57 protein-coding genes, 1 tRNA gene and 1 pseudogene (2 of these 59 only partly in view) are annotated in these 54,630 nt (G+C 67.5%); 38 read left to right on the top strand and 21 right to left on the bottom strand.

Annotation, left to right across the window (positions count from 1 at the left end; all coding sequences use genetic code 11):
• From JKL49_RS14865 to JKL49_RS14835, 7 genes are all read left to right on the top strand, one after another.
• Window positions 1–516, top strand: the 3' portion of a protein-coding gene (locus tag JKL49_RS14865) for a hypothetical protein (protein ID WP_215341401.1). It extends 30 nt beyond the left edge of the window; the window shows 516 of its 546 coding nt (coding positions 31–546); its start codon lies beyond the left edge, outside the window; the stop codon is at window positions 514–516.
• Window positions 516–1,370, top strand: a complete 855-nt coding sequence (gene sigJ, locus JKL49_RS14860) for an RNA polymerase sigma factor SigJ (protein ID WP_215341400.1) — start codon at window positions 516–518, stop codon at window positions 1,368–1,370. Before JKL49_RS14865 ends, sigJ begins: the two co-directional genes overlap by 1 nt.
• A 339-nt stretch (window positions 1,371–1,709) precedes the next feature.
• Window positions 1,710–3,578, top strand: a complete 1,869-nt coding sequence (gene dnaG, locus JKL49_RS14855; RefSeq protein ID WP_215341399.1) for a DNA primase — start codon at window positions 1,710–1,712, stop codon at window positions 3,576–3,578.
• 120 nt (window positions 3,579–3,698) lie between these two features.
• Window positions 3,699–3,899: a hypothetical protein gene (locus JKL49_RS14850; RefSeq protein ID WP_215341398.1), complete on the top strand. Its 201-nt coding sequence runs from the start codon at window positions 3,699–3,701 to the stop codon at window positions 3,897–3,899.
• A 101-nt stretch (window positions 3,900–4,000) separates the two neighbouring features.
• Window positions 4,001–5,959, top strand: a complete 1,959-nt coding sequence (rpoD, locus tag JKL49_RS14845) for an RNA polymerase sigma factor RpoD (RefSeq protein ID WP_215341397.1) — start codon at window positions 4,001–4,003, stop codon at window positions 5,957–5,959.
• Between the two features lie 31 nt (window positions 5,960–5,990).
• Window positions 5,991–6,242 (top strand): hypothetical protein, encoded by a 252-nt coding sequence (locus JKL49_RS14840; RefSeq protein ID WP_215341396.1) that lies wholly within the window; start codon window positions 5,991–5,993, stop codon window positions 6,240–6,242.
• Entirely contained in the window at window positions 6,239–6,523 is a 285-nt protein-coding gene (locus tag JKL49_RS14835; RefSeq protein WP_215341395.1) for a type II toxin-antitoxin system RelE/ParE family toxin, read from the top strand. The genes JKL49_RS14840 and JKL49_RS14835 overlap by 4 nt, the downstream gene beginning before the upstream one ends.
• On the opposite strand, the gene JKL49_RS14830 is transcribed toward JKL49_RS14835, so the two are convergent.
• On the bottom strand, window positions 6,520–7,335 hold the full coding sequence (locus JKL49_RS14830; protein WP_215341394.1) for an RMD1 family protein: 816 nt from the start codon (window positions 7,333–7,335) through the stop codon (window positions 6,520–6,522). The two genes, JKL49_RS14835 and JKL49_RS14830, sit on opposite strands and share 4 nt — an antisense overlap.
• Before the next feature lie 136 nt (window positions 7,336–7,471).
• Between JKL49_RS14830 and JKL49_RS14825 the strand changes: the two genes are divergently transcribed.
• Window positions 7,472–9,103: a M28 family metallopeptidase gene (locus tag JKL49_RS14825; protein ID WP_215341393.1), complete on the top strand. Its 1,632-nt coding sequence runs from the start codon at window positions 7,472–7,474 to the stop codon at window positions 9,101–9,103.
• Window positions 9,104–9,216: 113 nt separating this feature from the next.
• Here the strand turns inward: JKL49_RS14825 and JKL49_RS14820 are convergent, their stop codons facing one another.
• Both JKL49_RS14820 and JKL49_RS14815 read right to left on the bottom strand, forming a co-directional pair.
• The gene (locus JKL49_RS14820; protein ID WP_215341392.1) at window positions 9,217–9,837 is read right to left on the bottom strand and encodes a TIGR02466 family protein; all 621 of its coding nucleotides are present in this window, start codon (window positions 9,835–9,837) and stop codon (window positions 9,217–9,219) included.
• 18 nt (window positions 9,838–9,855) lie between these two features.
• Window positions 9,856–10,077, bottom strand: coding sequence for a flagellar basal body rod C-terminal domain-containing protein (locus JKL49_RS14815; protein WP_215341391.1), 222 nt, complete (start codon window positions 10,075–10,077; stop codon window positions 9,856–9,858).
• A 196-nt stretch (window positions 10,078–10,273) separates the two neighbouring features.
• Between JKL49_RS14815 and JKL49_RS14810 the strand changes: the two genes are divergently transcribed.
• A complete protein-coding gene (locus tag JKL49_RS14810; protein ID WP_215341390.1) occupies window positions 10,274–10,636 on the top strand; it encodes a hypothetical protein in 363 nt (120 codons plus the stop codon).
• 16 nt (window positions 10,637–10,652) lie between these two features.
• Here the strand turns inward: JKL49_RS14810 and JKL49_RS14805 are convergent, their stop codons facing one another.
• The gene (locus JKL49_RS14805) at window positions 10,653–11,903 is read right to left on the bottom strand and encodes a serine hydrolase domain-containing protein (RefSeq protein WP_215341389.1); all 1,251 of its coding nucleotides are present in this window, start codon (window positions 11,901–11,903) and stop codon (window positions 10,653–10,655) included.
• Window positions 11,904–12,067: 164 nt separating this feature from the next.
• Here JKL49_RS14805 and JKL49_RS14800 point away from each other — a divergent pair, with 164 nt between their 5' ends.
• The 3 genes from JKL49_RS14800 to JKL49_RS14790 all read left to right on the top strand — a co-directional run bounded on the left by JKL49_RS14800 (window position 12,068) and on the right by JKL49_RS14790 (window position 14,182).
• Window positions 12,068–12,928: an alpha/beta hydrolase gene (locus JKL49_RS14800; protein WP_215341388.1), complete on the top strand. Its 861-nt coding sequence runs from the start codon at window positions 12,068–12,070 to the stop codon at window positions 12,926–12,928.
• A 212-nt stretch (window positions 12,929–13,140) separates the two neighbouring features.
• The gene (locus tag JKL49_RS14795; RefSeq protein WP_215341387.1) at window positions 13,141–13,584 is read left to right on the top strand and encodes a hypothetical protein; all 444 of its coding nucleotides are present in this window, start codon (window positions 13,141–13,143) and stop codon (window positions 13,582–13,584) included.
• Between the two features lie 7 nt (window positions 13,585–13,591).
• Complete coding sequence (locus JKL49_RS14790; RefSeq protein ID WP_215341386.1) at window positions 13,592–14,182, top strand: chloramphenicol phosphotransferase CPT family protein; 591 nt, start codon at window positions 13,592–13,594, stop codon at window positions 14,180–14,182.
• 13 nt (window positions 14,183–14,195) lie between these two features.
• Here the strand turns inward: JKL49_RS14790 and JKL49_RS14785 are convergent, their stop codons facing one another.
• Complete coding sequence (locus tag JKL49_RS14785) at window positions 14,196–15,122, bottom strand: M23 family metallopeptidase (RefSeq protein WP_215341385.1); 927 nt, start codon at window positions 15,120–15,122, stop codon at window positions 14,196–14,198.
• A gap of 3 nt (window positions 15,123–15,125) precedes the next feature.
• Entirely contained in the window at window positions 15,126–15,809 is a 684-nt protein-coding gene (locus JKL49_RS14780; RefSeq protein WP_215341384.1) for a hypothetical protein, read from the bottom strand.
• A 275-nt stretch (window positions 15,810–16,084) separates the two neighbouring features.
• On the opposite strand from JKL49_RS14780, the gene panD reads away from it, so the two are divergent.
• Window positions 16,085–16,441 (top strand): aspartate 1-decarboxylase, encoded by a 357-nt coding sequence (panD, locus tag JKL49_RS14775; protein ID WP_215341383.1) that lies wholly within the window; start codon window positions 16,085–16,087, stop codon window positions 16,439–16,441.
• Window positions 16,438–16,902: a hypothetical protein gene (locus tag JKL49_RS14770; protein WP_215341382.1), complete on the top strand. Its 465-nt coding sequence runs from the start codon at window positions 16,438–16,440 to the stop codon at window positions 16,900–16,902. The genes panD and JKL49_RS14770 overlap by 4 nt, the downstream gene beginning before the upstream one ends.
• A 34-nt stretch (window positions 16,903–16,936) precedes the next feature.
• Here JKL49_RS14770 and JKL49_RS14765 read toward each other — a convergent pair whose 3' ends face one another.
• A complete protein-coding gene (locus JKL49_RS14765; RefSeq protein WP_215341381.1) occupies window positions 16,937–17,674 on the bottom strand; it encodes an SIMPL domain-containing protein in 738 nt (245 codons plus the stop codon).
• A 146-nt stretch (window positions 17,675–17,820) separates the two neighbouring features.
• Between JKL49_RS14765 and JKL49_RS14760 the strand changes: the two genes are divergently transcribed.
• Window positions 17,821–17,896 (top strand) — tRNA-Ile (locus tag JKL49_RS14760).
• Window positions 17,897–18,023: 127 nt separating this feature from the next.
• Here the strand turns inward: JKL49_RS14760 and JKL49_RS14755 are convergent.
• Together JKL49_RS14755 and JKL49_RS21325 are read right to left on the bottom strand one after the other, a co-directional pair.
• Window positions 18,024–19,529: an ArnT family glycosyltransferase gene (locus JKL49_RS14755; protein ID WP_215341380.1), complete on the bottom strand. Its 1,506-nt coding sequence runs from the start codon at window positions 19,527–19,529 to the stop codon at window positions 18,024–18,026.
• Complete coding sequence (locus JKL49_RS21325) at window positions 19,526–20,575, bottom strand: glycosyltransferase family 2 protein (RefSeq protein WP_215341379.1); 1,050 nt, start codon at window positions 20,573–20,575, stop codon at window positions 19,526–19,528. The genes JKL49_RS14755 and JKL49_RS21325 overlap by 4 nt, the downstream gene beginning before the upstream one ends.
• A 259-nt stretch (window positions 20,576–20,834) precedes the next feature.
• On the opposite strand from JKL49_RS21325, the gene JKL49_RS14745 reads away from it, so the two are divergent.
• The 10 genes from JKL49_RS14745 to JKL49_RS14700 all read left to right on the top strand — a co-directional run bounded on the left by JKL49_RS14745 (window position 20,835) and on the right by JKL49_RS14700 (window position 33,370).
• Window positions 20,835–21,242, top strand: a complete 408-nt coding sequence (locus JKL49_RS14745; protein ID WP_215341378.1) for a DUF3617 domain-containing protein — start codon at window positions 20,835–20,837, stop codon at window positions 21,240–21,242.
• 234 nt (window positions 21,243–21,476) lie between these two features.
• On the top strand, window positions 21,477–23,777 hold the full coding sequence (locus JKL49_RS14740; protein ID WP_215341377.1) for a TonB-dependent receptor: 2,301 nt from the start codon (window positions 21,477–21,479) through the stop codon (window positions 23,775–23,777).
• Window positions 23,778–23,797: 20 nt separating this feature from the next.
• Entirely contained in the window at window positions 23,798–24,520 is a 723-nt protein-coding gene (locus tag JKL49_RS14735; protein WP_215341376.1) for a phosphatase PAP2 family protein, read from the top strand.
• A 106-nt stretch (window positions 24,521–24,626) separates the two neighbouring features.
• A complete protein-coding gene (locus JKL49_RS14730; RefSeq protein ID WP_215341375.1) occupies window positions 24,627–24,932 on the top strand; it encodes a PepSY domain-containing protein in 306 nt (101 codons plus the stop codon).
• 33 nt (window positions 24,933–24,965) lie between these two features.
• Window positions 24,966–25,643 (top strand): response regulator transcription factor, encoded by a 678-nt coding sequence (locus tag JKL49_RS14725; RefSeq protein ID WP_215341374.1) that lies wholly within the window; start codon window positions 24,966–24,968, stop codon window positions 25,641–25,643.
• Window positions 25,644–26,969, top strand: a complete 1,326-nt coding sequence (locus JKL49_RS14720; RefSeq protein ID WP_215341373.1) for a HAMP domain-containing sensor histidine kinase — start codon at window positions 25,644–25,646, stop codon at window positions 26,967–26,969.
• A gap of 94 nt (window positions 26,970–27,063) precedes the next feature.
• Window positions 27,064–28,062, top strand: coding sequence for a YncE family protein (locus tag JKL49_RS14715; RefSeq protein WP_215341372.1), 999 nt, complete (start codon window positions 27,064–27,066; stop codon window positions 28,060–28,062).
• Window positions 28,059–29,393 carry a TolC family protein gene (locus tag JKL49_RS14710; RefSeq protein WP_215341371.1) on the top strand — a complete coding sequence of 445 codons (1,335 nt, stop codon included), beginning with the start codon at window positions 28,059–28,061 and terminating at the stop codon, window positions 29,391–29,393. Before JKL49_RS14715 ends, JKL49_RS14710 begins: the two co-directional genes overlap by 4 nt.
• Complete coding sequence (locus JKL49_RS14705; RefSeq protein ID WP_215341370.1) at window positions 29,390–30,286, top strand: efflux RND transporter periplasmic adaptor subunit; 897 nt, start codon at window positions 29,390–29,392, stop codon at window positions 30,284–30,286. Before JKL49_RS14710 ends, JKL49_RS14705 begins: the two co-directional genes overlap by 4 nt.
• On the top strand, window positions 30,287–33,370 hold the full coding sequence (locus tag JKL49_RS14700) for an efflux RND transporter permease subunit (protein WP_215341369.1): 3,084 nt from the start codon (window positions 30,287–30,289) through the stop codon (window positions 33,368–33,370). It abuts the gene before it with no gap.
• A gap of 117 nt (window positions 33,371–33,487) precedes the next feature.
• On the opposite strand, the gene JKL49_RS14695 is transcribed toward JKL49_RS14700, so the two are convergent.
• The 4 genes and pseudogenes from JKL49_RS14695 to JKL49_RS14680 form a co-directional block, all read right to left on the bottom strand.
• Window positions 33,488–33,928, bottom strand: coding sequence for a group III truncated hemoglobin (locus tag JKL49_RS14695; RefSeq protein WP_215341368.1), 441 nt, complete (start codon window positions 33,926–33,928; stop codon window positions 33,488–33,490).
• Window positions 33,929–33,973: 45 nt separating this feature from the next.
• Window positions 33,974–34,315 carry a c-type cytochrome gene (locus tag JKL49_RS14690; RefSeq protein ID WP_215341367.1) on the bottom strand — a complete coding sequence of 114 codons (342 nt, stop codon included), beginning with the start codon at window positions 34,313–34,315 and terminating at the stop codon, window positions 33,974–33,976.
• Between the two features lie 26 nt (window positions 34,316–34,341).
• A pseudogene (locus JKL49_RS14685) lies at window positions 34,342–35,039 on the bottom strand (alternative oxidase).
• Window positions 35,040–35,130: 91 nt separating this feature from the next.
• Entirely contained in the window at window positions 35,131–35,385 is a 255-nt protein-coding gene (locus JKL49_RS14680; protein ID WP_215341366.1) for a hypothetical protein, read from the bottom strand.
• Between the two features lie 134 nt (window positions 35,386–35,519).
• Here JKL49_RS14680 and ccoN point away from each other — a divergent pair, with 134 nt between their 5' ends.
• Genes ccoN through hemN form a run of 9 tightly spaced genes read left to right on the top strand, consistent with a single transcriptional unit; the run spans window position 35,520 to window position 44,720 of the window.
• The gene (ccoN, locus tag JKL49_RS14675) at window positions 35,520–37,178 is read left to right on the top strand and encodes a cytochrome-c oxidase, cbb3-type subunit I (RefSeq protein WP_215341365.1); all 1,659 of its coding nucleotides are present in this window, start codon (window positions 35,520–35,522) and stop codon (window positions 37,176–37,178) included.
• 6 nt (window positions 37,179–37,184) lie between these two features.
• Complete coding sequence (gene ccoO, locus JKL49_RS14670) at window positions 37,185–37,928, top strand: cytochrome-c oxidase, cbb3-type subunit II (RefSeq protein WP_215342829.1); 744 nt, start codon at window positions 37,185–37,187, stop codon at window positions 37,926–37,928.
• A complete protein-coding gene (locus JKL49_RS14665; RefSeq protein WP_215341364.1) occupies window positions 37,925–38,104 on the top strand; it encodes a cbb3-type cytochrome c oxidase subunit 3 in 180 nt (59 codons plus the stop codon). The genes ccoO and JKL49_RS14665 overlap by 4 nt, the downstream gene beginning before the upstream one ends.
• Window positions 38,091–38,957 carry a cytochrome-c oxidase, cbb3-type subunit III gene (gene ccoP / locus JKL49_RS14660; protein WP_215341363.1) on the top strand — a complete coding sequence of 289 codons (867 nt, stop codon included), beginning with the start codon at window positions 38,091–38,093 and terminating at the stop codon, window positions 38,955–38,957. Before JKL49_RS14665 ends, ccoP begins: the two co-directional genes overlap by 14 nt.
• Window positions 38,958–38,963: 6 nt before the next feature.
• Window positions 38,964–40,460, top strand: coding sequence for a cytochrome c oxidase accessory protein CcoG (gene ccoG, locus JKL49_RS14655; RefSeq protein ID WP_215341362.1), 1,497 nt, complete (start codon window positions 38,964–38,966; stop codon window positions 40,458–40,460).
• Window positions 40,457–40,942 carry a FixH family protein gene (locus JKL49_RS14650; protein WP_215341361.1) on the top strand — a complete coding sequence of 162 codons (486 nt, stop codon included), beginning with the start codon at window positions 40,457–40,459 and terminating at the stop codon, window positions 40,940–40,942. Before ccoG ends, JKL49_RS14650 begins: the two co-directional genes overlap by 4 nt.
• Window positions 40,933–43,104 (top strand): heavy metal translocating P-type ATPase, encoded by a 2,172-nt coding sequence (locus tag JKL49_RS14645; RefSeq protein ID WP_215341360.1) that lies wholly within the window; start codon window positions 40,933–40,935, stop codon window positions 43,102–43,104. Before JKL49_RS14650 ends, JKL49_RS14645 begins: the two co-directional genes overlap by 10 nt.
• On the top strand, window positions 43,101–43,295 hold the full coding sequence (ccoS, locus tag JKL49_RS14640; RefSeq protein WP_215341359.1) for a cbb3-type cytochrome oxidase assembly protein CcoS: 195 nt from the start codon (window positions 43,101–43,103) through the stop codon (window positions 43,293–43,295). Before JKL49_RS14645 ends, ccoS begins: the two co-directional genes overlap by 4 nt.
• 30 nt (window positions 43,296–43,325) lie before the next feature.
• Entirely contained in the window at window positions 43,326–44,720 is a 1,395-nt protein-coding gene (hemN, locus tag JKL49_RS14635) for an oxygen-independent coproporphyrinogen III oxidase (RefSeq protein ID WP_347340390.1), read from the top strand.
• A gap of 10 nt (window positions 44,721–44,730) precedes the next feature.
• On the opposite strand, the gene JKL49_RS14630 is transcribed toward hemN, so the two are convergent.
• The 4 genes from JKL49_RS14630 to hemA form a co-directional block, all read right to left on the bottom strand.
• Window positions 44,731–45,108, bottom strand: coding sequence for a response regulator (locus JKL49_RS14630; protein WP_215341357.1), 378 nt, complete (start codon window positions 45,106–45,108; stop codon window positions 44,731–44,733).
• Between the two features lie 77 nt (window positions 45,109–45,185).
• Window positions 45,186–45,794 carry a response regulator FixJ gene (gene fixJ / locus JKL49_RS14625; protein ID WP_215341356.1) on the bottom strand — a complete coding sequence of 203 codons (609 nt, stop codon included), beginning with the start codon at window positions 45,792–45,794 and terminating at the stop codon, window positions 45,186–45,188.
• Entirely contained in the window at window positions 45,784–47,274 is a 1,491-nt protein-coding gene (locus tag JKL49_RS14620; protein WP_249778091.1) for a PAS domain S-box protein, read from the bottom strand. Before JKL49_RS14620 ends, fixJ begins: the two co-directional genes overlap by 11 nt.
• 62 nt (window positions 47,275–47,336) lie before the next feature.
• Window positions 47,337–48,566: a 5-aminolevulinate synthase gene (gene hemA, locus JKL49_RS14615; protein ID WP_215341354.1), complete on the bottom strand. Its 1,230-nt coding sequence runs from the start codon at window positions 48,564–48,566 to the stop codon at window positions 47,337–47,339.
• Between the two features lie 132 nt (window positions 48,567–48,698).
• Here hemA and JKL49_RS14610 point away from each other — a divergent pair, with 132 nt between their 5' ends.
• From JKL49_RS14610 to JKL49_RS14600, 3 genes are all read left to right on the top strand, one after another.
• Window positions 48,699–49,055 (top strand): Rap1a/Tai family immunity protein, encoded by a 357-nt coding sequence (locus JKL49_RS14610; RefSeq protein WP_215341353.1) that lies wholly within the window; start codon window positions 48,699–48,701, stop codon window positions 49,053–49,055.
• A 354-nt stretch (window positions 49,056–49,409) separates the two neighbouring features.
• On the top strand, window positions 49,410–50,258 hold the full coding sequence (locus JKL49_RS14605; RefSeq protein ID WP_215341352.1) for a universal stress protein: 849 nt from the start codon (window positions 49,410–49,412) through the stop codon (window positions 50,256–50,258).
• Window positions 50,259–50,329: 71 nt separating this feature from the next.
• On the top strand, window positions 50,330–51,166 hold the full coding sequence (locus JKL49_RS14600; RefSeq protein ID WP_215341351.1) for a universal stress protein: 837 nt from the start codon (window positions 50,330–50,332) through the stop codon (window positions 51,164–51,166).
• A 108-nt stretch (window positions 51,167–51,274) separates the two neighbouring features.
• Here the strand turns inward: JKL49_RS14600 and JKL49_RS14595 are convergent, their stop codons facing one another.
• The 4 genes from JKL49_RS14595 to JKL49_RS14580 all read right to left on the bottom strand — a co-directional run bounded on the left by JKL49_RS14595 (window position 51,275) and on the right by JKL49_RS14580 (window position 54,196).
• Entirely contained in the window at window positions 51,275–51,937 is a 663-nt protein-coding gene (locus JKL49_RS14595; protein WP_215341350.1) for a helix-turn-helix domain-containing protein, read from the bottom strand.
• 150 nt (window positions 51,938–52,087) lie between these two features.
• Window positions 52,088–52,954 carry an alpha/beta fold hydrolase gene (locus tag JKL49_RS14590; protein WP_215341349.1) on the bottom strand — a complete coding sequence of 289 codons (867 nt, stop codon included), beginning with the start codon at window positions 52,952–52,954 and terminating at the stop codon, window positions 52,088–52,090.
• Window positions 52,955–53,109: 155 nt separating this feature from the next.
• Entirely contained in the window at window positions 53,110–53,397 is a 288-nt protein-coding gene (locus JKL49_RS14585; RefSeq protein WP_215341348.1) for an antibiotic biosynthesis monooxygenase, read from the bottom strand.
• A complete protein-coding gene (locus JKL49_RS14580; RefSeq protein ID WP_215341347.1) occupies window positions 53,390–54,196 on the bottom strand; it encodes a dienelactone hydrolase family protein in 807 nt (268 codons plus the stop codon). Before JKL49_RS14580 ends, JKL49_RS14585 begins: the two co-directional genes overlap by 8 nt.
• Window positions 54,197–54,290: 94 nt before the next feature.
• On the opposite strand from JKL49_RS14580, the gene JKL49_RS14575 reads away from it, so the two are divergent.
• Window positions 54,291–54,630, top strand: the start of a protein-coding gene (locus JKL49_RS14575) for a GlxA family transcriptional regulator (protein ID WP_215341346.1). It continues 590 nt past the right edge of the window; 340 of the gene's 930 nt are visible here — the first part of the coding sequence; its start codon is at window positions 54,291–54,293; its stop codon lies off the right edge, out of view.

Raw genomic sequence — 54,630 nt, 5'->3', positions numbered from 1 at the left:
GACAAGATGGAGCGCACCTGGGGCTATGACGCCTCCTATATGCGCTTCCTGCTGCGGGCTTCGCCGATGAGCTTCCTGAAGTTCGGCTTCGTCAGTGCGATGGTGGACCGTAAGGCCGCGCCCGCCGAGGCCTTGGCCGCCGCCGGCATCGCCGGAACCCTGGTGGAGGACTGCGGCCCCTGCACCCAGATCAGCGTGGACATGGCCGCCGCCGGCGGCGTGAAGCCCGCCATCCTCCGCGCCATCCTGGCCGGGGACGAGGCCGCCATGGGCGAGGCCGCGGCCCTGGCCTGGCGCTTCGCCAACGCCAGCCTGGCCCGCGACATGGAGGCCGCCGACCCGCTTCGCGACGAGATCCTCCGCCGCTGGGGCGAGAAGGGGCTGGCGGCCATCAGCCTCGCGCTCACCACCGCGCGGATGTATCCCACCCTGAAGTACGCCCTGGGCTACGGCCGCGCCTGCTCCCGCGTCACGGTGGCGGGTGAGGCCGCGCCTTTCCGGAAGCTGGCCGCCTGATGACCGACACCGACGCCTTCGAAGCCCAGCGGCCGCGGCTCACCCGGCTGGCCTATCGCATGCTGGGGTCGGTGGCGGAGGCGCAGGACGTGGTGCAGGACGCCTGGCTGCGCTGGATGCGGGCCGGGGAGGAGGTGGCCGATCCCGCGGCCTGGCTGGTGCGAGTGACGAGCCGCCTCTGTATCGACCGCCTGCGCGCCGCCAAGACCCAGCGCGCCGCCTATCGCGGGCCCTGGCTGCCGGAGCCACTGATCGAGGAGCTTTCCGTCGATCCGGTGGAGCGGGCGGAGGACGTCTCGGTGGCCTTCCTGCTGGCCCTGGAGCGGCTGTCGCCTCTGGAGCGGGCGGTCTTCCTGCTGCACGATGTCTTCGACGAGGACTATGCGGAGGTCGCGCAGACCCTGGGCAAGACCGAGCCCGCCGTTCGCCAGCTCGCCACCCGCGCCCGGGCTCACGTCAAGGACACTCGGCCCCGCTTCACCGTCAGCCAGGAGGACGCCGCCAAGCTGGCCGCCGCCTTCATGATGGCCGCCGCCCAGGGCGACATGGCGGCTCTGGCGGCCGTGCTGGCGGAAGACGCGGTGATGGTCACCGACGGCGGCGGCAAGCGCAGCGCGGCCCTGCGCCCCCTGATCGGCCGTGAGGACATCGTGCGCCTGCTGGAGGGCCTGGCCTGGCGTGGCGACACCGGCGCCCTCAGCTTCCGCGCTGTGCGGATCAACGGCTATCCCGGCCTGATCCTCGAGCGGGAGGATGGGACGTCCACTGTCGCCTTCCAGCCCGGCGAGGACGGCAAGCTGGCGGGCATCTACATGGTCCGCAATCCCGACAAGCTCGGGCATGTGGCGCACTGAGACTGTCGACCGACGCACAGCTAGCGCCTAGATAGGCCGTGCGCTTCGACGAACGCTTCCTCGACGAGCCCGCCTTCGCCCATCCGATGCGACAATTCCATCATTGCTCGAAAAGCTAGTGCGACCGTATCTGACGTCGCGCTACCTCATGCTCTCGCGAATCGAATACGAACAAAAGCCGAACGCGGCAAACTAGAGGCGATTGTCTGTCAACAGCCATTTCGGGTTGTCCACACTTGAAAGTCATTCGACTCGAATCGAGTGGGCGCAAGGATGGTAGTCAGCATGTCTTAGCCGCATCGCTCTCGGGTGGAGGCTTTCCGGCGCAGATGGTTGTCTATGGCTGTACGGTTTGACGAACGTTTTCTGGAGGAGCTCAAGTCTCGTCTTCGTCCCTCCGATGTCATCGGTCGGACCGTAAAACTGCGCAAGCAGGGCCGCGAGTACGTCGGCCTGTCGCCGTTCAACAAAGAGAAGACGCCGTCATTCTACGTGAACGACGACAAGGGGCAATTCTTCGACTTCTCGTCTGGCAAGACCGGCGACCTGATCTCATTCCTCCAGGAGACAGAGCATCTCTCATTCGTTGAGGCAGTTGAGAAACTTGCCTCAGAGGTCGGTCTTGCTCTCCCAGTGATGGACCGCGAAGTCGCCGTGATGGAGCGAGAGCGGCAGGGTCTCTCCGACTGGATTGATCTCGCTGCAAGCTGGTTTGAAGCTCAGTTGCGACGCCCAGTCGGGGATGAGGCACGTGCATATCTTGAGCGGCGGGGTTTGCCCTCGACGGAGTGGGCTAACTTCAAGGTCGGATTTGCTCCTAACGGGCGAACCGCTCTTAAGGACTATCTGATCGCCAAAGGCGCCCACGCCGCTGAGTTGATAGATGCGGGCCTGTTGATTGCACCTGAGGACGGGAGCGCAGCCTATGACCGCTTTCGCAATCGGATCATTTTCCCAATCACCGATGTTCGAGGGAGGATCGTCTCGTTCGGCGGCCGCGCTATGGATCCGCAGGCCCGTGCGAAATACCTGAACGGGCCGGAGACTAGCCTTTTCCACAAAGGGCACACGCTCTACGGCGTGGCGGGAGCTAGAAAACTCCTGACGGGAAACAAGGAGGGGCCTAACCCGCTTCTCGTCGTCGAAGGGTACATGGATGTCATAGCGTGCCAAAGGACCGGGCTTGCTGCGGTGGCACCTATGGGGACGGCGTTGACGGAGGAGCAAATGGAATTGCTCTGGCGTTTTCACCCCCAACCTACGCTTTGTTTTGACGGTGACGCTGCCGGTCGGCGGGCAGCTGACCGATCAATTGAGAGATCGCTACCGCTCCTTAAGGCAGGGCGGAGTTTCAATTTCGCGTTCGTTAGCGGTGGCAAGGACCCAGACGATGTTCTGCGTGAGCATGGAGCGGCGGTACTTCGCGCCCAGCTCACGAAGACGATCCAGTTTGTTGAGCGCCTCTACGAGCGTGAACGTGACGCTGAACCTCTTGCAACCCCAGAGCAGAGGGCGGGATTTAAGGCTCGGTTACGGCAGGCGGCAGCCACGATAACCGACAAGGACTTGGCTGAAGAGTATCGGGGAGATCTCTTTCAGCGGTTCTATGAGCAGTTCCGTCGGCAAACGTTCTCTGGGCCTGGAAACAAATTTGACTTCGCAGCGTCCCTTCGCGGGCTTCTGGACAAGAATACCCTTCAAATTCTGCAGGACCGCATCCGGCAGGTAAATGCTGCTGTGGCGCTAGCTGCGGTTGACCATCCGAAATGGCTTCAGACTCACGTTGAGCAGTTCGCTGAGCGGGGCTTTGGGGATAAACGCCTCAACCCCCTGGTCCAACCGCTTCTGGATGCAATCCAAGAGGACGATTGCGATAAGAGCTTAGTTCTTCTCAACGTGAAAAATGAAGGCGTTAAAGACCTTCTCGATAAAACTGAGAAGACTGCGCGCGAGTCGGGTTCATTCCCTTTCTTGGATGCGGACGAATTTTCTGAATCTGCGAAGAATTATTGGGACGCATGTTTCAACGCTATTGTTCAATTGTCTGAAATTGAAAACGAACTAAAGGAGCGCAGTGAAAGCGTTCGCAACGGGCCCCCTGTTCGGGACCATAAAAGGTTCGTCGATCACGGGGCAGCCCTTCGGCAACGGCAACTGGTGCTCGGGATGCAGCTCAGTAACGGGGAGCTTTGGGGCCGGGCTGCTTAAGCCCTGCGTCATCTTAGCAGCCTTGACTCTGCCACCCTGACACGCCATCTCGCATCCTGCGGGTTTAACGCGCTACTGACAGACATCGACCGGGCCGCATCGCAAGCGAGCGCGCCCTTCATGAAATCGGATGTCTCCCTCGAAGCCGCTAGATCGCAGTGGTCGCAGGCCTTCGCCCGCCTTTCCAGGCTGGCGGCGCTCGACGAGGCTATCGGATCCGCCAAGGGCAACCTTCGCGGCAGGTCCGATATGGAGGTCCTCGAGCGCCTGAAGGGTGAACGCGACGCACTGAAACGCGCGATCAGGGAATGGAACGATTAGGGCGGATAACGGGTCGTACTTATGTGCGGCCTAGTTTGACCGCCATTCACCATCTTCGGCCCGACCCTTGCAGGGGGTTCGCGGCTGAATCGGAGACCTAGATGAGCACGACGACGGCTGAAGCTGAACCGACTGAAACCACTGGCGGCGACGGGCCTCTGCTCGACCTGACCGATGCCGGCGTCAAGAAGTTCATCAAGCAGGCCAAGGCCCGCGGCTACGTCACCATGGACGAGCTGAACAAGGTGCTGCCGAGCGAGGAAGTCACCTCCGAGGCCATCGAAGACACCCTGGCCATGCTGTCGGAGATGGGCGTCAACGTCGTCGAGGCCGAGGAAGACGCCGAGGGCGGCGAGGTCGCGGTCCGCGAGGAGACCGCGGTCGTCGAGACCCCCAAGGAAGCCGCCTACGACCGCACCGATGACCCCGTGCGCATGTACCTGCGCGAAATGGGCTCGGTGGAACTGCTGTCGCGCGAGGGCGAAATCGCTATCGCCAAGCGGATCGAAGCCGGCCGCGACACCATGATCCGCGGTCTGTGCGAAAGCGCGCTGACCTTCGAAGCCATCATGGTCTGGCGCGAGGAACTGGGCACCGGCCGCATCCTGCTGCGGGAGGTCATCGACCTCGACCTCACCTATAACGGCATCAACGCCGCCGCCGCGGCCGAGGCCCTGGCCAACGCGCCGCCCGAGGAAGAGGAAGTCCCCGAGGCCGAAGCCGAGGTCACCGCCGATGGCGAGGCCGTGGCCAAGGGCGAGAGCGACGACGACGACGACTTCGACGATGGCGCCGGTCCCACGATCAGCGCCATGGAAGGCGAACTGCGCGAAGGCGTCATGGCGACCCTGGACGCCATCGCCTCGGAATTCGACGCCTTCCGCGCCCTGCAGGAAAAGCTCGTCGGCAAGCGCCTGAAGGGCGAGGACCTCTCCGACGCTGACCGCAAGGCCTATGAGACCGCCAGCCTGGCGATCGTTCAGCACCTCAAGACCCTGAAGCTGAACAACAACCGCATCGAGGCCCTGGTCGAGCAGCTCTACGCGATCAACAAGCGCCTGATGGGTCTGGAAGGCCGCCTGCTGCGCCTGGCCGACAGCTACGGCATCAGCCGCACCGAGTTCCTGAAGGCCTATTTCGGCTCCGAGCTGAACCCCGCCTGGGGCGATCAGGTGAAGCCTCTGGGCGTGCGCTGGACCAAGTTCGTCGAGAACGACGCCAGCCAGATCGGCGATATCCGCCATGAGATCGCCGCGCTGGCCACCGAGACCGGCGTGCCGATCGACGACTATCGCCGCATCGTCCAGACCGTTCAGAAGGGCGAGCGCGAGGCCCGTCAGGCCAAGAAGGAAATGGTCGAGGCCAACCTGCGCCTCGTGATCTCCATCGCGAAAAAGTACACGAATCGCGGCCTGCAATTCCTTGATCTTATTCAGGAAGGCAATATCGGCCTCATGAAGGCGGTCGATAAGTTCGAGTACCGCCGGGGCTACAAGTTCTCCACCTATGCCACCTGGTGGATCCGTCAGGCGATCACCCGCTCGATCGCCGACCAGGCGCGCACGATCCGCATCCCGGTGCACATGATCGAGACGATCAACAAGATCGTCCGCACCAGCCGCCAGATGCTGCACGAGATCGGCCGCGAGCCGACCCCGGAGGAACTGGCCGAGAAGCTGGCCATGCCGCTGGAAAAGGTTCGCAAGGTCCTCAAGATCGCCAAGGAGCCGATCAGCCTCGAGACCCCGATCGGGGACGAGGAAGACAGCCACCTGGGCGACTTCATCGAGGACAAGAACGCCATCTTGCCCATCGATGCGGCCATTCAGTCGAACCTGCGCGAAACCACCACGCGGGTTCTGGCCAGCCTGACGCCCCGCGAGGAACGCGTCCTGCGCATGCGCTTCGGCATCGGCATGAACACGGACCACACCCTTGAGGAAGTGGGCCAGCAGTTCAGCGTGACCCGCGAACGCATCCGTCAGATCGAGGCCAAGGCGCTGCGCAAGCTGAAGCACCCGAGCCGCTCGCGGAAGCTGCGCAGCTTCCTCGACAGTTGACGATCAGCGCCGTCGGGATGAGCATCACGCCATGGCCGACGGCGAACTGACCCTGAAACTCGACGACGACACCGCCCGCCGCCTCAAGGCGGCGGCGGATGCGGCCGGGCAGGCCGTTGAAGACTATGCACAGGCGCTGATCACCGACCGCCTCGACGACCGGTGGTCGGAATCGGTCCGGCGGCTCGAGGAATATGACCGTACCGGCGAGAGTCTCTCAGTCCAGGAAGCGCTGGATCACTTCGACACCTCTCTGCAAGACCGGCTGGCGAACCCGCGTTGACGTGGGAGGTCAGGCTTTCTGTTCGGGCGCGGATAGATCTTGAGCGTTTGGTCGATTTCCTGGTCAGGAAGAATCCCAATGCAGCGCGACGAGCGCGCCAGACCTTGGCGGAGGGGTTCGCCTCGCTGGCGGAATTCGCCGACCGGGGGCGACAAGGACCCCGTGCTGACCTGCGTGAACTTCCAGTCCGCTTCGGCCGCGCGGCCTATGTGATCCAGTATCGGATCGAGCCTGATCGCGTGATCGTCGCCCACATCTTCCATTCCATGGAGGGTGGCTAGTGCACCCCGCCGGTGACCATCTGGAACAGGGTTAGCGCCACCTCCAGCAGGATCAGGCCCACCACGATAGCCTCCAGCCGTAGGGACCTCTGGGTGTCGATCAGGTCGGTCACGACGGTCACGGTGTCGCCGATGAGGTCCAGCTTGCGGCCCAGGGTCTCGGCCCGCTCCACGAGTTCGTACTCGTCTTCCAGCCGCGCATAGAGCCGCTCCAGGTCGGGGCGGTCCCAGAGGATGTCGGGCTTCTCGCGCACCGCCACTCGCTCGGCCACCCGGTGCTGCACCAGCAGGGCCGAACCGATCAGGCGGACCATGGCGCGACGCCCGCTGGGACTGCGGCCCCGCTCGGCGAGGAAGCGGGCCCAGGGCTCGATGGTGTCGAACACCTGGGCGACCTGGCGCTCGTCGTGAGCCAGCGCCGCGCTCTTGGCCACGGCGTCGGCCACCACCAGCAACTTGTCGGGCGACAGCGTCCCAATCCGCACAACCCCGTCCGGTTGGACGCCCTCATCCTGATCGTCGCGGGCGGCGAGGCGGATAGTCTCCTCCTCATGGGCCGCCAGCTTGCCCTGGACCCGCGGATTGATGCCGCGCAGCACCTCGTCCTCGGCGATGGGGTCGAGGCCGATGAGCACGGTCACCCCATAACGGAACACCACCACCAGGCCCTGGCCGACCCGGAAGGAGAGCGGCGCCGTCGACAGCACGTCGCGCCGTTCTAATCCGGCGGTGTCGATCCGTTCGCCCAGGACGACCGCGCGGGCGATGAGCAAATCCGAGCCCTGCGGCACGGGAAGGGGTGTGGTGTCCATGGCCGCCACCATAGCATGCGCGGCCAAGGTTGAGGCCTGCGCGGAGGCGGTAACATTCCGTCGCGGCGTTACAGCAACTTAATGCCAGGTCGGCCGGCGCTCGCCTAAGCTCGCCCCAACGATAGGGGAGGTGGCGATGAGTCTGGGTAAGGTGATGGTGGCGGCGTGCGCGCTGGTGATGGCGACGACGCAAGGGGTGGCCGCTGAGCCCTCAGCGGCGGAGGCTCAGAAGAGCGCCGACAACATCAAGGCTCACGTCACCTTCCTGGCTGATGACCTGCTGGAGGGCCGCGAGGCCGGCTCGCGGGGCTATGACATCGCCGCGGCCTATGCGGCCTCTCAGATGGCGCAGCTGGGCCTGAAGCCCGGCGGCGACCAGGGGACCTATTTCCAGCATGTGCCGCTGGTGGCCTTTCAGGCCGCCGACCAGGGGACCTTCGTCCTGCGCGACAAGGCGGGCAAGGTGGTCCCCCTGGTGTTTGGCGAGGACTACCTCGTGGGCCGCAATCCGGTGGCGGCGCAGACCAAGGTCTCCGCGCCCCTGGTCTTCGTGGGCTTCGGCGTCGTGGCGCCCGAGCACAAGCGCAACGACTATGCCGGCCTGGACGTGAAGGGGAAGATCGTCGTGGCGATCTCCGGCGCGCCGTCGGCCTACCAGACCGAGGAGCGGGCCTACTATTCCAGCGGCCGCACCAAGCGCGCCCTGGCGCAGGCCCGAGGCGCGGTGGGCTTCATCCAGGTCAATACGCCGGGCGACGAGAAGCTCTATCCCTTCGCCAACGCCGCGCGCCAATGGAAGACCTGGGGCATGAGCTGGCGGACCGGCGCGGGGGCCGCCTTCGCCGTGGCGCCCGGCGTTCCAAGCCTGGCCTCCATCAGCGTGAAGGGGGCGGAGAAGCTGTTCGCCGGCGCGCCGGCCGACCTGACGCGCATCGCCGAGATGGCCGGATCGAAGGCGCAGGACCCGCCGCGCTTTCTCCTGCCCCTGACCCTGGAAGCCAGCTTCGCCACCAACATCAAGCCGGTGGAGAGCCAGAATGTCGTGGGCGTGATCGAGGGCGCCGATCCGGTGCTGAAGGATCAGGTGGTGGTGCTCAGCGCCCATCTCGATCATCTCGGGATCACAGAGCCGGTCAACGGCGACGCCATAAACAACGGCGCCCTGGACAACGCCGCGGGCAGCGCCACCACCCTGGAGGTGGCGCGCATGTTCATGGCCTCGGGCCAGGCGCCCAAGCGCACCATCCTCTTCCTGCTGGATACCGGCGAGGAGAAGGGGCTGGTGGGGGCCGAGTATTTCGCGCGCAATCCTACCGTGCCGCTGGCCAGCATCGTCGCCGACGTCGATCTCGACATGCCGATCCTAACCTATGACTTCACCGACGTGATCGCATTCGGGGCGGAACGGTCAAGCATCGGGCCGGCGGTGCGGCGTGCGGCGGGGGCGATGAACCTCGCCCTGTCGCCCGATCCGATGCCGGAGGAGGGGCTGTTCACCCGCTCCGACCACCACCGGTTCGTGGAGGTTGGCGTGCCGGCGGTGTTCTTCATGACCGGCTTCGCCAACGGCGGGGAGAAGGAGTTCCGCACCTTCCTGGCCGAGCGCTATCACAAGCCCAATGACGATCTCGCCCAGCCGATCAATTGGCTGGTGGGCGCCAAGTTCGCGCGGCTGAACTATGAGGTGACGCGGGAGCTCACCGACATGGCCGAGCGACCGGCCTGGAACAAGGGCGACTTCTTCGGGACCAAGTACGGCGCCAAGTAGCTAGAGCCCTTTCCGATCTGATTGACCCACCAGATCGGATAAAAAGGGCTCTAATTCAAAAAGTTAGAGCATTTTTCGATCCGATAACCGTTTCACACTTATCGGAAAATGCTCTAGCGCCAACCGTAGTTGAAGCTGATGGAGATCCGCTCGCGCTTGGCGGCGTTGGGCGGCACCTCGTGGCGCAGCCAGCTTTCCCAGAGGATCAAGCTGCCAGGCTCGGGCTGCAGGTAGACGAAGGTCCGGGCGCTCTCGTCGGCGTCGGCTAGACGGGGCGGGGCGGCCATCATCAGCGGCAGGCGCGGGTCCTCCAGCTTCAGCGCGCTCGCCCCCTTCGGCGTGGCCACATAGACCGTGCCCGATAGCACACTGTGCGGATGGATGTGGCCGGAGTGGGCGGCGCCAGGCTTGAGGATATTGACCCACAGGCTGTCCAGCTTCAGCCGTCCGCCGCGCAGATCCATCTGCAGGTCGGCGGCGAAGGCCTTGGCGTGCTTGTCCAATTTGATCTTCAGGTCGCCGAAGACGGTGGCCCGCTGGGGCAGGTCGTCCAGGGAGGCGTAGGAGGTATAGCCGCCATAGGCGTTGTCGCGGCACCAACGCTGCCCCGCCAAGTCCTCGTCGGCCAGCATGCGGCAGGCCTCTTCAAGCTCGGCGTTGAACGCCTCGAACCCCTTCTCTGCGGCGAGGGAGGCCTCATAGACCTGGGTGATGAACAGCGGGCGCGTGGACATGCGTCCGCGCTACTGGCCCTAGGCCAGGATGTCCAGCAGGCTGTCGGTCATCTCATCGGCCGTCTTGATCACGGCGAGGTTGGCGCGGAACTCGGTCTTGGCCGTGATCTGCTCGATGGCCTCGTGGGTGTAGTCCACCTCGAAGGCGCGATCGCCCATCTGCGCCGTCCGCTGGGCGGAGGCTTCGAAGCGCTGGCTGGCGGCGAACAGGCCGTACTGCGCCGTGGCGATGGGGTTCATGGATCAGGCCCTCCGTGGACCTTACCCTGAACCCCGCGCGGTAAAGCTTTCGCCTAGGAAGATGGTGAACAGATCACGCCGCCGCGTTCGTCATCAATGCGCAGGACGTGTCGGGCCCCGGTGTTGCCTATTGTTTCGCCGGAAACCTGCCACCTTTGTCGTGTGGTATGTTGCCGAAATTGCGGAGGAAATTTCGATGATCAGGATGTCGATGATCGCGGGGCTGGCGCTGCTGGGTTCCGCCGGCGTGGCCTTGGCCGGGCCGATGAGCAACCCGCCGAGCGAGCGAACGATCTGCATCGACGTGGGCGGCCAGAGCTTGCCCGCCGTCTGCAAGGTGCCGTCCAGTCGCCTGGATAAGCGCGAGGATTTCTGCCTCTGCCACGAGGGCGTCAAGGTCACCGCGCCCGTCTGCGGTCCGGGCCAGAAGGCGCCGGCCGAGAATATCACCTACGAGAAGGCCCGCCGCGAGGCCGCCCGCGACGGCAGCCTCATTGGCGACCTCTACAAGGGCCAGCCGATGTGCGTCGCCGCCCGGGACCCGCTCAGCAACAACTGAGCGGGCCAGGCGTGCGCTACTTCCCGAGTGCGCCGTAGACCAGCTTCTGGAACACCGGCAGGGCGACGCGTCCGCCCATACGCTGGCCGGTGGCCAGTTGGCTCGCGGCCTCGGGACCCAGCGGCATGGAGTTCTGGATCAGGTAGAGCATGACCATGTCCTCGGCGGGGTCGGCCTGCCACCAGGTGCCGAAGGCGCCGGGCCAGCCGAAGGCGCCCTTGGAGCCCGCGCCCATCCAGGCCTGTTTCTCAGGATCGGTGATCACCGAGAGGCCGAGGCCGAAGCCCTGACCCATCCAGAACGGAATGCCCATGAAGGGGATTTCGCGCTGGGCCTCGGTGAGGCGGTTCGTGGCCATCAACTCAACGGTCTCTGTCTTCAGCAGCCGCACGCCGTTCAGCTCGTCCTTGTTGAGCATCAGGCGGGCGAAGGTCAGGTAGTCATCGGCCGTGGAGATCAGGCCGCCGCCACCACCGCAGAAGGCCGGCGCCGCATCCACGTGCGGGAAGGAGACGTCCTGGAGTTTATCGGTCTCCGGATCGATCCGGTAGAGGTGGGCCATCCGGTCGCGCTTCTCCGGCGGGCACCAGAAGTCGGTGTCCACCATCCCGAGCGGCTGGAAAATTCGCTCCATCAGGAACTCGCGGAATCCCGTCCCGGCGATGCGGCCGACCAGGAAGCCCAGCACGTCGGTGGCGTGGCTGTAGTGGAACCGCTCCCCCGGCGGGAAGGACAGGGGCAGGGTGGCGAGCTTGGCCATCCACTGGTCGGGGGTATTGGGGTTGGAGAGAGGCGCGCCGAGTACCTCTTCATAGGCATGGGCGATGGGGCCCACCGAGGTGAAGCCGTAGGCCAGGCCCGAGCGGTGGGTCATCAGGTCGTCGATGGTGATGTCGCGCGGCGCGTCATAGACCTCGTCCAGGGGACCGGTCGGCGATTTCAGCACCTTCATGTTGGAGAACTCGGGCGCCCACTTGGTGATGGGGTCGTCGAGCTTCACCTTGCCCTCCTCGACCAGCATCATCAGGGCGACGGAGGTGATCGGCTTGGTCATCGACGCGATGCGGAACATGGTGTCCCGGGTCATCGGCTTGCCGGCGGCGACGTCGCGCATGCCGATGGTGTTGACCTGGGCGACCTCGCCCTTGCGCCACAGCAGAGTGACGAAGCCCGACAGGTCGCCGGCGTCGACCACGCCCTGCAGGCTGGGCGCGATCTGCGCCAGACCCTGCGTGTTGAAGCCGCCCAAGGATTGATCGCCGTCCATACTGATTTCCACCCTGCTGGCGCCGGGCTGCAGGCCCGCGCGATTTAGAGGCTGATTGCGCAAGGTGACGCAGGCGCCGTCAAGCAAAAGGCGAGGAGGTCTTGCGTCCGATCGGGGCCTCTGCGCGTAAAGGGCGGGAACCTCCACCCGACCGGACCCCGCCCATGACCCACCCCCTCCGGCTTGGCCTGGCCGCCGCGACCGCGGCCCTGACGGCGGCCTGTTCGCCGCTCACCCTGTTCTCCACCTTCACGCCGAAGGACCCGGCGACGCGGGCCGATGTGGGGACCGCCTACGGGCCGCTCTCGCGCCAGAAGCTGGACGTCTATGCGCCACGCAAGGCCAAGGCGCCCGCCCCGGTGGCGGTGTTCTTCTATGGCGGCTCCTGGGATTCCGGTCGACGGCAGGACTATCGCTGGGCGGGCCAGGCCCTGGCGGCGCAGGGCTATCTGACCGTGGTGCCGGACTATCGGGTGTTCCCGGAGGTGACCTATCCGGGCTTCCTGGAGGACGGGGCCCTGGCGATCCGCTGGGCGGTGGATCACGCTAAGGACCTGGGGGGCGACCCCAGCCGCGTCGTGCTCATCGGTCATTCCGCGGGCGCCTACAACGCCGTCATGCTGGGCTTCGACCCTCGCTATTTGACCGCCCAGGGTGTCGATCCCGCGGATATCAAGGCGGTGGCGGGTCTGTCGGGCCCCTATGACTTCATCCCCATCGACGGGCCGATCACGCGCCGGACCTTCGGCGGGGCGGCCGATCTCGCCGGGACCCAGCCGGGGCTCTACGCCGGAAAGACCCGCCCGGCCGCCTTCCTGGCCACGGGCGACAGCGACCGCACGGTCTATCCGCGCAACACCAGGAAGCTGGCCGCCGCGATCCGGGCGGCGGGCGGGCGGGTGGAGGAGAAGCACTATGCCGGCCTCGATCACGCCGGGACGGTGCTGGCCCTGTCGCGGCCATTCCGGGGCAAGGCGCCGGTGCTGGCCGACATGACCGCCTTCCTGGACGCCGCCGTCAGATAGGGCCTGGTTGACAGGACCCTGCCGCGCCGCCAAAGCGGGGCCATGGCCTTCGTCCCGACCAAAGCGCAGCAGCAGCAACGCCTTCCTCTGGCGGTGCGGGTGCGCTTGATCTGTTCGGGATAACTTCCTTACACATCGAATGAGCCACCAACCCCGCCCGGCCGGCGGGGTTTTTCTTTGCCGTCCGGGCTTCCCTGAAGGAGACCCAAGACATGACCAGCATCTATGCCACCGACGTCGAGGTGGCCCGCATCGCCCACGGCGTGAGGGACAGGACCTTGCCCAAGCCGGAATGGACCCATGCGGCCCATTTCGCCGCCGCCCTGTGGCTGCTGCGAGACCGGCCCCTGGTCGCGGTGGTCGCCGGCATGCCCGATCTGATCCGCGCCTATAACGAGGCCACCGACACCCCGAACACCGACGCCGGCGGCTACCACCACACCATCACCCTGGCCTCGCTGGGGGCGGCGCATGAGTTCCTGGGCCGCTATCCACGCGACCACCCCCTGCACGGGATCGTCGATGATCTGATGACCTCGCCTCTGGGAAGCCCGGGCTGGCTGCTGGACTACTGGAGCAAGGGGCGCCTGTTCTCCGTGGAGGCGCGGCGGGATTGGGCGGAGCCGGACCTACAGCACTTCCCGCATGCGGTCTGAGGCCCGCTTGGCGCCGGTCGAGGTTTCGACCAAGCTCGGCGCCATGCCCGCGCAGATCATCATCCTCAACGGCGTCGGCAGCGTCGGGAAGACGTCGACCGCGCGGGCGTTGCAGCAAATCTGCGCCCACCCGCTCCTGCATGTCTCGATGGACGCGTTTCTCGACATGCTGCCCCCGGCGATGTTCGGCCACGCCGACGGTCTGGTGTTCGAAACCCTGGACGACGGCGGCAGGCCCTCGGTGGCGATCCGGACCGGCCCGGTGATGGACGCCGCCATGCGGGGCATGCGCCGGGCCATCGCGGCCCTGGCGGCGGCGGGGAACCACCTGATCGTCGACGACGTGATCCTCGACTCCGCCGACGAGGCCGACTACCGCGAGGTGCTGGCCGGCTTCGAGACGCGCTTCGTTGGTCTCTTCGCGCCCCTGGACGTGCTGGAGGCTCGCGAGCTTGCGCGGGGCGACCGGGGCGTCGGCCTGTCGCGCTGGCAGTACGACCGGGTGCACGCGGGCCGGACCTACGACCTTGAGATCGACACCTCCACGACGACGCCGGATCAGAACGCGATCCTGATCCGAGACGCTTTCGGGCTTTAGGTCCCGCTCACCCTCAGTGGCACGCCTGTCCCGCGCGCTTGCGGTCATAGGCGGCCACCAGGCTCTGATAGGGCGGCAGGAAGGTGTGCAGCACCACGGGCTTGCCGTCCGTCGAGGTTCCGGCGACGCCGGATCGGATCTCGAAGTGCATGTGGATGGTGGTGGGGGTGCCGCCGAAGTCGTTGGAGGCCTTGCCCAGGTTGTCGCCGGCCTTGACCGAGGCGCCTTCCTTCACCGCCAGCTGGTTCATCCGCATGTGCAGGTAACGGTAGACCCGATGCGGGGCGGCCTCGCCGGTGAGGGTGACGGTATAGGTTCCGACGTCGGTGATGATCCCGTCCTCGGCGGCGACGACCCAGTGCTTGTCCTTCTTGCAGGTGGCCGGGCGGATGTCCTGGCCCTGGTGGCCCTTGCCCACCGCGCAGAGCGGACTGGCGTAGCCGCGGCTCTCACAGAAGTTGTCGCGCCAGGGCAGGGTGTAGTTCATCGGGTCGCACTGGCCCGGATGGTCCTTCGGCCCCATGCCGCCACCCGCCCCATAGACCTGGGAGTTGGCGAAGGCGTCGTCGGCGAAGGGGAAGCAGAGCTTGGGCGACCAGACCGTGCGGTCTAGATAGCCGGAGCCGGATTTCGGGATCAAATCGCCGGCCGGGAGGTGGCCGAAGGTGGCGGCGGCTGGGACGTCGGGGGTCTTCACCGGATCGGCGTCGGGCTCGGCCTTGGCCTCGTCGGGCAACTGTTCGACGCCGCCGTCGCCGACCGGTTCGTCAGGCTCAGCGGCAGGATCTGTCGTCACGCCGGGGGGGGAGGGCGTGCCGTTCGTCGCGGTGGCGGGCCCCGCGCCGGGGGCGGTCGCGCCGCCGAACCAGCCGGAGTTGTAGCCCACCAGGGCCAGGACCGCGAGGATGATGAGGATCAGGAAGATCAGGGGTGCGCGCATCTCTTAAGCCCCCAGTCCGGCGGCCTGGCGGGCGGCCTTGCCCATCACCACGACGGTGCTCTTGGCCACCAGGGACCGCACATAGGTCTCCGTCCGGCAGCGGGTGTCCGAGGGCGTGTCGCAGCGCAGCTCGGCGGTGTAGAGGACGCCGTAGCGCACGAAGCTGGCCAGCTGGCCGTCCACCGTGCGCTGGATCACCAGCTGCTCGGGGCCGATATTGGGCAGGTTCAGCTTGGAGGTGGCGGGGAGGGACATGGTCTCCGCCGTGCCGGTCAGCGACACCCGCGCGCCCGAGAGGTTGGCGGTGATCGAGTAGTAGTCGCCGAAGGAATAGATGCGTGCGCCGCCCATCAGGTCGGCGTCATTGGGCAGCAGGATCGGCAACCTGGTCTTGTCGATGGCGGCCTGGTCGAGGCCGCGGCCGATCGGGGAATTGCCGCCGCTGCTCTGACGCAGGCCGCCGACCGCGCCCTTCCAGTCGATGCCGCCCGGACCGCCGGGGACGGGCGGACGGGTCAGGGGGCCTAGCGCGCCGGGAACCGCCACGACACTGGGGCGGGTGACGGCCGGCCGCGCCGCGCCGGGGCGGGTGGTGGGGGCAGTCGTCGGCGCGACCTGGGCGCTGGCGGCGACGGCGGCCAGCGTTGCGCCGGCCACGATCAAGGCTCGGATCTTCTGATTTCGCATTGGCCCCCCGCCATCACGTCAATGTCAAAGTCTCGCGCATCTGACCGCCGCTGTTAACCCGTGGTTGCAACAGCGGTATGATTTTCACGCCAAAACGCCGAAATCGCCGGCGAATTCTCTTGCTGGGTGAGCCGCGACAGGCGTTTCGAGTTGACGCAAGGTCAACTTATTGCGCCGCCGCAATTGAATGGAAAGCCCATCCTGGCTATATGCAGGTCCCTGCTGCGGGGAGAGGCCAGAGCTGCCGCCCGCGCCCCTGTGCGTAAGGACTGCCGATGCTGGTGACCCTGATGAAGGCCAAGCTGCACCGCGCCACGGTGACCCAGGCCGACATGGATTATGAAGGCTCCATCGCCATCGACCGCGAGCTGCTGGACGCCTCGGGCATCCTGCCGCACGAGCAGGTGGATGTGCTGAACATCACCACCGGCGCCCGCTTCACCACATACGCCATCGAGGCGCCGCGCGGCTCCAAGGTGATCGGGGTCAACGGCGCCGCCGCCCGCCTGGTGCAGAAGGGCGACAAGGTCATCATCGTGACCTACGGCCTGCTGCCGGCCGAGGAGGCTCGCAACTACTCGCCGACCGTCGTGCTGCTGGACGACGCCAACGCGATGAAGAAGGCCGCGTGAGCGTGCGGTTCGCCCTCGTCGCCGTGGCGGCCTTAAGCCTCTCGGCCTGTTCGCCTGCAGTGCTGAAGGGGGTGAACCAGGACGCCCTGGACGCGGCGATCAATGACGTGGTCGGCGATCCGGGCACCTGCGTGCTGATCGGCGAGACCGGCTCGGGCGAAGTGGTCCACCGCTTCGGCTCCAACGTCACCTGCGGCCGGGCCCTGCCGGCCTGCAACGGCGCGACCCGGACCCTGGAAGACCTGCTGCAGATCACCGCCAAGAGCCGGCAGCCGGTGAACATCAGCTGCGCCAGTTCGACGGACGGCGCGCGCACCGTCGGCTGGGCCGCCGGTCCCGTCGAGACCCATGACGAACTGGTCTACGCCGCCGCCATGGAGGGCGCCAACACCCCGCCGGGCGTGGTGATCGCCGACAAGCTGAAGCACGCCTTCGAGAAGGCCGGCCTGATCAAGCGGTAAGGTCCTCCCCGCCGAAGCGGGGAGGGGAGGTGGTTTAGCGGGTGAGCTCGTAGAGCGCTGTCACGTCAACCCGCACCTTCAGCTCGCCACCGGCCACCGGAGTGGACTCCGCCTTGTCGAAGCGGGCCATGGCCATCACCGGCATGGGGCTGGGCGGGGTGTAGCCGCCGCCTTCGCTGAGTGTCACCAGGCGGCCGACGCGGTAACCAGTGGCCCGCGCATAGAGATTGGCCTTGGCGCTGAGCGCCTTGACCGCGTCCTCGCGGGCCGCGTTCTCGGCGGCGGTGGGGTCGTTCAAGCCAAAGGAAATCCCGTTCACCTGGTTGGCGCCGGCGCTGACGGTGGCGTCGACGGCCGAGCCCAGGCGGGTCAGGTCATGGACGGTGACAGTGACCGTGTTGCTGGCCTGATAGCCGCGCAGCTTGGGCGGGTTGTTCTCCACATAGTCGTACTGCGCGTTGAGGTTCAGGCCCGAGGTCTGGATGTCCTTGTCGGCGATGCCGGCGCGGCGCAGGGCGGCGAAGATCTTGTTCATCTGGGTGGCGTTGGCGGCCATGGCGGCCGACGCGGTCGGGGCCTCGGTGTTCACGCCCAGATTGATGGTGGCCATGTCCGGCGCGATCCGGGTCTCGCCATAGGCCGAGAGGTTCAGGGTGGTGGCCCGGAACATGGAGTCGGCGGCGGGCGAGGCGGCCTGGGCGAGCGCAACGGGCGCCGCGACCGTGGTGGCCAGGAGCAGGCTGAGGGCGCCGGCGCGGACGAAGGTTTTCATAGGTATCTCCCAAAGGGGCGTTAGCTTGACTGTACCACCCCGATTGCGAACGTTGAACGCGGGGCTGGGTTCCGTGATGACAAGGCCAAGCTGAACGGCGCCTTTAATGCACGTGCAGCCCATGGTAACCCGCACGCCGCGCTGCAGGGCCTGTAGCTCAATGGTTAGAGCCGACCGCTCATAACGGTCTGGTTGTAGGTTCGAGTCCTACCGGGCCCACCAGCACGCTTCCGGCTTTGACGGGCCGCCACGACAGCGCCCCGCAGTTTGGGACGCAGCCCAGGCCGCACCCATCGGCGAACTGAGCCTCGTCCCGCGGGCAGTCTTCGCGTCGTCCGACCTCAGACTTTCAACGCCAGAGCTTCCTGCGCATCGCTGGATCGTCTGGGCATCCGACCCTCATCACGTCCACCTTCGGCCCAGACACCAGATAGGCGCGGTATCGGGCGGCGGGGCCTGGCTCTCGGGCGCCCCGGTCGAGATCTCCCGCTGACGCCACGTGGGAGAAGCAGCGAAGGAGATCCCTGGGCTCGAGCCGACGCGCCAGGTCTACGACCAGTCCAGGCTGGCGGAAGTCCGGCCTGGGAGGGGGGAGGCCGAGATACCGCGTCCGCTCGGTGATCTGCAGGAGCGGGGCGGTCACCAGGCCTTCAGCCGAAAGCTGGGCAAGGGTTCCGTAGCTGACGACGCCGATCCAGCCGGCGCTTTCCTGCCGGCCTTTCTGATCGACGGCGACGGAGAATTCCCGCCAACCCCGCAGGGGCAGGATCGGATCGAACGTGCCAAGCGCGCGGCTGTGCGGCGCCGCCATATAGGCTAAGGCGGCGGCGGAAAGGCACAGGCTGAAGGCGATGGCCAAATTGCGAACCGCGCGGAGCGCGGGAGGTGCGGAGCCGCGCTCCGCCGCCACGGCCGCGCAAATCACCAGGGCGGCGAAGATCGGCGCTGGCCAGTGCCCCTGGACCCGGTCATGGAGGCTGTGCAGCATCAGGTAGGCGGCGAAGGGCAGGGTGGTCGCCAGCGGCAGGCGCAAATCAGTATCACCGGCGTTGTTTCGGTTCCTCCAGCCCAACTGCAGCCCCCTGAAGGCGTAGATGGCGATCACCGGATTCAGCAGGAGGAACTGGCTGACCAGCAGCTCGCCCAGGTGCGTGGGCGAAAATCCGGATGGCTCCACGCGGCCGAACTGCTTGGCGAAGGTGAGCCAGCCATGTTGCGCATTCCAGGCGACATTGGTGGCGAAGACCGCCCCGGCCAGCAGAGCCGCGATCCAGGGCCATGGTGTTTTCAACCGCGCCTTGCCGTCAGGACTGAGCCAAAGCCAGAGGAAAGCGCCAGGCGCGAGGAAGAGGGCCGAGTATTTCGAGATCGTCGCGAGGCCGACGGCGAGGCCCGCCGCCGCCCACCATCTGGCCGGGCGCGGCCCGGTGGTCCGGACGAGGCACCAGAGGGTGAGCACCCAGAAGAAGGTCGCTGGTGCGTCCGGCGTAGCAAGGATCCCGCCGATCCCGATTGTGATGGTGGCGTTGTACCAGACCACGCTTCGCAGCACGGTTGCTGGCCGCGCGCCCAAGCGATGCGCCAGGTCGCCGATCAAGGCGGACACCAGGCCGGTGGCGATCACCGGCAAAAGCCGCACCCCAAGAGGGTTGTCTCCGGCAAGTGTCACGCCGCCCCTGATCCACCAGGCGATCATCGGCGGATGGTCGTAGTAGCCGAAATGGAGCTGCTGCGCCCAGAGGCGGTAATAGGCCTCGTCCTCGGTCAGGTGGATCCAGCGCGCCGCCACCAGCCTGAGGAAGGTCAGGCCAAGGATGATCGCGATGATCTCCCGCTGGACCCCGAGACGTTTCACCACACCGCCAAGGCGGTGGTGACGAAGTTCCAGGCCGCCCCAACGCCGGCTCCGGCCAGTCCAGACAGCCACCAGATCTTGAAGTGGTGGTTGAACATCGAGGCGACGGCCACATTGGCCAGGAGGCCGATCGCGCAAAGCATGCAGAAGCGCAGATAGCCGCTGAGGATCGCCAGTCCGCGCTTGCGACGGTCCCGATAGGTGACGCTGTTGTTGACCAGGTAGTTCGAGGTCATCGCTGTCAGGGCCGCCGCGACCTGAGCGCTGGCGAAGGTCACGCCGAGGCCTAGCAGGCCGCGGAGCACGAGCAGGTGGATCGCGACGCCGCCCGCGCCGACAGCCCCAAACATCAGGACCCGGGGGGACAGGATGTCGTGGCTGAGCTTGGAGGAGAGCAGGCCGAGATAGTGGGCGACAACCCGATTATCGAGCTTACTTGCGCCCGAGGTCCTTGGCCGAAACACATAGGGGAGTTCCAGGCACCTTGGCGCCGTCGCCTGCGAGGCCAGGATGTCGAACAGCACCTTGAAGCCATCGCTTGAAAGGCGGTGGGCCACGGTGTCGATCAGCGGGCGGCGGATCATGAAGAAGCCGCTGACCGGGTCGGTCAGGTCCGCTGACAGCACCTTGCGGCCAAGCCAGTTGGCCACCCGGCTGCCGAGTTGTCGCCGGACCCCCAGGACTGAAGCGTCCGCCGCGCCCAGGAAGCGGCTGCCGATCACCAGGTCGGCTCGATCTTCCCGCAGGGCCCGCAACATATGGGCAAGCAGCATTTCGTCGTGCTGCAGGTCGCCATCCATCACCGCGATATAGGGCGCGGAACTGGCCAAGGCGCCTTCGACCACCGCGCCCGAAAGGCCCCGCCGGTTCACGCGATGCAAACAGTGAATCCGACTGTCCAGGTTGGCCATGCGCTTGACCGCCTGAGCCGTTCCGTCCGGGGAGTTGTCGTCCACGAAGATCGCTTGCCAACGCACCCCCGTCAGCACCTCGTCGAGGCGGGCGACCAGTCGCGCGACATTGCCGCACTCGTTGAAGGTCGGCACTACGATGGTGAGTTCGGGGCCTGCTGTTCGGGCTTGTGCGCAGTTCGGCCCCGATGGGCCGCTCTCGACCGTAGGAGCGTCAAGAAGCGAAGAAGCTTGGGTATCGAGCACGCGATTTCCTCGCCGGCGAGTGGGGGCATGGGAACGACGACAGGCGTGCTCAAGCGCCTCATCGATTTCTGTGAGGGCGCGCCTTCGTCATGTCGTCGTTCGCTTATCGACGGAGGGCGAGGCGTTGCGGCGGATTTGGAATTGTGTTGTGGCCGCGGTGCTCGCGCCTGTGGCGGCACGGGCCGATGCGGTCCCCTTGCCGGGCTATTGGGAGCTGTCGAACACCACGACGATGGTTCTCAGCGCCAGGACGGCGGAGCGAAAATGCTTCACCGCCGCCGACATTCTCAAGGTGCTGGAGGGGCCGAGCAACCGGCACTACCAATGCGCCTATCCCAAGCGGGTTGTCGGAAATGGCCATATCGAGCTCGCGGGGACCTGCGTCACCAAACATGGGCAAGTCGCCGAGATCACGGCCGTGGGCGACTACGGTCCCAGCGCCTTCCGGCTGCAAGCCAAACTCAGGACCCGCATCGGCGGCGTCCTGCTGACCGGGGCGGCGAGCACCCAGGCGCGGCGGCTCGGAGATACCTGTCCGGTGTCGCTGCAGCCGTAATAGGTAGCTCTGCGGACTGCGAAAGTGTCGTCTGAATCGTCGCTTGTGAGCCTTCCAAGCTTGACCAGTTGTGGCCTGAGCATTGATTTTTCCCAATGTAAAAGCTGTACAAAATCCTTCACTTAACCGTCGCCAAAGCTTGGTTTGCGACGGTCCAGTGACCGCGCTTTTACAGCCCCATAACGACGGCCCAGGACCGGGAAAGCCCCGGACGGTCGGTTGGGGGATTTCAAAATGCAGTCATCACCGGCGCGTTCGCGCACTCGCAAGTCTGTCTGGCTGGCCGGCTCGGCCCTGGTTATCGGGCTTGTCTCCGGCGTTCCGGCCTGGGCGGCCGACGCCGAGGCCGGCTCGGTGAAGATCGATCCCGAGAACGCCGACTACGGCACGCGGGTCGAGGAGCTTGTGGTGACGGGGGCCTACCTCTCCACCGCCGCGGCCCCGGTGAAGGCCTCCCTGGAGGCGACCCAACCGCAGTCGATCATCGATCGCCAGGCGATCGACCAGTTCATTCCGACCACGGCGGACTACACCCAGGTCGTGAACCTGTCCCCCAGCGTCTCTGGCACCTCCTTCAATGGACCGGGGCTCGGTGAAGCCAAATCCACCCTGCGTGGGTTCAAGGACGGCGAGTACAACATCACCTATGACGGCATCCCCTGGGGGGACGCCAACGGGCCGACCCACCACTCGACCTCGTTCTTCCCCTCCTCGACCATCGGCGCGGTGGTGGTTGACCGCGGACCCGGCGCGGCGAGCCAGCTCGGCGTGGCCAGCTTCGGCGGATCGATCAATCTGTTCTCGCCCGAGGTCAGCCTGGACCGCGGCGGGTCGCAGTTGGTCACCCTTGGGTCCTGGAACACCTTCCTGGCGGTCACCAAGCTCAACACCGGCGAAATCGAACAGCTGAACGGCGCCCGCGCCCTGTTCAACTTCCAGGAGCTCAAGACCGACGGCTACCTGTCCTACGCCGCCGCTCGGGCCGACAACCAACTGGTCCGCGCCGTCTTCCCCATAGCCGGCAGCTGGAAGCTGACCGTCCTGGGAACGTGGAACTACACCAAGGTCCACACCAACGATAACTCCGGGGCGACCCTGGATCAGGTGGCGCTCTTCGGGAAGAATTTCGCCCTGAACAATGACCCGTCGACGCCGAACTTCTACGGCTACAACCTGGTCACCAAGCACACCTATTTCAACTACGCCAAGCTGACCGGTGACGTGACGCCGAGCCTGAAGCTCGAGAACACGATCTATTCCTACTACTACAAGAACAACACGGAATCTGCCCTGGACCCGACCCTGTCACCCTCCGACATCGCGGCCAAGAAGGGCCTGCAGATCACTCAGGTTCCGGGCGGCAAGCCGGTCGTGAACGGGCATATCCCCGGCTACACCAAGCTCAACGTCTACAAGATCTACGGCGACATCCTGCACCTCGACCAGACCGTGCCCTTCGGGACCATCAAGGCCGGGGTCTGGTGGGAGCGGGCCGAGACGGGCCCCCGCGCCCGTTACGACTATGACGCCACCCTGGGTCGCACCGCCTCGGGCTGGACCGTGGACTATCGCCAGAAGGTGCTGGCCGGCGTGCCGCAATATGTCGAGTATCTGCAGTACTCGGGCTGGGATCAGGTCGAACCCTTCATCGATGTCGAGTGGAACGTCACCCCGCAGCTCACAGTCACGCCTGGCCTGAAGTACGTCAGCGAGAAGCTCTCGGTGGACGCCGACATCAACCAGAAGTCCCGGCTGCCCTTCCACGGCTCCAAGACCTTCACCAAGACCCTCTATTTCCTGACCGCGAACTATAAGCTGCAGGACAATCTGGCCCTCTACGGCCAGTACGCGACGGGCTTCCTATTGCCCGACATCAGCGCCACCCAAGCAGTGAACCCCAACCTGAACGACCTGGAGCCGCAGGAGTCGACCAACTATCAGGCCGGTCTGGTTTACCACGGCGGCAAGCTCACGGTAGACGCCGACGCCTATTACATCGACTTCACCAACAAGATTCAGTCGGTCACGGTCGGCACTGAAAACGTCAGCTTCAATCTTGGCGGCGCGCGCTACAAGGGCATCGAAGGCGCGGTGACCTATGCCGCGACAGACACCCTGTTTGTCTTCGCCAATGGCTCGATCAACAGCGCCGAGGCCCAGGGCGCCAGCACCACGATCGGCGGCGTGCCGGTGGTGATCGCCGGTGGCAAGCAGATCGCCGGCGCCCCCAAGTCGACCGCCGCGCTGGGCGTCCTGTTCCGTAACGACGACTGGTCGATCTCGCTGAGCGACAAGTACACCGGTGAACAGTGGGCGGCCGAGGGCGAGCCCGCCGCCTATCGTATCGATCCCTACCACTCGGCGGATCTCTCGGTGGTCTACCGGTTCGGGGCCTACCGCCTCGAGGGCGCGATCTACAACCTGTTCGACAGCCAGCAGGCCACCTCCATCAAGCCCGGCAAGACGGTTCCCTACGACCAGTACTATTTCCAACCCGAGCGGAACGCCCAGGTCTCCGTGAAGGTCAATTTCTGATGCAAATGCTGAGCGGTTCCATGATCGCCAAGCGCCTGTTGCTCACCGCTACAGTCACCCTGTTGCTGACGGGGCCCGCCCTTGCCGGCGAGGCTCCGAAGCCAAAGGCGACGGCGATATTCCTGTCGGCGACGGAGTTGGACGCGGCGCGATTCCTGCCGCCGCCGCCGCCGTCCGGCTCCGCGATCGCCACGGCAGAACTCGCGGAGTTGCACGCCATCGAGAAGGCCAGGACGCCGGAAATGCTGGCCCAGGCCAAGTCCGACGACGTCACCAAGGACGCCTCGATCTTCGCGGACGCGATGGGCCCGGGTTTCGATCTGAAGGCTCTGCCGGCCACCGCCAAGCTGATGGCCGAGGTCCGCAACGAGGAGAAGGTGGCCGCCGACACCGCCAAGGCGGCGTTCAAGCGTCCGCGCCCGTGGATCATCGATCCCAGCGTGCAGAGCTGTAGCCGGGGTGACGAGCCCTTGTCGTCCTATCCGAGCGGCCATGCGACGATGGGATACTCCATGGCCATCGTCCTGGCCGACATCGCGCCGGCCAAGGCCGCGGCCCTGATGAGCCGAGCCTCGGTCTATGGGGGCAGCCGACTGGTCTGCGGCATGCATTTCCGCAGCGACATCGTGGCGGCCCAGGCTCTGGGGACCGCTGTGGCGATCGACCTCCTGCACAACCCCGCCTTCCGGGCGGACCGGGACGCGGCGGCTGCGGAACTCCGGGCGGCTCACCTGGCGGACTAGCCAGGCGGCCGCGGCGGATTGGCGAATCTTAATGGTCGGTCCACCGCGGCCAAAGGTGGGGTGGCGCAAGGTGACTTCGCTGGCTGGGGCCAAGCGGAGTTTTCCAATGAAGCGCCTTCTCATCGTCTCGACCCTCGCCCTGACCCTGGGCGCCGTGACCGCCCAGGCCGGCGGCTATGCCGGGCAAGCCCTGGTCAAGACCGCCAGGGTGACCCTCGCCCAGGCTACGAAAACCGCCCTCAAGGCGCGTCCGGGCAAGATCACCGACAAAGAACTGGAGAAGGAGGCGGGCGGCAGCGGCCTGCGCTATTCCTTCGATATCAAAACCGCCGGCGTCACCTACGAGGTGGGCGTGGACGCCCAGACCGGCAAGGTCCTGGAGAACGCGCCTGAGGGAAAGAACCCCGACTAGGCGTTCGGCGCCGCAGCGTGGCAGGATCGCCCGATGAAGCTATTGCTGGTCGAGGACGACAAGGAGGCGGCCGCCTATCTGCGGCGGGCGCTCTCCGAGGCTGGTCATACGATAGACTACGCTGGCTCGGGCCGCGAAGGCCTGATGCTGGCGGCTGGCGAGACCTATGACGTCATCGTCCTCGACCGCATGGTGCCTGAGATCGACGGCCTGGCCATCCTGCGCACCATTCGAGCGTCCGGCGTAAAGACGCCGGTCCTGCTGCTGACCGCCATGGGCGGCATCGACGACCGGGTGGAGGGACTGGAGGCGGGGGCCGACGACTACCTGGTCAAGCCCTTCGCCTTCGCCGAGCTGCTGGCTCGCGTGAACGCGCTCGCGCGGCGGCCGCCGACGCAGGACGTCCAGACGGCGCTGACCGTAGCCGACCTGACCCTCGATCTCTTGAAACGCACCGTGACCCGGGGTGGGACGCGTGTCGACCTGCAGCCTCGAGAGTTTCAGCTGCTGGAATATCTGATGCGGCACGCTGGACGAGTTGTGACGCGGACCATGCTGCTTGAGAGCGTCTGGGACTTCCACTTCGACCCCAAGACAAACATCGTCGAGACCCATATGAGCCGGCTGCGCGGCAAGCTCGACCGGGGTCAGGGCAGCGACTTGATCCAAACCGTGCGTGGCGCTGGCTACGTCCTGCGGGCGCCGGACTAGATGTTCCGTTCCACCAGCCTGCGGCTCGCGGCGCTCTACACGACGGGGTTCGCCCTCGCCGTGGTGATCCTTGGGATGATCACCCTGTCCAGCACGCGCGCCGCGCTCACGGCTCAGTTCGATGCACGTATCGCCTCGGAAGCCGCCGCCCTGGCCGAGGAATACCAGACGGAGGGTCTGAACGGCGTGGTGCAGGCGGTGCGGGAACGTGACCGCACCCCTGGCGCCCTGGACTACGGGCTGAAGGGACCAAACGGTGTCGCCATGGTGGGGCGGCTGGCGGCCAACGCCGCGCCCATCGGCTGGTCCACCGCCAGCGTCCGGCATCGAGGAGGCGAAAGCGAAACCATCCGAGTGCTGACGATAGCCTTGCCTGGGGGCTACAGCCTGATGGTGGGGGACGATGAAGAGCGGGTGGAGGCCCTGGACGGCGCCGTCCTGCGCGGCTTCGGCTGGGCCTTCCTGGGCGTCGTGGTTCTGGGGGTGCTCGGCGGCTACGCCCTGAGCGGCGATGTGCACCGGCGCCTCGCGGCGATCTCGGGCACGGCCGAGGCGATCATCGATGGCGACCTGGCGCGCCGCGTGCCGGTCCGCGGGTCTGACGATGATCTCGACCGGCTGGCCTTGACCTTCAATCGGATGCTCGACCGGATCGCGGCCCTGATGGAGAGCCTCAACCAGGTCTCCAACGACATCGCCCACGACATGCGGACGCCTCTAACCCGCCTGCGCCAGAAGTTGGAGGCTGGGCTGGCGACCCCGGCCGAGAGTCAACAGGTCCTGGAGGCCGGCCTCACCGACCTGGACTCCATCCTCGAGACCTTCGCGGCCCTGCTGCGTATCGCCCAGATCGAGGGCGGCGCGCGGCGGGCGGGGTTCCGGCCCTGCGATCTCTCGGAGGTGGCGCGCACGGTGGTTGACGCCTTCGCGCCGTCGGCAGAGGAGGGGCAGCAAACCCTGACCCTCATCGCCTCCGGTCCGGTAATGGTCGAGGGCGATCGCGAGCTGCTCACCCAGATGCTGGTGAACCTGGTGGAGAACGCCCTGCGGCACGCTGGCGCGGGGGCGCAGATCGCGGTTTGGGCGGTCGGCGACGACGCGGGGCGGCGGCTGGAGATCTCCGACAACGGACCCGGGGTTCCGGAGGTCGCGTGGGAGCGGCTGTTTGACCGCTTCTACCGGCTGGAGCACAGCCGTTCGACGCCTGGCAACGGGTTGGGGTTAGCCCTGGTGGCGGCGATCGCCAAGCTGCATGGGGCGGACGTCGAGTTGGCGGACGCACGCCCCGGCCTGACGGTCCGCGTGACGTTTCCCCGGCCTGCCTGAGCAGGCAGGCGGAACATTGGGACATGCTAATCTTCTGGACATCGGAGTGTCAGCGGCGCGCTGCTAGAGCTGGGGGCTTGAGAGAGATTCCAGCATGACCGCCGCCCGTCTCGTCCTGTTTTGCGCCGCCGCGGCCATCGCCTCCGCCGCGCAGGCCGCCCCGTCCGGCTATCACATCACCGATCGGATCGCGGGTCCTGACGGCGGCTGGGACTACGCCAGCTACGACGCGGGCCGCGACCGTGTGCTGGTCGCCCGCACCACCTCGGTCACAGCGGTCGACCTGAAGACGCGAGCGGTCAATCCGGCCTTCGCCCCGGCCGCGCGCGGCCACGCCGCCTTCCCGGTCAATAGCGGCAAGGAGGTGGCGATCACCAACGGGAGCGCCAACACCGTCACCTTCGTGGATGCCACCACCGGCGCCCTGCTGGCCACCGTGGCCACCGGAAACGGCCCCGACGACGCCATTATCGAGCCCAAGACCGGTCTGCTGCTGGTCATGGACCACAAGGGCGGAACCGTCACCCTGGTGCACGCCAAGACCCACACGGTAGCCGGGACCATAGCGGTCGGCGGGATCCTCGAAGCCGCCGCCGTCGACGGCAAGGGCCGCGTCTTCGTCAATGTCGAGGACAAGAACCAGATCGCCGTCCTCGATATTCCGGGCCGCAAGGTGACCGCCCGCTACGAGCTGGCCGGCTGCGAGGGACCGACCGGCATCGCCTACGCCGCCGCCGACAAGCTGCTGATCTCGTCCTGTGACGGCGTGGCCGAGATCGTGGCCGCCGAGACGGGCAAGGTGGTGCGCCAGATCAAGATCGGCGACGGCGCGGACGGCGTGGCCTACGACGCCGGCCGCCACCTGGCCTTCATCCCGGCTGGGATGGCGGGCACGCTCTCGGTCATCTCCGTGTCCCACGGAGACGCCACTCTGATCGACACCGTCATGACCCAGAAGGGCGCGCGGACCCTGGCCCTCGACACCGCCCGCGGTCGCGTCTTCCTGCCGGTCGCCAAATACGTCATCCCCACCGATGGCGGGCGGCCGACTCCGACCCCCGGCACCTTCGAGCTGCTCGTCGTCGGAAAATGAAGCTTACGCTCCGCATGAGCCTCGCGGGGCTCTTCCTGCTTTCCGCCTGCCAGACCTATACGCCAGCGCCCCCGCGCCTCGACGCCTACCCGGCGGCTGCGGCCGGCCGGAGCCTGACGCCGCCCGCCAGCGGCCAGTGGACGGTCGCTGACCTGCTGGCTTTCGCCTTGGCTTACAACCCGCAGATCGCCGAGGCCGCCGCCAAGGTGCGCACCGCCCAGGCGACGGTGCAGGTGGCCCACGTCCCCCAGGCCGCCACCCTGACCCTGACCGCGGAGTATTCGGACGAAGCCGCCCATTGGCTCTATGGCGTGGGCTCGGATATCCCCTTGGATATCGGGGCGCGGAAGTCGGGGCGGATCGGTCAGGCCGAACTCGCCGCCCTGCAGGCGCGCTACGACCACGCCGAGGTCGTCTGGACGGTTCGCGCGGCCCTGGCGCGCGCTGTCACAGACCGCCAGAGCGCCGATGCGGAGATCGCCATCGCTGGGCGCGCCGCCGACCTGCGCCGTCAGCGCGCAGAGCGCCTGGATCGACGGGTCGCGGTGGGCGAAGATCCACGCAGCCTGGCGCTCACCGCCCATGCCGAGCAGGTGGCGGCAGAGCGCCGACTCGCAGACGCCCGAGGGCGCCGCCGCCAGGCCGACGTCGTCCTGGCCAAGGCGCTGGGGGTCGCGGCAACGGCCGTCGCCGACCTGAACCTGGCGCCGCCCGCCTCGGCCACCCCGGACTGGCGATCTCTGCGCGAGCAGGCGCCGCTGACCCGCAAGGACGTGCTGCGCGCCGTTGTGGACTACGACCTGGCAGAGTCTGCTCTGCGCACCGAGGTCGCCCGGCAATATCCGGAGGTCCGTATCGGCCCCGGCTACACCTACGACCATGGAGTCCAGAAGATCCCGTTCAACCTGACGCTCGTCCTGCCGCCCCTCGACCTGAACCGCGCCGCCATCGCCCAGGCCGAAGCGCGGCGGACAGAGGCGGGGCGCTCGCTGGAGGCCGTGCAGGCCACGGTGTTGGCGGCGGCGGACCAGGCGGCCGCCAGCCTGGCGACGGCGCGGGACGCCGAACAACTGGCTCGCGACCGGGACCTCCCCATCGCCCGCCAGGCGGCGCAGGGGAGCGCGGCGATGGTGCGGGCCGGCGAGGGCGATCGGATCGACGACCTGGCCGCCCAGGCCGCCGTGCTGGACGCCGAACTGGCACTGCTGGACGCCCGGCGGGCGCACCACTCGGCGATCCTCGATCTGGAGGACGCCCTGCGGACCCCCTTCGACCCAGCCGAGCATGCCCTGCTGCAGGACAGTTTCAGACGCCTCGGAGTTGCTAGATGAGACTGCCGACCCTCGCCGCTGTCGCGATGCTGATGGCGACCCCGGCCCTGGCCGCGAGCGTCGAGGCCGACGCCAGGCTCCAGAAGCGTTTGGGGGTGACTGTTCAGGCTGTCGCAGCGGCTTGGCACGCGGGGACGACGGCCGGTTTCGCCCGCGTCCTCGATCCCGGTCCCCTGGCGCAGCTGGACGCCGACCTGCTCACCGCCGCCGCCGCCGCCCAGGCCTCGAACGCCGAGGCCGCCCGCACAAAGGTCCTGGCCGCCGCCGACGCCACCGTAGCGCGCAAGGTGGCCCAAGCCGCCGCCGCCCAGGCGCGCGCCGACAGCGCCAAGCTGACCTTGCTGCGCCGCAGGCTCGGCCTGGAATGGGGCCCCGCCTTCATGGCGATGTCAGACGCCCGGCGCGCGGCCCTGATTTCCAACCTCGCCACCGGCCGAGCCGCCCTGGTGCGCCTCGACGCCGGCGTTCCGTTGGGCGGCGTTCGCTCAGCGACCCTCGACCTCGGCGGCGGAGGCCGGGCGATGGTCCAGGTCATCGGCGCCGCCCGCACCGGTGATCCGCGCTTTCCATCGTCTGGCCTTATCGGCCTGGTGTCAGGTCCTGGGGCGCAGAGCCTGGGCGCTGGGCTCAGCCTCCCGGTCAGCTTGGCGTCGGGAAGCGGTGGCCAGGGTGTGTTGGCGCCCCGGTCGGCCCTGATCCGCACCGGCGGCGGGACCTTCGTTTACGTTCGCAAGGACGCTACCCACTTCGAGCGCCGGGCGCTGACCGGAACGGCCGTCGAGCCGGAAGGCCTGTTCGTCGGTGGCGGTCTGAAAGCCGGCGAAGTCGTGGCCGTCACCGGCGCGGCGGCGCTCTTTGCAGCGGAACACCCATCCAAGGGCGAGGAGCCCTAGATGCTCAGCGCCATCGTCCGCTGGTCGCTTTCCAGGCCTCGCCTGGTGGCGGTGGCCGCCCTGCTGCTGCTGGTCTACGGCGTCTCGGTCCTGGCCCACGCCAAGTATGACGTCTTCCCAGAATTCGTACCGGCCCAGGCCGAGGTGCAGACAGAGGCCCCGGGCCTGTCGGCCGAGCAGGTCGAACAGCTGGTCACCCGTCCCGTCGAGCAGGCGGTGAATGGCGCGGCGGGCGTCGCCGAGGTGCGCTCGCAGTCCATCCAGGGCATCTCCATCGTCACCGTAGTGTTCGCCGAGGGCTCCGATCCCTATCGCGCCCGCCAGATCGTGGCCGAGGCTCTGGGGGAGGCCGTCACCTCTCTCCCCGCCGGGGTGCAGCCGCCCAAGGTGACCCCGCTCACCTCATCGACCATGGACCTGCTGAAGATCGGCTTCACCTCCGACAAGCTGACGCCCATGCAGCTTCGCGACCTCATCCAGTGGACGGTTCGGCCCCGCATGCTGTCGGCCGCCGGGGTGGCGCGGGCCACGGTCTATGGCGGTCAGATTCGCCGACTGGAGGTCCAGGTGCGCCCCAACGACCTGGCGGCGCGCGACCTCAGCCTCGCCGACGTGCTGGCGGCGGTTCAGAAATCCACCAGCGTCAGCGGCGGCGGGTTCATCGATACGCCGCAGCAGCGCATCCTGATCGAGCCGCGCGGCCAGGCCCTGACAGCCGAGGATGTCGCGGCTTCGACCATTCCCGGCCCCGCCGGCGGAGCCCCGGTGCGGATCGGCGATGTGGCCCAGGTGGTTGATGGACCCGCGCCGGACGTCGGCGACGCCCTGATACAGGGTAAGCCCGGCGTGCTGATCAGCCTGTCCAGCCAGTACGGGGCCAATACGCTGGACGCCACACATGCCGTCGAGGCCGCGCTGGAGGAGCTGCGCCCGGCCATCGAGGCCCAGGGCGTGAAGATCGACTCCGGTCTGCACCGGCCCGCCAACTTCATCGTCGCCGCCCTGGGCGGTATCGCCGAGGACTTGGTGATCGGGGCTGTGTTGATCGCCCTCGTGCTCTTCGTCTTCATGCGCAACCTGCGCACGGTGGCGGTGTCCTTCGTCTCGATCCCGCTGTCGTTGCTGACGGCGGTGATCGTGCTGGATTGGCTAGGCTGGACCATCAACACCATGACCCTCGGGGGCCTTGCCGTGGCGCTCGGCGTGGTGGTGGATGACGCCGTCATCGACGTCGAGAACATCGTCCGACGGCTGCGGACCCGGGGAGACACGCCGGCCCGGGAGGTGGTGCTGAATGCCTCGCTGGAGGTCCGTGCGCCGGTCATCTACGCCACCCTGGTGGTGGCCCTGGTCCTGGTTCCGGTGCTGATGCTGCACGGTCTGCAGGGATCGTTCTTCGCGCCCTTGGCGGCGGCTTTCATCGTGGCCACGGCGGCCTCCCTGGCGGTCGCCGTGATCGTCACCCCGCCGCTCGCCTACCTGATGCTGCGCAACGCCACTCTGCCAGAGGAGCCGCCGTTCCTGGCCCGCGTGAAGGCGTTCCATCATGGCCTGCTGGAGCGGGCCACGGGACGGGCGCGCCTGGCGGGGATCAGCGCTGGGGTGGCCCTGATCGCGACCGTCGCCGGATTGCTGCTGTTCAATTCCGAACTGCTGCCCAGCTTCCGAGAGGGCCACTTCGTGCTGGCCGTCGCAGGCCCTCCAGGGACCTCGCTTTCGGTCCTGCGTAAGTACGGGGAGGGGATCACCCACGACCTGCTGGCTATCCCCGGCGTGGAGAGCGCCGAGCAACAGATCGGCCGCTCGGAGGGTGGCGAGGACACCTGGGGCCCGGAGCGCAGCGAGTTCCACGTCGAGCTGAAGCCCAAGCTGTCGGGCTCCGAGCAGGACCGCATCCAGGCGAAAATCCATGAGGTGCTAGACAGCTATCCCGGTCTCGAAACCGAGGTCCTGACCTTCCTCGGCGATCGCATCGGCGAGTCCCTTTCGGGCGAGACGGCGTCCCTGGCCGTAGGGATTTACGGCGCCGATCTGGACACTCTGGATCGCACCGCTCAGCAGATCGCCAAGGTGCTCGAAGGGGTATCAGGTGCGACGGACGTAAAGGTGCAGACCCCGCCGCAGACGCCGGTCGTGCGCATCGACCTCAACTTCGGGGCGCTCGCCCGCTACGGCCTGTCGCCGGCCGAGGTGTTGGACGCCGTGCAGATCGCCTACCAGGGCGGCGAGGCGGCCCAGATCTATCAAGAGAGCCGCGCCCTGCAGATCGTCGTCACCACCCCGCCGGACTTGCGGCAGGATCCCGAGGCGGTGGGCGACCTGATGATCCGCGGCGCGTCCGGGGTGACTGTGCCGCTGAGCCAGGTGGCCCGCGTGCGGCTGACCGATGGCCGAACCGCCATCGCCCACCAGGGCGGCCGCCCGCGCCAGGTGGTGACGGCCAACCCGGCTCCAAGGGACGTGCAGCGCGTGACCCGGCAGGCCCAGGCGGCCATTGGCAAGCTGAAGCTGCCGCCTGGGGTCTATCTCGACTATTCCGGCACGGCGGCGGGGACGAAGGCGGCGCAGCAAGAGCTCCTGCTCAATGTCGGCTTCGCCCTGGTGGCGGTGGTGGCCCTGCTGCTGATCGCCTTCCGAAATGGCCGCGACGTGACCCTGATCCTGGCCTCGGCGCCCTTCGCCCTGGTGGGCGGGGTGATCGCCGTGGCTCTGACAGGGGCGAGCCTGTCGCTGGGTTCGCTGGTGGGCTTTGTCACCCTGTTTGGCGTGGCCGCGCGCAACGCCATCCTGCTGGTGTCCCACCTCGACCATCTGGTCACCACCGAAGGCCGCGACTGGTCGCTGGACACGCTCGCCCAGGCCACCCGCGAACGCGTGACGCCCATCCTGATGACGGCCTTGGTGACCGCTCTGGGCGTACTACCCCTGGCGATCCAGACCGGGCAGGCTGGGCGTGAGATCCAGGGTCCGATGGCGATTGTCATCCTGGGAGGGCTTTTCACCTCCACCCTGGCCAGCCTGATCCTGCTGCCGGCGATGATCTGGGGCTTTGGTCAACCCAAGGCCGATGCGGCCAGCATCTGACTCAGGGATGTTCGTACAATTGTTGGTATGTGCCCGGGCAAATCTCCACGAATCCCGGGCGCGGTAGGTGTTTCGCCGCGTTATTCGAGTCCTACCGGGCCCACCAGCGCGCTTCCATCAGCTGTGCGAGGCCCGCAAGGGTGGCAGGTCTCCGCGGCGTGCGGCGATGCCGAGCTGCAGGCTCTGGGCGATCATTTCGGACTTGGCGACAAACAGGGCCGCGGCGTCCGGCGGACAGAGCTTCTCGGCGCTTTGCCGGAAGAGGTTCAGCCAGCGCGTGAAGTGGGCCGGCGTGATGTCGGGCAGGGCCGCGTGGGCGGCCATCGGCGATCCCTTGAACCGTCCGGTCATCAGCAGCACCGAGGACCAGAAGTCGCAGAGCTTGGCCAGGTGAGGGTGCCAGTCGTCGCCGACCTCGCGGTTGAAGATAGGCCCCAGAATCGGATCGGCGCGGATGGTGGCGTAGAAGCCGTGGACCAGGTCATGGATCATCGGCTCGGTGACGCCGGCGGGGACGCCGGGGCCATGGCGCGACGGAACGGGGGACACCGTGATCACGCCTACTGCTCGTCCTGACTGGATATGGACCCGTCGCCGGTGGCCCTAATGCGGGTCGGTGGGTCGTTCCAGGCTGTTGATATAGGCCACCACGTCCTGCACCTGGTCGGCGTGAATGTTGATCGGCGGCATGGCGTAGTGTCCGGTCTCGGCGATATCGGCCAGCCGGCGCTGCAGGGTGAGGGGGACATAGCGCCCCGCCAGGATCCGGAACGGCGGCGCCCGCGGGTTGGGGCTGGTTCCCGCCGGCTCAATCATGTGGCACGCGGCGCAGACCCCGGCGGCCAAGGTGTAGCCTCGGGCCTGGGCGGCCAGCAGGGGATTGTCCGCGGCCGTCGCGGCGGCCGGCGCCGCCAGAAGGATCAGAACAAGCAGGCCTGTACGCATGGTCAATCCTTCCGGGCGGCGGGCCATCAGGCCGCGGTCTTCCAATGGGGCGTCAGTTCGACGTGGGGCGGGCAGGGGGCGACGGCGCCGAGGGGCAGGCCGATCAGGTCATTGGCGAACCCGTGGTTCACGTCGCGGTGGTGCGCCTCGTCGGCGCGGACCACCAGGACCACGTCGCGAAGGGTCGCGGTGGCCGGCAGGTTCCAGTAGCGGATGGCGAGCGCGGGCGCCGGCACATTGGGCGAGCGGCCTTCGTCGATCTCGGCCAGATAGTGGGTGTAGCTGATCACCGCCTCTTCCTCGAAATAGCCCACCAGCCTGTGCGCGGTCTTCGGAGCGATCAGGTAGAGGCCGAAGAAGAACAGGTAGAAGACCCACTGGGCGGCGATCACCATGAACCGCTCGAAGGCCGTCGGCTTGCAGACCTCGATGAAGGTCATCAGGTGCATGCGCTCGTTCTCAGCCTCGTCCATCAGGGTGCGGATCCAGCCCCGGTCGTCCTCCATGCGGCGAAGGCACTTCGGTGGTTGAGGGTCGCCCCCACCATGCCGGGCACGGCGGCCACCGTCTCCAGCACCACGGCGCGGTGGCCATAGCGCTTGGCGAAGAAGGTGTCGGCGAACAGCCGCAGGAACTTGGTGGCCCCGAGCGCCACGCGGTCGGACAGGTTGGCGGGCGGATAGTGGATGCTCAGGTCAACCAGGGGCGGGGCGGCGAGGGTCATGACGAACTCCAAAACGACGATGCCCCAGACCTAGGCCCGGCGACCGGTCGCCGAAATTCAGGAGCGCTCCCTAGGGGGGACTACGGAGGCTCTACCTTGCCCGCGCCCAGACCGGGGTGAGGCGCCCGCGATGGGCTTGCCAGGCCGTCACGGCGGTCATGGCCAGCAGCGGCGCCACATAACAGGCCCAGCAGTGGCCGCCGTCCGAGGGGCCGCACATCGGCCCGCGCAGGGCGGTCAGCCACATATGGACGGCGGCGATCGTCCCGGTCACCAGGGCCGAGGCGCCGAGCAGGGCGGCGGCCGCCAGAAGGGGAGAGGGACGGGGGGAGGCGGGCTGCGCCATGTCTTTAGCTCCGGCCGGAGATCGGCTTGACCCATAAGAGACTGCGACGGTTTGACGGCCTTGATCTCGGTCAAAGCCCTCCGCCGCGATCCACGCCATTGCGGACCCAACTTCGCAGTTTGGGTCGGGGATCGATGACACAACTATCTGTCCAACATGATGAGGGCGCGCCGTTCGACGTGGTGCTGCTCTACATCTTCACAGGGGTGGGGGCCTTCACGGCGCTGCTTGCCGCGGCCTTCACCCAGGACCCCCTGTTCCGCTTCCACAGCTACATCTTCCTGGCCGCCTTCGTACTGGCCGCCGGGGTGATGACCGCGGGGGTCGCCTACGGGAAGTTCCGCTCCCAGCCCACGCGCTACGCCGACGGCGTGATCCGGGCGGGCGTCGTGGCCACCATGTTCTGGGCCATTGTCGCCATGCTGGCCGGTGTGCTGATCGCCGCCCAGGTGACCTGGCCCAACATCTTCTACTTCCCCGAGGCCGGCTGGTTGAACTTCGGCCGCCTGCGCCCGCTGCATACCTCCGGGGTGATCTTCGCCTTCGGCGGCAACGCTTTGATCGCCACCTCCTTCTGGGTCGTCCAGCGCACCTGCCGCGCCCGTCTGGCCGGCGGCGTCGCCCCCTGGTTCGTGTTCTGGGGCTATCAGCTGTTCATCGTCCTGGCGGCCACCGGCTACCTGGCCGGGATCACCCAGTCGAAGGAATACGCCGAACCCGAGTGGTACGTGGATCTCTGGCTGGCCGTGGTCTGGGTCGCCTATCTGCTGGTCTTCCTAGGCACCATCTGGAAGCGCAAGGAGCCCCACATCTACGTGGCCAACTGGTTCTATCTGGCCTTCATCATCACCGTGGCGATCCTGCACATCGTCAACAACATGGCCTTGCCGGTGGGCCTGCTGAACCACCGCAGCTACTCGCTCTATTCGGGGGTCCAGGACGCCCTGGTGCAGTGGTGGTACGGCCACAACGCCGTCGGCTTCTTCCTCACCGCCGGCTTCCTGGGGATGATGTACTATTTCGTGCCCAAGCGGGCCGAGCGGCCGGTCTATTCGTACCGCCTGTCCATCGTCCACTTCTGGTCGCTGATCTTCATCTACATCTGGGCGGGCCCGCACCACCTGCACTATACGGCCCTGCCGCAGTGGACCCAGACCCTGGGGGCCACCTTCTCGATCATGCTCTGGATGCCCTCCTGGGGCGGCATGATCAACGGCCTGATGACGCTCTCGGGCGCCTGGGACAAGCTGCGCACCGATCCCGTCATCCGGATGATGGTGGTGGCCCTGGCCTTCTACGGCATGTCCACCTTCGAGGGCCCGCTGATGAGCCTTCGGGAGGTCAACGCGCTCTCCCACTACACCGACTGGACCATCGGCCACGTGCATTCCGGCGCGCTGGGCTGGGTCGGCTTCATCTCCTTCGGAGCCGTCTACTGCATGGTCCCGTGGCTGTGGAAGAAGGACAGGATCTACTCCAACACCCTGATTGAATGGCACTTCTGGATCGCGACGACGGGCATCCTGCTCTACATCGCCGCGATGTGGGTCTCCGGGATCATGGAGGGCCTGATGTGGCGCGAGTACACGCCGCAGGGGTTCCTGGCCAACAGCTTCGTCGAGACCGTCGCAGCCAAGCACGTCGAGAACATCATCCGCACGGTCGGGGGGCTCATGTACCTCTCGGGCGCGGTGATCATGTCCTACAACCTTTGGCGGACCATCAGGATGCCGGGTCATGAGGCCCAGCCTCAAGGCCTGGCCTCGCTGCCCGCCCTCGCGGCGGCGGCGTAGGGGGCCCTGACCATGTGGAAAAAACACGCCAACTTCGAGCGTCACTCGCTCTGGATGATCATCGGCATCGTCGTCGTCGTCTCCATCGGCGGCCTCGTGGAGATCTCGCCGCTCTTCTACCTGGAGAGCACGGTGGAGAAGGTCGACGGGATGCGTCCCTACACCCCCCTCGAGCTTGAGGGCCGCGACATCTACATTCGCGAGGGCTGCTACGTCTGCCACTCGCAGATGATCCGCCCGCTGCGCGACGAGGTCGAACGCTACGGCCACTACAGCCTGGCGGCCGAGAGCATGTACGACCACCCCTTCCAGTGGGGCTCCAAGCGCACCGGGCCCGACCTCGCACGGGTCGGCGGCAAGTATTCCGACAGCTGGCACAAGGACCACCTGACCGATCCGCGTTCGGTGGTGCCGGAGTCGGTGATGCCGCCCTACGCCTTCCTGCGCGACAAGGACCTCGACTACCGGGACGTCCAGGCCAAGCTCTCGGCCATGACCCGGGTGGGCGTCCCCTATACCCAGGACCAGATCGACCACGCGACGGATGATCTGGAGGCCCAGGCCGATCCCTTCGACAGCCGGGCCACCGCCCTGAAGAAGCGCTACGGCGCCAAGATCGCCCAGCGCGATTTCGACGGCGATCCGGACCGGCTGACCGAGATGGACGCCCTGATCGCCTATCTGCAGATGCTGGGCGGGCTGGTGGACTTCCGGACCTATCACGCGGAAGACCCGGAGAACCAAAGATGAGCGGCCTGTCCTACGAGGCGGTCGCCCGCTTCGCCCAGCAGGGGGGCACCGTCTACTTCGGCGTCCTCTTCTTCATCGGGGTGATCTACGCCCTCTGGCCCCGTCACAACGAGACCTTCAAACGCCTCGCGGCTCTGCCGCTGGAGGACAGTGAGGACGACCATGTCCAACCGTGAAACCGACGAACATTCCGGCGTCGAGGACACCGGCCACGAGTGGGATGGCATCCGTGAGCTGGACAATCCTCTGCCCCGCTGGTGGCTCTACATCTTCTACGGCTGCATCGTCATCGCGGCGATCTACTGGGTGCTGATGCCGTCCTGGCCGGGGATGCATTCCTACGCCAAGGGCGTGCTGCATCAGTCCGACCGCGTCGAAGTGGCCAAGCAGCTGGAGACCCTGCAACACCTGCGCGGGGCCGAGGGGGCGATGCTGCGCACAGCGTCTCTGGAGACCATCGAGTCCGATCCTAAGCTGCAGGCCTACGCCCTGGCCGTCGGTCAGTCGGTGTTCGGCGACAACTGCGCCACCTGTCATGGCGTCGGCGGCACGGGGTCCAAGGGCTACGCCAACCTGCGCGACGACGTCTGGCTCTGGGGCGGCAGCCTGGAGGATATCCAGCACACCATCCAGGTAGGGGTGCGCTCCGACAACCCGCACGCCCGCCAGTCGCAGATGCCGTCCTTCGGCCGTGACCAGATCCTGCAGCCGGCTCAGATCGACGATCTGACCGAATACGTGGTCGCCCTCTCGCGGCGTCCGGCCAATGCCGCCGCCGTGGCGCGAGCCGCCCCTGTGTTCGCCGAGCAGTGCGTCGCCTGTCACGGGCCGCAGGGGAAGGGCAATGTCACCCTGGGGGCGCCCGACCTGACCGACGCCGACTGGCTGTACGGTCCTGAACGGACGGACATCCGCGGCCAGATCTGGAACGGCCGTGGCGGGGTGATGCCGACCTGGGAGGCGCGCTTCAGCCCAGAGACCATCAAGGCGCTGGCCGTCTACGTCCATGCCAACGCCGGCGGTCAGTAGCCCGCCATGACCGTCGTCATTGATCGGACCAAGCCCGAAGCTCCCAAGACGGGGCCTGTCTCGGCTGCGGCCACGGCGCGAGCCAAGGGGTTCACCCTGGGCCTCTACAAGCCCCGGACCCCGATCTATCCCAAGCTGGTCCACGGCCAGTGGCGGCGGATCAAGTGGATCCTGATGATCGTCATGCTGACGATCTACTACGTCACCCCCTGGATCCGGTGGGAGCGCCCCGGCGCCCTGCCGGACCAGGCGGTGCTGGTCGATTTCGCCGGTGGGCGGTTCTACTTCTTCGGCATCCAGCTCTGGCCGCAGGAGGTCTATTTCATCACCGGCCTGCTGGTGATGGGGGCCCTGGCCCTGTTCCTGGTCAGCGCCCTGTTCGGCCGGCTGTGGTGCGGCTACGCCTGCCCGCAGACGGTCTGGACCGACCTCTTCATCTATGTGGAGCGCGCCTTCGAGGGCGACCGCAATGCCCGCATGAAGCTGGACGCCGCGCCATGGTCCTTCGACAAGGCCTGGCGCAAGATCGGCAAGCACGCTGTCTGGCTCGCCATCGGCTTTGGGACCGGCGGGGCGTGGATCTTCTACTTCCACGACGCGCCCACCCTGATCACCCACTTCTGGATCGGCCAGGCTCCGGCCACGGCCTACATCTTCTGCGCCCTGCTGACCGCGACCACCTACGCCTTCGCCGGCTTCATGCGCGAACAGGTCTGCGTCTATCTCTGCCCGTGGCCGCGCATCCAGGGCGCCATGCTGGACGAGCACTCCCTGCAGGTGACCTATCTGCGCGACCGGGGCGAGGCCCGCGGGCCCCACAAGAAGGGCCAGACCTGGGAGGGGCGCGGCGACTGCATCGACTGCCACGCCTGCGTCGTCGTCTGCCCCATGGGCATCGACATCCGCGACGGTTCGCAGCTGGAGTGCATCAACTGTGGCCTTTGCATCGACGCCTGCGACGAGATCATGGACAAGGTCGAGCGGCCGCGCGGCCTGATCGCCTATGACACCGATGCGGCGGTGGCCGCCCGCGAGATGCGGCAGACGCCGGTTTACAAGCTGCTGCGACCCAGGACCGCCTACTACGCTGTGGCCCTGACCCTGGTGAGCGGCCTGATGATCTGGGGCCTGACCCACCGCAGCGCCCTGGACGTCCACGTCCTGCGGGACAGAAACCCGATGTTCGTGCGCCTGCACGACGGGGCCATCCGCGACGGTTACACCCTCAAGATCGCGAACCGTGGCTTCGAGGCGCAGGACGTCCAGGTGGCCTTCGCCGGGCCGGTGGGCGCCAAACTGCGCACCCCAGGCGACAAGGCGGCCGGCGAGACCCTCAGCGTGCGTGTGGAGCCCAACCAAGTCCGCGCCGTGCGGGTGTTCGTCACCGTCCCGGCCGCCGCCATCGCGGCGCCCAACATGCCCGCCGTCTTCGCGGCGCGGGCCGGGCGCGACGCCATGACCGTCAAGACCAACTTCCTCTCGGGAGCCGCGAACGCGCCATGACCGACATCCCGCACAAGCCCTTCCAGTTGAACGGCCTGCACGTCCTGGGCATCTTCGTGGCCTTCTTCGGCGTCATCATCGCGGTGAATGTCGGGTTCACGGTGATGGCGATCCGCACCTTTCCCGGCGAGGTCTCGCGCACACCCTACGAGGACGGGGTCGCCTACAACGCCAAGCTCGCCCAGCTTAACGCCCAGGAGCGCCTCGGCTGGCGCGCGGCCGCGCAGGCCGGGGACGACGGCGCCGTGGTGGTGACCTTCCGGGACCGGACGGGCCGTCCGGTGAGCGGGCTCAAGGTCGCGGTGAAGCTTGAGCGCCCGGCCACCGAGACGGGCCGCAAGAACGCCTTCCTGGCCGAGACCGCGCCCGGAATCTATGCGGCCCGGCCCGGCGGCCTGAGCGGGGCCTGGGACATGAGCCTGGTGGCGCACGACCGCGCCGGCGCGCGCTTCGAGGCCGAGCGGCGGCTGACATGGCGCTGACCTACGACGCCGCGCCGGACTATTCGGCCTTCCTGAAGCCCGCCAAGGACGGCGGGGCCACCTTCGACCTGTTGGTGAAGGGCGCGCGCTGCGCGGCCTGCATGGCCAAGATCGAGACCGGGGTGGCCGCCCTCCCGGGGGTCCGCAGCGCCCGCCTGAACCTCACCAGCGGCAAGCTGTCGGTGGCCTTCGAGGGCCGGTCCGGCGATCCCGGCCGGGTGATGTCCACCCTGGAGAAGCTGGGCTACGAGTCCGCGCCCTACGATCCGGGCCAGGCCGCCGCCGCCCAGGACCGTGAGGGCCGCCGGCTGACCCTGGCGCTCGGCGTCGCGGCCTTCGGGGCCGGCAACGCCATGATGTTCTCAGTGCCGATCTGGGCGGGCCTGTTTGGCCAGGAGTTGGGTCCGGCCGCCCTGATCATGATGCAATGGGCGAGCGGCCTGATCGCCACCCCCTGCGCGATCTATGCCGGCATGCCCTTCTTCCAGTCGGCCTGGCGCTCGCTGCGGGTGGGACGCGCCAACATGGACGTGCCGATCTCCATCGGGGTGATCCTGACCCTGGGGATCAGCTTCGCCGAGACCCTGCTGCACGGCCGAGACACCTATTTCGACGCCGCTATTTCGCTGCTGTTCCTGCTGCTGATCGGGCGCTGGCTGGACCACAAACTGCGGAGCAAGGCCCGCGGCGCGGCCGCCGATCTGCTGGCCATGCAGGCGCCGGCCGCCACGGTCCTGACCGCCGACGGCGTCCAGCATCGCCGGCCCCTGGCGGAGATCGCGGTGGGGGATCTGATCCTGGTTCGGCCGGGCGAGCGCCTGCCGGTGGACGCCCGCATCGAGGCAGGCGTCTCCGAACTCGACAACGCTCTGCTCACCGGGGAGTCGCGGCCCGTCGCCGTCGCCCCCGGCGCGCTGTGCAAGGCCGGGGCGCTGAACCTGTCGGGCCTGCTCACCGTGCGCGCCCAGGCCCGCTCCGACGATTCCGCCGTGGCCGCCATCGCGCGGCTGGTGGAGGCGGGCGCGCAATCGAAGTCCCGCTATGTCCGTCTCGCCGACCGCGCCGCGGCCATCTATGTGCCGGTGGTTCACACCGCCGCGGCCCTGACCTTCGTTCTGGGCTGGGGGTTAGGCCTTGGCCCGCGCGAGGCGCTGCTGCGGGCGGTCGCGGTCCTCATCATCACCTGTCCCTGCGCCCTGGGCCTGGCGGTTCCGGCCGTGCAGGTCGCCGCCTCGGCGCGACTGTTCCGCAGGCAAGTGCTGGTGAAGTCCGGCGCGGCGCTGGAGCGGCTGGCCGAGGTGACCCACGTGGTCTTCGACAAGACCGGGGTCCTGACCCTGGGTCGGCCGACCCTCATCGATCCGATACCGTCGGCCGTGGCCCTGGCCGCCCCCCTTGCCCGGGCCTCGTCCCATCCCCTGGCCCGCGCCCTGGCGGCGCAGGACGGCAGGACGGAGCTGGCCGAAGATGTGGTGGAGACCACCGGCCAGGGCGTGGAAGGCGTGATCCACGGCCGCCGCGCCCGTCTCGGCCGGGGGTCCTTTGTTGGGATCGAGGACGCGTCGGGCTCGGAAACCGAGCTGTGGTTCGCCTTCGAGGGGGACACCAAGATCCGCTTTCAGTTCGCAGACACCCTGCGTCCCGATGCGCGCCAGACCGTCGACGCCTTGCGGGCCCGTGGACTGAGCGTCGAAATTCTCTCCGGCGATCTGCCGGGCGCGGTGGGCGCGGTGGCCGAGGCCCTGGACATACGGCAGTGGCGGGCGGGCATGACGCCGGCCGACAAGGCCGCCTGGGTCGAGAGCCTGGCCACGGTGGGCCACAGGTCCCTGATGGTCGGCGACGGCCTGAACGACACCGCCGCCCTGGCCGTCGCCCACGCCGCCATGGCGCCCGGGACGGCGTTGGACGCCAGCCAGAACGCGGCCGACCTGGTCTTTTCCGGCGAAGGCCTTGGCGCGGTGGTCACGGCCATCGACGTGGCGCGCGCCGCGCGCCGCCGAGCCCTGGAGAACTTCGGCTTCTCGGCGCTCTACAACCTGATCGCGGCGCCGGCCGCCATGCTGGGCCTGATCAATCCCTTTGTCGCGGCCCTGGCCATGTCGGGCTCATCCCTGGTGGTGACCCTCAACGCCCTGCGCATGCACAAGGCCGGCCGATGACCATCTTCTTCCTCCTGGCGCCCTTCTCGGTGTTGTTGGCCCTGCTGGGGCTCTGGGGGTTCTGGTGGACAGTGCGCAGTGGGCAGTACGACGACCCGGCCGGCGACGCGGCCCGCATCCTGATCGACGACGATGACGCCGGCCCGCCGGCTTTGATCCAGGTCAGGGCGCGAGAGGTCGATCCCGGCTGAATGGGCGGACCGCTATTCGGAGACCGCCCCGTGACCTCGCCTTCCGTCCTGCACGCCCCCAAGCCCGTGACTCTGGCCCTGAATGAGCTGATCGCCAGGTACGATGGCCGCGCCCCGCGCTACACCAGCTATCCGACGGCGGTGCAGTTCACGCCCCAGGTCGACGCGGCGACCTATCGCGGCTGGCTGGCGGCGCTGCCGCCGGCCGATCCGGTCTCCCTCTATCTGCACATCCCGTTCTGCGCGCGGCTCTGTTGGTACTGCGGCTGCAACACCCGGGCGGTGAACCGCCATGAGCCGGTCAGCGACTATGTCCAGCATCTGATCGCCGAGGCGGCCCTGTTACAGGACGCGCTGCCGGGCCGACTGCCGGCCAACGCCATCCACCTCGGGGGCGGCACCCCCAACATGCTCGCGCCGGGGGAGATGGACGCCATCTTCGGCGCGCTTCGTCGCATCTTCGACATCGCGCCCGACGCCGAGGTCGCCGCGGAACTGGACCCGGCCGTGCTCACCCGTGACTGGGTCCGCTCAGCGACCTCCCACGGCCTCTCGCGCGCCAGCCTGGGCGTCCAGAACCTGTCGCCCGAGGTGCAGGCCGCGGTGAACCGCCAGGAGAGCTTCGAGGAGATCGCCCAGTGCGTGGCCTGGCTGCGCGAGTTCGGGGTCGGCTCGATCAATCTCGACCTGATGTACGGCCTGCCACACCAGACCACGGTCAACACCCTGGCCACGATCGACAAGATCGTGACCCTGCGGCCCGAGCGCCTGGCCTTGTTCGGCTATGCCCATGTGCCCTGGATGAAGGCGCACCAGCAGCTTCTCGATGAGGCGGCGTTGCCGGGGGCCGCCGAGCGTCTCGACCAGAGCGAGGCCGCGGCCGAAAGACTGGTCTCGGAAGGCTATGTCCGCATCGGCCTGGATCACTTCGCGCTCCCCACCGACAACCTGGTGACCGCCCAGCGGGAAGGCCGGCTGCGCCGCAACTTCCAAGGCTACACCACCGACAGCGCCCAGACCCTGCTGGGCCTTGGCGCCTCCTCGATCGGCAGTCTGCCCCAGGGGCTGGTCCAGAACATCGCCCAGGAGCTGCCGTGGCGAAACGCGGTGGCCGCCGGCGACCTGCCGATCGCGCGGGGGGTTGCGGTCACGGGCGAGGACCGTTTCCGGGCCGAGATCATCGAGCGGCTGATGTGTGACCTTGCGGTCGACCTAGCCGCCGTGTGCGGGCGCCACGGCCGGACCATGAGCGATCTGACCGATGAGCTTGCGGCTCTGCGGGCGTTCGCCGACGACGGCCTCGTGGTGAGGCAGGGGGAGCGGCTGTCCGTCACCGACCTGGGCCGCCTGGTGGTCAGATCCGTCTGCGCGGTGTTCGACACCTATTTCGCGCCCGAGGCCGGGCGGCACTCAAGGGCCCTTTAAAGAGTGGGGCTCAGAGAAGCATCGCGGCGTTGATCGCGGCGTTGAGGGAGTCCCCCAGCAGCGGCTTCTCGACGATCACCGCGCCGAGGAGGGCGGCCGTCTCGCGGATGCTGGGGCGCGGGTGGCTGGTGATCAGCAAGGCGGGCAAGTGCTCGTTCTTGGCGCGCAGGGCGGCCAGCGCTTCCAGCCCCGTCAGCCCGCTCAGGTTCTGATCCAGGACCAGGCAGACCGGCGCCGCGGGCAGGTCCGACAGCAGGAGCGCCTCGCCGCTGTCCAGCGCGGTGACGGCGAATCCGTCGAGTTCCAGCATGAAGGTCAGGGCCAGCCGCAGGGCGCTGTCGTCATCGACGAGGACCACATTGCGGGTAAACGGCGAGGGCGGCGGCAAGGCTGGTCTCCAGACGATCTGGAGAGTCTAGTCGCCTATGGAAGGGCCGCCTTGATGCAGCGCAATCACGCCGGCGATCAGTCGAACCCAGCCGTCAGCGCCATCCGGATCAATTCAGAGAGGCCCGAGGCGCCGGTTTTGGTCATCACATTGGCCCGATAGACCTCCACCGTGCGGGGGCTGATGCCGAGCTCGAAGGCGATCACCTTGTTGGCCTTGCCCTCCACCACACCGCGCAGGACCTCGGTCTCCCGCGGCGACAGGCTGGCCAGAAGCGTCTGGAAGGGTTCGGCCCCAACGCGGGCGGCGCCCGGCTTGGCCTGGTCGATGGCCATGCGGATCGCGCGCAGGAGCGCGTCGTCGTCGAAGGGCTTTTCCAGGAAGTCGGCGACGCCGGCCTTCATGGCCTCCACGGCCAGGGGCACGTCGCCGTGGCCGGTGATCATGATGATGGGCAGGTCGACATGCAGGGCCTTCAGATGGCGGGTCATCTCCAGGCCGTTCATGCCGGGCATCCGCACGTCGGTGACGATGCAGCCCCCAGACAGGCGGGCGGCGCCCTCGATGAAGGCGGTGGCCGAGTCGTAGGCGCGCGCCTCGAACCCGGCGCTCTCCAGCAGGAAGGACAGAGAATCGCGCATGGCGTCGTCGTCGTCGATCACATGCACGAGAGCCTCAGACGCCACCGTTCAGTTCCTCCTCGGGGATCGTTCGCAGGGTGAATGAGAAGATGGTCCCGCCGCCGGGCGCGGGCTCGGCCCAGATGCGACCGCCGTGAGCTTCGATGATCGTGCGCGAAATGGAAAGCCCGACGCCCATGCCGCTGACCTTGCTGGTGACGAAAGGCTGGAACAGGCGGGCGGCGACCTCGGGCGCGATGCCCGAGCCGGTGTCGATCACCCGGATGACCACCGTATCGTCATCACCGGGCGCGGAGGCCACCGTCAGCTCACGCCGCGGGCTCTCCTGCATCGCTTCGATGGCGTTGCGCATCAGGTTCAGCAGGACCTGCTGCACCTGCACCTTGTCGGCCAGGACGTAGGGGACCTCGGGCGAGATTTGGAAGTTGACCCTGACACCGGTTTCCTTGGCGCCGATCATCGCCAGGGCGCCAGCCTCCTCGATCAGCTTGGCCAGGGGCTCGACCCGCCGTTCGGACTCACCCTTGGAGACGAAGTCGCGAAGTCGCCGGATGATCTCGCCGGCGCGCAGGGCCTGATCGCCGGCCAAGACCAGGGCGTTGCGGACCTTGGCGGCGTCAGGCTGGTCCTGGTCGAGGATACGGACCGACCCCTTCACGTAGTTGGCGATGGCCGACAGCGGCTGGTTCAGTTCGTGAGCCAGGGCCGAGGCCATCTCGCCCAAGGCGGTCAGGCGCGAGACATGCACCAGCTCGGCCTGCAGATCCTGCAGCCGTCGTTCGGTGGCCTGGCTCTCGGACAGGTCCCGGACGAAGCCGGTGAAGAAGCGCTCGGACTGGGACTGCATCTCCCCCACCGAAAGCTCCATGGGAAAGGTGGAGCCGTCCTTGCGCTCGCCCACCACCACCCGGCCTATGCCGATGATGCGCCGCTCGCCGGTGGTCAGGTATCGCAGCAGATAGCTGTCATGGGCGTCGCGGTAGGGCTGGGGCATCAGCATGCTGACATTGCCTCCGATAACCTCGTCCTCGCGCCATCCGAACAGCCGCTCAGCGGTGGTGCTGAAGGACTGCATCACCCCGTGCTCGTCGATCACCACCATGGCGTCGGGCACGGTGTCGAGAATGGAGCGCAGGTGCGCCTCGCGCTCGCCCAAGTGAACCAGAGCGTCTGTGGTCTGGCCGGTCTGCCGCCGCAATCGCCAGCCGCCATAGGCGATGGCGGGGCCCATCAACAGGAACAGCAGGGCGTTGATCAGGTCGGCCGGATGAGAGAGCAGGGTGATCCCGCTGAGCGCGACTCCGGCGGCCAGGGTGAGGGCGGTGGCCAGCAGCGCGGGCCCGGGTCCCCAGAGGGCCGCGCTGACGATCACCGCCGGCATGAACAGCAGGAAGAATGGCCGGTCCTGGAAAATCGGCGTCAGGGCCCAGCGGGCGGCGATGGCCAGGCCCGAGAGCAGGGCCGCGCCCCCATAGCCGCTTAGAACCGCACCGATAGACCGTGTCTGCAGGCCGGGGAGCGACATTCGCATTCATCTGGGCTAGGCCGCCCGCTTGGCCCACGCAAGGGCCAAGTGTATGGCGGGGTTCAGGCGGCCAGGCCGCCCATACGGGCGATGTTGCAACGCGTCCACAGCATTTCCAGCGTCTGGGCCAGGTCGTCCATCATGGCGTCGGTGTGGGCGGGCGAGGGGGTGAAGCGCAGGCGCTCGGTCCCGCGGGGGACAGTGGGATAGTTGATCGGCTGGACGTAGACGCCATGCTCTTCCAGCAGGATGTCGCTGATCATCTTGCAGTGGACGGGATCACCCACCAGCACCGGAACGATGTGGCTCTCCGAGGGCATGACCGGCAGGCCGGCCTTGGTCAGCCTGGCCTTCAGGGCGGCGGCGCGCTCCTGATGGGCGATGCGGATCTCGTTGTGGTCCTTGAGATAGCGGATCGAGGCCACGGCGCCGGCCGCCAGGGCCGGCGGGATCGAGGTGGTGAAGATGAAGCCGTCGGCATAGGAGCGGATCGCATCGACGATCACCGCGTCGGCGGCGATATAGCCGCCCATGACGCCGAAGCCCTTGGCGAGCGTGCCTTCGATGATATCGATCTGGTCCATGACGCCGTCACGCTCGGCCACGCCCGCGCCGCGGGGGCCGTACATGCCCACCGCGTGGACTTCGTCCAGGTAGGTCATGGCGTTGTACGTCTTGGCCAGGGCCACCATCGCCCGCATGTCGGTGATGTCGCCGTCCATGGAGTAGACGCTCTCGAAAGCGATCACCTTGGGCGCGTCCAGCGGGACCTGCATCAGCAGCTCTTCGAGATGGGCCAGGTCGTTGTGGCGGAACACCCGGCGCTGCTCGCGCTTGCCGGCCCGGATGCCGCTGATCATCGAGTTATGGTTGAGCTCGTCGGAGAACATGATCAGACCCGGCAGGATCTTGTAGAGGGTCGAGAGCGACGCCTCGTTGGACACATAGCCGGAGGTGAACAGCAGGGCGGCTTCCTTGCCGTGCAGGTCAGCCAGCTCGGCCTCCAGCTCGACATGGTAGTGGGTGGTGCCGGAAATGTTGCGCGTGCCGCCCGAGCCTGCGCCGGCCTCATCGATGGCCTGATGCATGGCGTCGAGGACGACCGGGTTCTGGCCCTGGCCGAGATAGTCGTTGGAGCACCAGACGATGACGTCTGAGGAGACCCCGTCCTCACGCGTCCAGGTCGCTCGCGGGAACTGTCCACGGTGACGCTTCAGGTCGGCGAAGACCCGATAACGTCCCTCGGCATGGATCTGCTCCATGGCGCGTCGGAAGGGGGCCCTGAGATCCATGTCGCAAGCTCGCATTGCCGGGCCAACTCTGCCCGGCTCTCCAATGAGACGTCCTGGAAGCCGTGCCCTTGATCTGGGTCAAGCTTGCGATGGATCAAGGCGACGAGGCGCCGGGGATGTGAGTCCTCGGCCATGGCTTGGCTCCTTATTCTCTCGCTGGTGACGGCGATCCCGGCGCCGTCCCCGAGCGTCCAGGGCTTCATGAGCGCCGCCGATCTGGCCGTGCTGTGCGAGCCGCAGGATGAGGCCTCAGCCCTGTGTCTCGGCTATCTGGTGGGGGCGATGGACCAGCTGTTGGCGCGCCAGGCGCGCCGCTCCGCCGCTCGGCACACCATCTGCCTGCCCAAGGGCGTGACCGCCGAAGCGATGCGCGACGCCATCATGACCCGGTTGACGCGTGATCCAAGGAACCGGCCCGAGGCCGCGGCCGATGCGATCCGCCAGGCGGCTCAGGCAGAGTACGGTTGCCGGGCGGTCCAGCCTGATTGACCTCGATCAAGGCGGGTCACGATGCCGTCGTACAAGGTGACCGGACAGTTTGGAGCACACACATGTTCAGTCACATCACCCCCTATCTCGCCATGGTCATCGCCGGTTTCGTGAGCTTCATCGTGGCGCTCGCGTATGGGCGGCTGCGCTCCATGGGCGACGACAAAGCCGGCAAGTGAGCGACACCAGGCGCTTGCCGGAGACGCCGGCGGGTCTGGTCGGGTTGCTGCTGGTCAGCGTCGCGGCGGCTATCCCCGTGAGTCTGCTCAGCTGGCCGGGATCGCGACCGGGCTTGCGCTAGGTCAAGGCGGCCGTCCGCCGGGGCGAGAAGTCTATCGGAACATCGGAGCCATCATGAGCCTGCAAGACATACTGCTACACATCGATACCTATCCGGAGCCGACCTCGGACGCCGCCATAGACGCCGCGGTGCAGGTCGCCGCGCGACTGGGCGCCCAGATCACGGCCCTGGCCATGCCCATCTCGATCCCGGTGAAGAGCAACATCATCGCCGAACGCCTGATCGGCCTGACCGGCATGGCGCGGGAGGAGGAGGCTCGCAGCCTGGCCGCCTGCCGCCACGTGCTGGACCGCTTCAAGGCGCGGGCTGAGGCCACCGGCGTGTTCCGGGGCGTGCTGCTGGAGCAGGTCCAGCTGCCGGACTTCGCCTTCCACGTCGCCCGCAGGGCGCGCGCCCGCGACCTCTGCATCGTGCCTCTCGCCAGCGGCATGGATGGCCAGGAGGGGGTGGCCGAGGCGGTGATCTTCCATTCCGGCCGCCCGGCCCTGGTGATGCGGAGCGAGGCCAAGGCGTCCGCGAAGCTGACCGGCGGCGTGGCGGTGCTGGCCTGGGACGGTAGCGTGCCCGCGGCGCGCGCCATGGCCGACGCCCTGCCGATCCTGCGGGGCATGCGCCAGGTCCGGGTCCTGACCATCCTCAATGAAAAGGCCTCTGCGACCGCAGGTCTCGCCCAGGACGCCGCCCGCCATCTTCAGGCCCATGGGATTGAGACGGCCATCGACGAGGTGGACGCCCAGGGCGAGTTCATCAGCCGAGTGCTGGACACCTATCTGAGCCGGACGCAGGCCGACCTGATGGTGATGGGCGCCTACGGCCATTCCCGGCTGCGCGAAATGATCCTGGGCGGGGCCACCGAGCACATGCTGCGCCGGGCCCAACTTCCCGTCCTGATGTCTCACTGACGGGGCGTTGACGGGGATCAAGGCGACCCGCCCGGCCCCGCGACAGGATGATGAAAACCGGAGGCGACCCTATGACCTATCGCGATATCCTCGTTCATATCGATGACACGCCGGCGTCCTCGGCCCGGGCCACCGCCGCGGCCGAACTTGCTCTGCGCTCCAACGCGCACGTGAGCGGGGTCTTCCTGAAGAGCGCGTTCCTGCACAATTACATGGCCGGGGAAGCCTTGGCCTATATGTCTCCCAGTGACATCGACTCCATCCTGAAGGACCACGCCTCGGCGGTTCTGAAGGCCGCGGAGCGGGGCCGCGAGATCTTCGAGAGCGCCACGGCCAAGGTCGGGGTGTCCTCGGAGTGGATGGTGATCGATGGCGATTTCACCGCCCCCATGGCCGCCTGCGCCCGACGATCCGACCTCACCATCTTTCCCACGATCGCCTGCGCGCCCCTCGGCCAGCACACCATCAGCGCGGCGGACCTGGGGCTGACGAGCGGCGGCCCGGTCCTGGTGGTCCCCGAGCACGGGGTCACGCGGGATGTCGGCAAACGGGTGCTGATCGCCTGGAAAGGCACACGCGAGTCTGCCCGGGCCCTGCACGACGCCTGGCCGCTGGTGATGGGTGCGGAGCAGGTTCACATCCTGGTGGTGTCGCCGCAGGGCGAGGGCGGGGCCGACGGCCTGCTGCAGCGCCACCTGGAACGGCATGGCCGCGAAGCCAAGGTCATCGTGGACCGCAGCCACGACGCCTCGGCCGCGGCGATCCTGCGCGGGCACGTGAAGGCTCTGGATATCGACCTGGTGGTGATGGGCCTCTACGGCCGCAATCGGGTGCAGGAACTGGTGTTGGGCGGGGTAAGCCACGACATGGTCAGCGACCCGCCGACAGCCTTGCTCATCTCTCACTAGAGCATATCGTTTTAGACGGAACCGCGTCGCGGTCCCGGCTGAAACGTGACTCATGAACCGATCAGGCTCTGGATGTGAGCGCTGGCGGCGTCCGCCGCCGGCGAAACCCTAGTCGGCCAGGCGGGCCAGGGCGCAGCGGTTGCTGATCTTGAAGATGCGCGACCCTAAGAACTCCACCACCAGGGCGCTCTGGAGCTGGGTCAGCATCCGCGAGACCGTCTCGATGGTCAGGCCCAGATAGTCGGCCATGTCCTGGCGGCCCATGGGCAGGGTCACCGCCTCGGCGCCTCGCCGATCGGCAAGCTCCATCAGGAAGCTCGCCACCCGTTCCGCCGCGGTCTTGCGGCCCAGAAGCAGCAGATGATCCTGGGTGCGGTCCAGTTCACGATTGGTGGCCGTCCAGGTCAGCCGTCCGAACGCCTCGTCGCCCGCCACCGCGCGCAGGGCCGAGGCCTTCACCACCAGGATGATGCCGTCGCTGAGCGCTTCGGCCGAGAAGCGGTGGTGGTCGCTGGCTTCCACGCCGAACATCTCGCCGGGGTAGTAGAAGCCGCCGATCTGCCGCCGCCCGTCGCTCATGACCCGGGTGGTGCGCACCGCGCCGCTGATGACGCGGTAGATCAGGTCGGCCTTCTCATCCTGGCCATAGATCTCCTCATCCTTGGCGAAGGTCATCCGCACGCCCAGGCTCATCATGAGGTCGTCTGCCGCAGCTCGTGGGCCGGGCATGAAGGGGGCGGTGGTGTCGTCGAGGCGGTGCGTCTGGGTCATCAGCAAGTTCCCTTGATCGATGATCCATGGCTAGGGCGTTCGCGCCTCGACTGACATTCGGGTCAGCCCCTTAAGTAGTGCTACGGAGGTCGGCTCCGGTGGCGGCTTCGTCGGGCTTATGGAAGGCCGCCGCGCCCTCACGGGCCTCGCCTATTCGGCGAGGAAGGTTTCGACCGCGTCCATGAAGCCGTCGAGCCGGTCGTGGTGGACCCAGTGTCCGGCGCCTTCGAAGTTCACCAGCCGGGCGTTTCGGAAGTGCTGGATGCGGCCGTCGATCACCGGGTCCGAGGCCCAGGATTCCGCGCCGCGCACCAGCAGGACCGGGGTGGTGATCTGGCTCCAGAGCCGGTGCTGGTCGGCGTGGGACAGACCGCCGACGCCGCCGCCGGTGTGGTTGTCGAACTTCCAGCTATAGGTCCCGTCCTCGTTCTGGTTGACGCCGTAGATGGTCAGGTGGCGCGCCTGCTCGGCCGAAAGATGGGGGTTCTGCTCGGCCATGCGGGCGATGGCCTCATCGAGGCTGGCATAGCGGCGCGGGGTGCGGCCGGAGTTCTTGCGCCGGTCATCGACCCAGGTCCGCAGCCGCTCCTCCACGGGGCGCTTGGCCTGCTCGGCCATGACCGCGGGGGAGGGGCCGAGACCCTCGATGGCGACGATCTTCTTCACGCTCTCGGGAAAGGCGCCGCAGTAGTTCAGCGCGATCCCCGCGCCGAGCGAGTGGGAGATGATGGTGGCCGGCGCCATGTCCTTCTGATGGATGATCTGAGCCAGGTCGTAGAGGTAGGCGGCGTTGTCGTAGCCGCCGCCCACCGCCCATTCGCTGTCGCCATGGCCGCGAAGATCGGGCGCGATCACATGGTAGCGGTCGCGGAGCCGTTGGGCGACCCAGTCCCAGTTGCGGCAGTGGTCGCGGCCGCCATGGACCAGGACCAGCGGCGGCGCGCCCTCGTTGCCCCAGTCGACATAGTGCAGGCGCAGCCGCTGCGAGAAATAGAAGTGGGATGTCGGGCCTTCCATGGCGGTCTCCGTAAGCCAGCGGCGCGACCCTTAGCACGCGCCGCCGCCCCATCTCATGAGAGGCTTGAGATTCGCGATTTGGCCGCGGTCGGCGAGGGCATGGGCGGCGGGCCTCACGCTCTATCCGGTGCGGCCGCACCCCTTGCCGAAGTAGCCTAGAGGTCGCCCTGGTCCAGCAGGGTCAGGTAGAGGAACTGCGGCGCGCGGACCCCGGCCTTGCGGCGGATCTCCACCAGGGCGGCGGACTCAAAAAAGGTCCGGGCGCGCTCCAGGCTGGTCCATCGGGAGAAGTGGACGATGCGGTTGGCGTCGTCGTCCTGAGCCAGGACCTGGAAGCTGAGTTCGCCGGCGGCCTTGCGCAGGGCCGCGGCCTCGTCGAACACCGCCTTCCAGGCGGGATAGTCTGCGACCTCGTGGAGGATCAGCACATGGGGCTCACCCATGGAGGCGCTGCCCGAAGAAGGCGAGGATCTCGTCGCGGGCCGCGATCGTCGGCTCACCGGTCGCGTCGATCAGGTGGGCGGTGACCACGCTGTGGGGAAAGGCCACGTGCCGCTGGAAAAAGGGCGGCGGGTCGGTGTGGGCGGCGCTGTCGGGCAGGGTGCGGCTGACGAACCGGTCGCCGAGCGCCTGGGAGAGGGCGGCGAACCGCTCGGCCCGGCAGACCTGGTCGCCCTCGAACCTGTAGGCGAGCACCGTCAGGTCCTCGCGGTCAAGCCGGGCACGCACGGCGGCGAGCTCTGCGGGCGCGATGTCCAGGCCGCCGGGATCGTCCAGGGGCAGGGAGGGTTGGGACAGCACCGGCGCCAGCACCGCGCTTTCCAGCATCATGGTCAGGGCGAAGTTGCCGGTGAAGCACATGCCGATGGCCCCGACGCCGGGACCGCCGCACTCCGCATGGGCCTGGCGGGCGAGGGCGCGGAGCCAGGTGGTCACGGGGCTGGAGCCGCCGGCTCCGAAGGCGCGGAACTCGGCGCTGACACAGGCCCGCCGGAAGACGGCCGCTCCCTCGTCGGCTCCCGGAACCGCCCCGTCGCGGCCAAACAGGGAGGGCATGTAGACGGTGAAGCCGGCGTCGCGGACCCAACGGGCGAAGCGCGCCACGTGCGGGCTGATGCCAGGCATCTCGGTCATCACGATCACGGCGGGGCCGGTTCCGGCGATGTGGACCACCTTGGTTGCGCCTTCCAGCGTGATCTCCCGGGGTTCGAAGTCGGTCAGGGGATCGTCACTCTGAGGCATGGTCGGGCTCCGCTCGCGATGTCCCGGTTAGAATTGCGCGGGCCCCGGCTCGGCGATAGAGTCGAATACGACACTTTTCGCGGAGAATTCGCCAATGACGCGTGTCGCGGTCCTGGCCCTGCCGGGCGGACTGGCTTCCAGCCTGGCCATCACCCTCGACGCCCTGGACACCGCCAACCGGGTGAGCGTGAACGGGGGTCGCCAGGCGCCCTTCGAGGTGCTGACGGTCAAGGCCGGGCGCGGGACGCCGCCGGCCCTGGGGCGCGGCGACCTGCTGATCATCCCGGGTCTCGGAACCCGCTCCGAGGACGAGTTGATCGCCGGCCTGGCCACCCCCGCCGTGCGCCGCGCCGCGCGGATCGCCGCCCTGAGCCATACGGCAGGCGCCTGCGTGGCGGCCTCCTGCGCCAGCACCTTCATCCTGGGGGAGGCGG

Origin of the sequence: Phenylobacterium glaciei (assembly GCF_016772415.1) — a bacterium.
GTDB lineage: Bacteria > Pseudomonadota > Alphaproteobacteria > Caulobacterales > Caulobacteraceae > Phenylobacterium > Phenylobacterium glaciei.
Note: the sequence above shows the minus strand (reverse complement) of the source record. Positions and strands in the feature narration are given on the sequence as shown.

Excerpts from the sequence above, each read along its gene's own strand:
- sigJ (WP_215341400.1), top strand. The coding sequence starts at position 516 with ATGACCGACACCGACGCCTTCGAAGCCCAGCGGCCGCGGCTCACCCGG.
- dnaG (WP_215341399.1), top strand. The coding sequence starts at position 1,710 with ATGGCTGTACGGTTTGACGAACGTTTTCTGGAGGAGCTCAAGTCTCGT.
- JKL49_RS14850 (WP_215341398.1), top strand. The coding sequence starts at position 3,699 with ATGAAATCGGATGTCTCCCTCGAAGCCGCTAGATCGCAGTGGTCGCAG.
- rpoD (WP_215341397.1), top strand. The coding sequence starts at position 4,001 with ATGAGCACGACGACGGCTGAAGCTGAACCGACTGAAACCACTGGCGGC.
- JKL49_RS14840 (WP_215341396.1), top strand. The coding sequence starts at position 5,991 with ATGGCCGACGGCGAACTGACCCTGAAACTCGACGACGACACCGCCCGC.
- JKL49_RS14830 (WP_215341394.1), bottom strand. The coding sequence starts at position 7,335 with ATGGACACCACACCCCTTCCCGTGCCGCAGGGCTCGGATTTGCTCATC.
- JKL49_RS14825 (WP_215341393.1), top strand. The coding sequence starts at position 7,472 with ATGAGTCTGGGTAAGGTGATGGTGGCGGCGTGCGCGCTGGTGATGGCG.
- JKL49_RS14820 (WP_215341392.1), bottom strand. The coding sequence starts at position 9,837 with ATGTCCACGCGCCCGCTGTTCATCACCCAGGTCTATGAGGCCTCCCTC.
- JKL49_RS14815 (WP_215341391.1), bottom strand. The coding sequence starts at position 10,077 with ATGAACCCCATCGCCACGGCGCAGTACGGCCTGTTCGCCGCCAGCCAG.
- JKL49_RS14810 (WP_215341390.1), top strand. The coding sequence starts at position 10,274 with ATGATCAGGATGTCGATGATCGCGGGGCTGGCGCTGCTGGGTTCCGCC.
- JKL49_RS14805 (WP_215341389.1), bottom strand. The coding sequence starts at position 11,903 with ATGGACGGCGATCAATCCTTGGGCGGCTTCAACACGCAGGGTCTGGCG.
- JKL49_RS14800 (WP_215341388.1), top strand. The coding sequence starts at position 12,068 with ATGACCCACCCCCTCCGGCTTGGCCTGGCCGCCGCGACCGCGGCCCTG.
- JKL49_RS14795 (WP_215341387.1), top strand. The coding sequence starts at position 13,141 with ATGACCAGCATCTATGCCACCGACGTCGAGGTGGCCCGCATCGCCCAC.
- JKL49_RS14785 (WP_215341385.1), bottom strand. The coding sequence starts at position 15,122 with ATGCGCGCACCCCTGATCTTCCTGATCCTCATCATCCTCGCGGTCCTG.
- JKL49_RS14780 (WP_215341384.1), bottom strand. The coding sequence starts at position 15,809 with ATGCGAAATCAGAAGATCCGAGCCTTGATCGTGGCCGGCGCAACGCTG.
- panD (WP_215341383.1), top strand. The coding sequence starts at position 16,085 with ATGCTGGTGACCCTGATGAAGGCCAAGCTGCACCGCGCCACGGTGACC.
- JKL49_RS14765 (WP_215341381.1), bottom strand. The coding sequence starts at position 17,674 with ATGAAAACCTTCGTCCGCGCCGGCGCCCTCAGCCTGCTCCTGGCCACC.
- JKL49_RS14740 (WP_215341377.1), top strand. The coding sequence starts at position 21,477 with ATGCAGTCATCACCGGCGCGTTCGCGCACTCGCAAGTCTGTCTGGCTG.
- JKL49_RS14735 (WP_215341376.1), top strand. The coding sequence starts at position 23,798 with ATGATCGCCAAGCGCCTGTTGCTCACCGCTACAGTCACCCTGTTGCTG.
- JKL49_RS14730 (WP_215341375.1), top strand. The coding sequence starts at position 24,627 with ATGAAGCGCCTTCTCATCGTCTCGACCCTCGCCCTGACCCTGGGCGCC.
- JKL49_RS14725 (WP_215341374.1), top strand. The coding sequence starts at position 24,966 with ATGAAGCTATTGCTGGTCGAGGACGACAAGGAGGCGGCCGCCTATCTG.
- JKL49_RS14720 (WP_215341373.1), top strand. The coding sequence starts at position 25,644 with ATGTTCCGTTCCACCAGCCTGCGGCTCGCGGCGCTCTACACGACGGGG.
- JKL49_RS14715 (WP_215341372.1), top strand. The coding sequence starts at position 27,064 with ATGACCGCCGCCCGTCTCGTCCTGTTTTGCGCCGCCGCGGCCATCGCC.
- JKL49_RS14710 (WP_215341371.1), top strand. The coding sequence starts at position 28,059 with ATGAAGCTTACGCTCCGCATGAGCCTCGCGGGGCTCTTCCTGCTTTCC.
- JKL49_RS14705 (WP_215341370.1), top strand. The coding sequence starts at position 29,390 with ATGAGACTGCCGACCCTCGCCGCTGTCGCGATGCTGATGGCGACCCCG.
- JKL49_RS14700 (WP_215341369.1), top strand. The coding sequence starts at position 30,287 with ATGCTCAGCGCCATCGTCCGCTGGTCGCTTTCCAGGCCTCGCCTGGTG.
- JKL49_RS14690 (WP_215341367.1), bottom strand. The coding sequence starts at position 34,315 with ATGCGTACAGGCCTGCTTGTTCTGATCCTTCTGGCGGCGCCGGCCGCC.
- JKL49_RS14680 (WP_215341366.1), bottom strand. The coding sequence starts at position 35,385 with ATGGCGCAGCCCGCCTCCCCCCGTCCCTCTCCCCTTCTGGCGGCCGCC.
- ccoN (WP_215341365.1), top strand. The coding sequence starts at position 35,520 with ATGACACAACTATCTGTCCAACATGATGAGGGCGCGCCGTTCGACGTG.
- JKL49_RS14665 (WP_215341364.1), top strand. The coding sequence starts at position 37,925 with ATGAGCGGCCTGTCCTACGAGGCGGTCGCCCGCTTCGCCCAGCAGGGG.
- ccoP (WP_215341363.1), top strand. The coding sequence starts at position 38,091 with ATGTCCAACCGTGAAACCGACGAACATTCCGGCGTCGAGGACACCGGC.
- ccoG (WP_215341362.1), top strand. The coding sequence starts at position 38,964 with ATGACCGTCGTCATTGATCGGACCAAGCCCGAAGCTCCCAAGACGGGG.
- JKL49_RS14650 (WP_215341361.1), top strand. The coding sequence starts at position 40,457 with ATGACCGACATCCCGCACAAGCCCTTCCAGTTGAACGGCCTGCACGTC.
- JKL49_RS14645 (WP_215341360.1), top strand. The coding sequence starts at position 40,933 with ATGGCGCTGACCTACGACGCCGCGCCGGACTATTCGGCCTTCCTGAAG.
- ccoS (WP_215341359.1), top strand. The coding sequence starts at position 43,101 with ATGACCATCTTCTTCCTCCTGGCGCCCTTCTCGGTGTTGTTGGCCCTG.
- JKL49_RS14620 (WP_249778091.1), bottom strand. The coding sequence starts at position 47,274 with ATGTCGCTCCCCGGCCTGCAGACACGGTCTATCGGTGCGGTTCTAAGC.
- hemA (WP_215341354.1), bottom strand. The coding sequence starts at position 48,566 with ATGGATCTCAGGGCCCCCTTCCGACGCGCCATGGAGCAGATCCATGCC.
- JKL49_RS14610 (WP_215341353.1), top strand. The coding sequence starts at position 48,699 with ATGGCTTGGCTCCTTATTCTCTCGCTGGTGACGGCGATCCCGGCGCCG.
- JKL49_RS14605 (WP_215341352.1), top strand. The coding sequence starts at position 49,410 with ATGAGCCTGCAAGACATACTGCTACACATCGATACCTATCCGGAGCCG.
- JKL49_RS14600 (WP_215341351.1), top strand. The coding sequence starts at position 50,330 with ATGACCTATCGCGATATCCTCGTTCATATCGATGACACGCCGGCGTCC.
- JKL49_RS14595 (WP_215341350.1), bottom strand. The coding sequence starts at position 51,937 with ATGACCCAGACGCACCGCCTCGACGACACCACCGCCCCCTTCATGCCC.
- JKL49_RS14590 (WP_215341349.1), bottom strand. The coding sequence starts at position 52,954 with ATGGAAGGCCCGACATCCCACTTCTATTTCTCGCAGCGGCTGCGCCTG.
- JKL49_RS14585 (WP_215341348.1), bottom strand. The coding sequence starts at position 53,397 with ATGGGTGAGCCCCATGTGCTGATCCTCCACGAGGTCGCAGACTATCCC.
- JKL49_RS14580 (WP_215341347.1), bottom strand. The coding sequence starts at position 54,196 with ATGCCTCAGAGTGACGATCCCCTGACCGACTTCGAACCCCGGGAGATC.